Below are 46,028 nucleotides of genomic sequence, written 5' to 3'. Positions count from 1 at the left end.
CGAAGTCATCAAGCAGTTTGGCGCACAGATCACCCGGGTGGTGAACGACACGCTGAGTGCGCTGGGCGTCGAGTCCGGCACCGTGGTGGTGGAAGACAAGGGGGCGCTGGACTGCGTCATCCGGGCCCGGGTGCAGAGCGCCGTGCTGCGTGCCGCCGATGTGGAACAGATTGACTGGGAGAGACTGTGATGAGCACCACGCAACCGAAAAAACTGCGCCGCAGCATGCTGTTCCTGCCGGGCGCCAATGCCGCCATGCTGTCCAACGCCTTCATCTACCAGCCGGACTCCATCATGTTCGACCTGGAGGACGCGGTGTCGCTGCGCGAGAAAGATACCGCGCGCCTGCTGGTGTTCCATGCGCTGCAGCACCCGATGTACCGGGATATCGAGACGGTGGTGCGCATCAACCAGCTCAACACCCCGTTCGGGCTCAAGGACCTGGAAGCGGCGGTGCGCGGCGGGGTGGATGTCATCCGCCTGCCGAAGACCGACTCCACCGACGACGTCGACGAACTGGAGCACCACCTGGCGCGCATCGAGAAGGCCTGCGGCCGGGAAGTCGGCTCCACCCGCATCATGGCGGCCATCGAGTCGGCGATCGGGGTGATTAACGCGGTGTCCATCGCCCGCTCGTCCGAGCGCATGATTGGCATCGCGCTGGCGGCGTTCGACTACGTGATGGACATGCAGACCGAGCGCGGGGACGGCACCGAGCTGTTCTACGCCCGCTGTGCGGTGCTGCATGCCGCCCGTGCCGCCGGTATCGACGCGTTTGACGTGGTGTACTCCAACGTCAACGACGAAGAGGGGTTCCTGAAGGAAGTGGAGCTGATCCGCAAACTGGGCTTCAACGGCAAGTCGCTGATCAACCCGCGGCAGATTGAACTGCTGCACAACGCCTACGCGCCGACCCAGGACGAGGTGGACTACGCCCACCTGGTGATTAAGGCGGCGGAAGAGGGCGAGCGCGCCGGCCTGGGGGTCATCTCGCTGAACGGAAAAATGATCGACGGCCCGATTATCAACCATGCCCGCCAGGTGGTGGAGCGTGCACGGGCCTCCGGCGTGCGCCAGTAGGCACGGCCCGGTTAACCGACAGATTCTGCACGGGCCGGCCGGTGGCGGGAGCACGCCCCGGCGGGCCGTCGCAATGACAGGATGAGAGCATGAGTAACTTTATTGAAGCACTGCAGAAGCAATACCCGGAACAACGTCCGCTGCACCCGTTCGTCAGTGCCAACCACCGTACCCCCTGGCTGGATGACGTCACCGAAAAACACCGGCGCAAGCTGTGTGCCGACCTGGAGGAGGCCATCCGCAAGAGCGGGCTGCAGGACGGGATGACGATTTCGTTCCACCACGCGTTCCGTGAAGGGGACAAGGTGATCAACCACGTGGTGGACACGCTGGCCCGGCTGGGCTTTAAGGACCTGACGCTGGCGTCGAGCTCGCTGATGACCTGCAACGCGCCGCTGATCGAGCACATCCGCAACGGGGTGATTAGCCGTATCTACACCTCCGGCATGCGCGGCAAGCTGGCGGACGCGATTTCGCACGGGCTGATGGCCGAGCCGGTGCACATCCACTCGCACGGCGGGCGGGTGCACCTGCTGCAGAGCGGGGAGCTGACGATAGACGTGGCGTTCCTCGGGGTGCCGAGCAGCGACGAATTCGGCAACGCCAACGGCACGTCGGGGAAATCGCGCTGCGGGTCGCTGGGTTACGCGATGGTGGACGCGCACTACGCGAAGACGGTGGTGCTGCTGACGGAAAGCCTGGTGCCGTTCCCGAACATGCCGGCCAGCATCGTGCAGGACCAGGTGGACTTCGTGGTGCCGGTGGAGGAAGTGGGCGACCCGGCGAAAATCAGCGTGGGGGCGGCGCGCGTGACCAGCAACCCGCGCGAGCTGCTGATAGCCCGCCGGGCGGCGGACGTGATAGCCCATTCCGGCTACTTCAAACCGGGCTTTTCCATCCAGACCGGCTCCGGCGCGGCCTCGACCGCCTGTACCCGTTTTCTGGAAGACCGGATGCACAAGCAGGGGGTGACGGCGCGCTTTGCGCTTGGCGGCATTACCGGCAGCATCGTCGACCTGCACGAGAAGGGGCTGATAGAGACGCTGCTGGACACCCAGTGCTTTGACGCCAACGCGGCAGCCTCGCTGGCGAAAAACCCGAAACACGTGGAAATCTCGACCAACGTGTACGCCAACCCGAGCGCCAAGGCGGCGTGCTGCGACCAGCTGGACGTGGTGATTTTGAGTGCGCTGGAAATCGACACCCGGTTCAACGTGAACGTGATAACCGGCTCCGACGGGGTGATGCGCGGGGCGTCGGGCGGGCACTGCGACGTGGCGACGGCGGCGAACCTGACCATCGTGGTGGCGCCGCTGATCCGCAGCCGTATCCCGACGGTGGTGCGTCAGGTGACCACCTGCGTGACGCCGGGCAGCGCGATAGACGTGCTGGTGACGGACCACGGTATCGCGGTGAACCCGGCGCGCCCGGAAGTAGCCGCGCGGCTGACCGAGGCCGGGCTGAGCGTGATGCCTATCGAGGAGCTGTACCAGCGGGCGATAGCGCTGGTGGGCGAGCCGAAGGCGATTGAATTCCACGACCGTATCGTGGGGGTGATCCGCTACCGTGACGGCAGCGTGATCGACGTGGTGCGTCAGGTGAAAGAGGACAACGCGTGAGCGAGGCAGCGACAGGCTCTGCGGTCGGCGTCTCGCTGGACAGTCTGCTGGCGGCGAAGGAGCGCCGCCATGCACGCCAGCAGCAGCTGCTGGCGTTGCACCACGCGACGGTGGTGTCGCTGACGCTGGTGACGCCGGGTGCGGTGAAGGACTCGGCGCTGTACCGGCGGGCGATGGGGGCCGCGGTGGCGGCGTTCAACGACCTGTGTCTGGCCCGGGGATGGGGGGTGCCGGCGCAGCAGCTGCACTGGCTGGAGACGGGGGCGGAGGCGTTCTGGGTGATAACCAAGGATGCGCTGAGTGTGAAGGCGGCGGCGATTGCGCTGGAAGAGCAGCATCCGCTGGGACGGCTGTGGGATTTTGACGTGTTCTGTCCGAAGGCCGGGTCGGTCAGCCGAACATTGCTGGCGCACGAACCTCGTCGGTGTATACTCTGTGAGGAATCGGCTCATGCCTGCGCGCGTTCGCGCCGCCATGCATTACCGGATGTGATTGAAAAAATCGAGAGTATCCTCCATGCCTGGTTTAACGCCCACTGAATCAGTTGTTGCTTCTCCATTACTGACTACGCTATTTCCCGATGCCACCGGTGCGCTGGTGGCCTTTCCTGATATTCACCAACGTGTGGTCGCTGCATTGACGGTTGAAGTGATGTTGACGCCAAAACCCGGTCTGGTGGATAGGGATAATAATGGCGCGCATCGCGATATGGATGTGCGGTTATTTCAGGCCAGTATCGCTGCCCTTAGTCCGTGGTTTGCCCGTTTTACCGAAGCCGGAATGGCTCATAGTATGTTGCCGATAACCCAGCTCTTATCCCAGGTGCGGCCGATTGGTATTGCTGCGGAACAGGCAATGCTGGCGGCGACAGGCGGCGTAAATACCCACAAGGGCGGTATCTTTGCCTTTGGGCTGCTGTGCAGTGCAGCGGGCTGGTTGGCTGGGCGCCGACGACCGTTGACGCAGGACACCCTATGTCAGGGCGTGGCGCAGATGAGTGCCGATTTGGTTCGCAATGAGCTCGAGAACAGTCAGCATACGGCGACAGCGGGTGAGTTTTTGTTTCGGCGCCACGGTTTGACCGGCGCACGGGGCGAGGCTGCCAGCGGGTTTGCTACTGCACGTCAGCATGCGCTACCTGCTTACCTCCGTGCTCGTGCACAGGGTAAAGACGATGAATCCGCTTTATTGCAGGCACTGGTGGTGTTAATGGCCAACAACCCGGATACCAATGTCGTTTCCCGTGGTGGAATGGACGGATTGGCATTCGTACAGGCATATGCACGCACGTTACTGTCTGACGGTGTAACGCATCAGGGCTTACAGGAAATGAACCGTGCGTTGGTTGAGCGTAATATCAGCCCTGGCGGTAGCGCTGACCTACTCGCGCTGACCTGGTTACTTTCACACTATCCTGCCGCCTAAACCTCGTCTATTATTGACTAACAGTCCCTCCTGTTTTTCATGAATGTGTGCCTCTCATGAAATGTGCCTCGCGCTGGCGGGGCATTGTGCGTGCCGGAGATTCCGTGTCCGCCATATATATTTCACTATTTGTGTTTCAGGACATTGGCGGTTTTTGCAGTTATTGAATAACTGATAGGTGAATAACAGGTGTTGAATAACGGCTTACTGAATAGCTGATTATTGAATGACTGTGTGCGTTGACCCCTGAGCAGGTTTATGGAAAGACGTAAGAAACCGGACTGACGTATTGGCAACGCGATAGAGGGTGGGTATATAAGCTAATGAATTGATAAAACACTAAAGTTGACGAGAACCATGTCGATACTAGTGCCATGTCGTATCCAGGGGGTCTGGGACACTGAATAACGGATTAACCATTCAATTGACGGTGGGGATGGATGTAGTGGATGACAATATGAAAGAACAGTACGCCAGGCGCGGCAAAATGGCTATTTGCGCCACATTGCGCGGACTGCAAAAGCAGGACGCCACTGTAATGGTGTATCACACACATGGCCAATTCATCAGTAAGATCCTTGAGGTCGATTCGGACGAGGAAGAGTTCCTGTTTGACCTTGGCGCGCTGGAGCGTGAAAACAGCCGGGCGTTGTTTGCTGGCGAACTTGGCTTTGTGGCGGAAACGGCGGGTGCCAAAGTTGAATTTCGTACTGCGATTACCCGCACGGTTGAACATGACGACTTGCCTGCTTTCTGCGCGGCGATACCTGACGTGCTGTACTATATCCAGCGCCGTAATTTTTTCCGCATTAATTCACCAGCCTGGCCACCGATGGTTTGTCGCGGGGAATTACCTGACAGCACCTATTTTGAATTTAACCTGAAGGATCTGTCATTGGGTGGTCTGTGCATGTACACCGATGAACAAAGCCTGGTAAGGCTGTTTGAGCCGGGGATGATATTGAAGAACGTCGATGTCGATCTCGCCAGTTACGGACAGTTTTGTCTGGATATGGAATTTGTTAATCATGCCACCACGAAAGTGGTCGACAGTAAAGGCGAGGTCAAACAAATAGAGCGCCTGAGCTTCAAATTCCCGACGTTAAGTGCGGTGCAGGAGCGTGGATTACAGCAGGTTATTACTGAGCTGGAGTTGGATCAGAACGAAAAACGCAAACGCCTGCGTTGATTAACGAACATCAGGCCTGATGAGTGTGCACAAGTCGCACGCGATTGACATAACAGGTCTTGTCTCAAATTGCTAGCTGGGGCAAAATACGCGCCCTGAAAAACCGACGCACCGTTATCGCGTCGGTTATTTTTTTGTATTTCATCAAGAGGCCGGCGCTGTTGATGGTTCCGGATAGATATCAGTAACACGCATGCCATACAGGCTGCGCAGAGTGAATAGAGAGAGACAATGGGGCAATCAGTTGTTTTTGAGCCGGTGCCCGCCGGCTGGTGCTGTAAACGCAGCGGCAAAGATGCTATCTGGGCAGACTTTGTAACGGGCGGCGTGTCTGCTGCTCATGCTCACCTCGGTTACAGCGACCTCGTTCGTGCGACCACGTCCAGTTACCTGAAACATCATTGTGCTACGTTGCCATTGGCGATGAATTCATGGGTGATGGCGGCTATCGGTAAAGGAGGTTTGCGTCATGACAACTGATTCCACGGTTTCCACATCGCGTGTACAACTGCGTAAGACCCTGACGCTGGTGCCAGTGGTAATGATGGGACTGGCTTACATGCAACCGATGACGCTGTTTGATACTTTCGGCATCGTTTCTGGGTTGACAGATGGCCATGTCGCGACGGCCTATGCCTTTGCATTGATAGCTATCCTGTTTACCGCCCTCAGCTATGGCAAACTGGTGCGTCGTTTCCCGTCGGCCGGTTCGGCCTATACCTATGCCCAGAAAGCCATTAGCCCAACAGTAGGCTTCATGGTGGGCTGGTCATCGTTGCTGGACTATTTGTTCATGCCGATGATCAATATCCTGCTGGCAAAAATCTATTTTGAAACGTTGATCCCCAGTATCCCATCGTGGATTTTTGTCGTGTTGCTGGTAGGGTTCATGACGTTATCCAACCTGCGTGGCATCAAAACCGTCGCCAACTTCAACAGCCTGATAGTGGTACTGCAGGTTGCTGTGATGGTGGTCATCACTGGGATGGTGATTTACGGTGTGTCTCAGGGGGAAGGGGCTGGTACACTGGCTAGCAGTCGTCCGTTCTGGTCAGATAACGCTCACGTAGTCCCAATGATTACGGGGGCGACGATTCTGTGTTTTTCATTCCTCGGCTTCGATGGGATCAGCTCGTTGTCTGAAGAAACCAAAGATGCCGGTCGCGTGATTCCGAAGGCGATTTTCCTGACAGCCCTGTTGGGTGGGGTGATCTTCGTTGTGGTGTCTTACTTCCTGCAACTCTACTTTCCGGATATCTCGCGTTTTCAGCACCCGGATGCGTCACAGCCTGAAATCATGCTGTATGTGGCAGGCAAAGCCTTCCAGTTCGGTATTCTGATTTTCTCCTGCGTGACGGTGCTGGCGTCTGGCATGGCAGCGCATGCTGGTGTTTCACGCCTGATGTACGTGATGGGCCGCGATGGCGTGTTCCCTGAGCGTTTCTTCGGTTATGTGCATCCCCGGTGGCGTACACCGTCATTGAATGTACTGCTGGTTGGCGTGATTGCACTGTCGGCGATTTCGTTTGATCTGGTTACCGCGACGGCGTTGATCAACTTCGGCGCGCTGGTAGCGTTTACCTTTGTGAACCTGTCGGTGATTTCCCAATTCTACATCCGTGAGCGCCGTAATAAGACGCTGAAGGATACGGTGAACTATCTGGTTCTACCGGTCATGGGCGCGCTGACGGTAGGTGCGTTGTGGTTGAATCTGGAGCGTACATCCATGACGTTGGGACTGGTGTGGGCAGCGATTGGCCTGCTTTATCTGGCATTCGTAACACGCCGTTTCAGCCAGCCGGTACCTCAGTACAACGAAGACCTGGCGTAATTCCTGGTGATGAAAACAGGCTCCTGCGGGAGCCTGTTTTTTTGTCTATAGAAAATCCCCCAGCCAGGCTAGGGGTTCCGTTTACATACTCGATAACGGGTTTTGTGTTGCTGATTTATACCGACATCAAGCCAGCAGTTGTTGTGCGTAGGTAAACAGTGCTTTTAGCTGTGTCGTTTTCTTTTCGTCTCCATCGTGCTGTTGGTAGAGCTGATCCAGCGTATCGAAATAGTTTTGTAACCGCTCTGCGGTAAATACCTCTCGGCGATGTGCCAGCCAGCGTTGTTGCTCCTGTTCGTCCAGCGTACCGGGGAAGTTGCGTGCACGATAGCGAAACAGTAACTCCTCCACCCGACGATCGGCGAATTGAAGATTCAGTGCAGGGAGATGCTGAGCGTCAGTTTTACGGATAATTGCCATTGCGGCGCGATCGGCATCACTGAAAAACCCATCGTAAAGTTGCAGGTCGACATCCTTGGCGGCCTCAAACGGCGGCGCGTCGGCAAATAACGCCACAACCTTTTCTCTCACACTACTATTCTGACGCAACAATTGTAAATTATTCAGACAATGCTGGCGGTCGATACCCAGCCGTTCCGCGTCTTCGGGTCGCAGTGTACTGGCTGGTGCCAGTACTGGGCATTTGTTGATATGCACCAGTTTGATAGGGACGGGCGATTCATCTTCCGCCAGTAAGTCTCGGCGGGTATAAAGCCGGGTACGCAATTCATCCGCATCCAGCGCCAGTAGTGGCTGAATGTCTCCCGCCAGATCGCAAACAATGACCGCGTTACGATTATCCGGGTGCCAGGCCAGCGGTACGATCCAACTGGTATTACCCCGTGCGGCACCAAACATACCAGAAACATGTACCAGTGGTTTCATTTGCGGGATATCGATTAACGCGCTGACTTTATTCTTGTTCCGTAACGCATAGAGATAGTCAAACAGTTTGGGTTGTGCCTGTTTAAGCAGCTGCGCCATCGCAATGGTGGCATAGACATCGGACATCGCATCATGTGCCTGCGTGTGCTCAACGCCATTGGCACGAGTCAGATGCTCCAGCCTGAAACTGGGAAAACCGTCGTCGTTTTCCGGCCAGACAATGCCATCAGGGCGCAAGGCATAGCATGCCCGCAACATGTCCAGCAAATCCCAGCGAGAATTGCCCTGTTGCCAACTGTAGGCATAAGGATCGAAGAAGTTGCGGTAGAACAGGTTACGGCTGACTTCGTCATCAAAGCGGATATTGTTGTATCCCATGATGCAGGTGCCTGGCACGCTGAACGCCTCGTGGATGTGGCTGGCAAACTCGGCTTCGCGTACTCCCCGTTTTTGTGCTATTTGCGGCGTGATGCCGGTAATCATTACCGCTTCCGGGTCGGGCAGGTAGTCATCGGCTGGCTGGCAGTAGATCACGACGGGTTCGCCAATCACGTTAAAATTCAAATCAGTACGGACACCAGCGAACTGCGCCGGGCGATCTTTGGCTGGGTGTTTGCCAAAAGTCTCATAATCGTGGATGAAAAAAGTGGGTTCGATGTGTTGGTTTTGCACGGTTTCTCTCTGTTCAGCCTGACGTCGGCGTGCGTTATAAAATACTCATACCGCCGCGAAGCGTGTTTGTCATCGCCGGTTTTAGCTAGCCTTAGAACCATGCGCAATGGTTCGCCAGCGCAACGGCAACGTATTACTCTTTCAGTAAAAAGGGTGACGGACAACACAAAGTCGCCATGGTAAACCATCCTGTCGTCTGACTAAAGTCGACCGCAGCGATGTTATGCTGTGTTGAATCGAGTCAGGTGCAATCCGCTCGCGGGAGTGATAGGGTGCACAGAAAGGCAACGATTGCATCAGCGATGTGGGTAAACCACCTTGTCGACGATAGCGGCTAACCTGTATGGTTAACGCAGAGCGGTTTCCGCGTGACGAATCTTAATCGTTAAGTAAGGGTAGAGAAATGGATAAGGGTAACACTAAGCCATGTTTCCAGGATGTGCTGGAATTCGTGCGTATGTTCCGTCGTAAAAACAAGCTGCAGCGTGAAATTGCAGATAACGAAAAGAAAATCCGCGATAACCAGAAGCGTGTACTGCTGCTGGATAACCTGAGTGAGTACATCAAGCCGGGTATGTCGATTGAAGACATCCAGAACATTATTGCTAACATGCGTAGCGACTATGAAGACCGTGTTGATGAATACATCATCAAGAATGCGGAACTGTCGAAAGAGCGTCGTGAGCTGTCCCGCAAAATTAAAGAAATGGGTGAAATCAAACCGCCGGTAGAGGCGAAGTAATTTCACTGATTCAGGGCCGGTTTCCGGCCCTGATGCGTTTGGGCGGGGCACTGCATCTGATACAAGCCGTTTGCCTGGCTTACGACTGACTCATCACGATTTCCGGTGCCAGAGCGTTTTTCCCCTTCATGCAATCACGCCAGGCGCTGCCGGGATTGCCGTTATCTAAGGATGTGGCATTGATAGCAGGAAGCTCTCGTACCTGTGTATCGACAACTCTGCCGCCGTTCATCTCAATCGTCTGATTCTTAATGTAATACCGGGTTATTATCTGGTATTTCCCACCGAGCTGCTTCACCTGTGCCAGTATACCGGTAGTACATTCGTTGGCGGCGTTTGCCACCTTTTGAATCGGATTGTCACCAGGCGAGCTCTGGGGAGCAACCGTACAGGCTGATAGCGCCAATGAACCGAGTAGCAAAGCCCCTACTGACAAAATGCCGTGTCTATCAGCCATACGTGAGGTCTCCCTTTTCAATAGTCATCCCTGAATTTCTACACCTGCATACCTAAGTGGTGATGTGATCGTGATAGACGATTGACCGGGACAGGGTTGATTGTCAACAGCGGTGTCTGGGGCGTGTTGATACGTTCATAGCGCCTCGCAGTCTCAATGTAATGGTGTGCAACTATTGCGGTTGTTTGCGTAACGCATTCCTGATGTGCCATTTCGGTCTACTACCGGGGATGGTGCGGTGGCAGACTGCAGCCGGAAAGGAGGATTGCCGGAACATCGGCGACAACGGGTAAGGGAATCGCCATCAGAATCTCATTGAACCAACTGGCAACAGCATTGAGTGTGGGGCCACTGCTGTTGCTGATCATGCCAGAGATGCCGGATACCCGAGTGCTGTGGTGGGGGCTTCCCGCATTGTGGTTATTGCGATCACGTTTTTGTCTCCTCGGATTGGTGGTGATTGGTGTGCTCTGGAGCTTCTACAGTGGACGTTTGGTGCTGGATCAGGTGGAACGGTATACCAGACAGCCGCTGACAGCGAAGGTCAGCGTGAGCAGTGTCCGATTTGCACAAGCGGATGCCGATCAGGTCGTGGTGCGCTTGCTACAGATTAACGGGCGTTGGGTATTTCCGCCGCTCTATGCAAGGCTGGATGCACAACCGCAGATGAGTAACTGGTGCGGTGGGCAGCAGTGGAACCTTCGATTACGGCTGCGTCCTGTACATAGCCGGTTAAATGAAGGGGGATTTGATCGCCAGCGCTGGGCGCTGGCGAAAGCCCAACCATTTACCGGGCGGATCATGGTTGCGGAGGTTGAGACATCATCATGCGGGTTGCGCCAGCGACTGGTTGATGTCCTGGAACAGCAAACCCTGTCGTTACTGTGGCGCTCAATCATATTGGCGCTGGCGGTTGGGGAAATGGCCACGGTGGACGACGCGGTGCTCGACGTACTTCGACAGACAGGGATTATGCACCTGATGGCGATATCGGGGTTGCATATTGCACTGGCAGCGCTGCTTGGCTGGAGTCTGGTTCGTGCGGTGCAATATCTGCTGCCAGCCCATCGGGTTGGGCATCGCATCCCGATGTGGTGTGGTTTGTGTTTTGCCTGGGTGTATGTCTGGCTGGCCGGAGGAAACCCGCCTGCAGTAAGAGCGGCGCTGGCTTTGTCGTGCTGGACACTGATCAGATTGCGAGGTCTGTCAGTGTCATCATGGCAGGTGTGGTTGTGGTGTGTGGCCGTAATTCTGGTCAGTGATCCACTGAGCGTTCTCTCAGACAGTTTCTGGCTCTCGGCACTGGCGGTTGCAGCCTTGATTTTTTGGTATCAATGGGCACCTTTGCCGCCGCACATACAACACGCATGGCGATGGGTATGGCTGCGCGGATTACATATGCAGGCTGGTGTCACACTGCTGCTGATGCCACTGCAGGTGTTGATCTTTCATGGTGTTAGCCTAAGTTCGCTACCTGCCAACTTGTGGGCGGTACCGCTGGTTTCATTTGTGACGACGCCGTTGATTCTGCTGGCGTTACCGCTAATGGGGATTCCGGTGATGGCACAAGGTCTCTGGTGGCTGGCCGATCGATCGCTGGCACTGGTTTTCCTGCCGTTGCAGGCTATGCCGCCGGGCTGGTTACCACTTGGAGAACATCTTGTGCCGTACAGCGTAGCAGGATGGCTGGCGGTTATTGTCTGGCGCTTTGGCTGGTGGAGAACATACCCGTTCAGTCTGCTGGCGTTGGTTCTTTTTATGGTGCTGCGTCCTAAACCACCGGCACCGTTGTGGCGTATCGATATGCTGGATGTCGGGCATGGGCTAGCGGTAGTGATTGAACAGCAAGGCAAAGCCTGGCTGTACGATACAGGGCCCGGCTGGGAAGGTGGTAATAGTGCCGAGCGTGAAATCCTGCCTTATCTTAAATGGCGAGGGCTACAGTTGGAAGGCATTATCCTGAGTCACAGCCATTTGGATCACCGCGGTGGGCTGAAGACATTACAGAGCGCTTTTCCATCGGTGCCGATATACAGTTCGTTGCTTGCGCCGAGCCACCATCCTTGTGTTCAGGGGGAACAATGGCGTTGGCAGGGGCTGACATTTAGCGTTATCTGGCCGCCGCTACGGGTTCGTGAAGCTGGCAATCACGATTCCTGTGTGGTTCGGGTCGATGATGGGCATTATCGGGTATTGCTGACTGGCGATGTAGAGCGCGAAGATGAGGCCGTATTATTGCGCACACAACCGGGCGAATTAGCGGCGGATATTCTGCAAGTACCGCATCATGGCAGCACCACATCGTCATCACCACCGTTTTTACGGGCTGTGGGGGCGAAAGCCGTATTGTCGTCTAATTCCCGATACAATCCGTGGCGCTTGCCAGCGGTCAGCGTGGTAAGGCGTTACCTTCAAATGGGGTATCGCTGGCGTGATACAGCCAGCAGCGGGCAATTGAGTGTGCATTTTTTCGACGAAAGCATCGAAATGTTGCGCTACCGGGGTGAAATATCACCTCGCTGGTATCATCAGTGGTTTGGCGCTGGCCGGGATAATGAGTAATAATAGACGGCTATTTATCAAAGGCTCAGGTTTATTGCATGATTAATGATAAAGATCTCTCCACATGGCAGACGTTTCGTCGCCTATGGCCGATGATCTCCCCCTATAAAGCCGGGCTGGCCGTTGCGGCTGTGGCGCTGGTGGTCAACGCCGCAGGCGATACGCTGATGCTGTCCCTGCTCAAGCCGTTGCTGGATGACGGATTCGGCAAGGCTGATCGCAGTGTGCTGGTGTGGATGCCGTTGGCTATCATCGGGTTGATGATTATGCGCGGCATTTCCAGTTATGTGTCCAGTTATTGTGTGGCCTGGGTATCGGGCAAAGTGGTGATGAACATGCGTCGTCGACTGTTCAGTCACATCATGGGGATGCCAGTGTCCTTCTTTGATCAGCAATCTACCGGCACATTGCTATCGCGTATCACCTATGATTCCGAGCAGGTGGCCTCCTCATCGTCAAACGCGCTGGTAACCGTGGTGCGTGAAGGGGCGTCTATCATCGGCCTGTTTGTGCTGATGTTCTGGTACAGCTGGCAGTTATCGCTGATTTTGGTGCTGATTGCACCGTTCGTTTCCTACAGCATGCGGGTGGTGTCAAAGCGTTTTCGCAGTATCAGCAAAAATATGCAAAACACCATGGGGCAGGTTACGACCAGCGCTGAGCAGATGCTGAAAGGGCACAAAGAAGTGCTGATTTTTGGCGGGCAGTCCGTCGAAGCGGAGCGTTTCGATGCCGTCAGCAATCGCATGCGTCAGCAGGGTATGAAAATGGTATCCGCGTCTTCCATTTCTGACCCGGTGGTGCAGTTGATTGCTTCTCTGGCGCTGGCATTCGTGTTATATGCCGCCAGTTTCCCGTCTGTGATGGAAACGTTAACGGCCGGTACCATCACGGTAGTGTTCTCCTCCATGTTTACGCTGATGCGGCCATTGAAGTCGCTCACTAACGTCAATGCGCAGTTTCAGCGTGGTATGGCCGCCTGCCAGACCCTGTTTACCATTCTGGATATGGAGCAGGAGAAAGACACCGGTACTCGTGTACTGGAGCACGCTAAAGGCAATATCGAATTCCGTGATGTCAACTTCGCGTATCCTGGTAAAGAAACGCTGGCGTTAAAAAATATTAGCCTGCATATCCCGCCCGGAAAAACCGTGGCGCTGGTAGGGCGCTCAGGTTCTGGCAAGTCGACCATCGCCAATCTCATTACCCGTTTTTACGATATCCAGTCTGGCAAAATTCTGTTGGATGGATGCGACTTACGCGATTATACGCTGCCATCATTACGCAGCCAGGTGGCGTTGGTATCGCAGAATGTTCACCTGTTTAACGATACCATTGCCAACAATATTGCCTATGCCTGCGGTGATCGCTACAGCCGTGAGGATATCGAGCGGGCGGCCAAAATGGCCCACGCGATGGATTTCATCGGCAAGCTGGATCAGGGGTTGGATACCGTCATCGGTGAGAACGGGGTGTTACTGTCTGGCGGTCAACGTCAGCGTATCGCTATTGCCCGTGCGCTGTTGCGGGATTGCCCGATTCTGGTTCTGGATGAGGCGACATCAGCGCTGGATACCGAATCAGAACGCGCTATTCAGGCGGCATTGGACGAATTGCAAAAGAACCGTACTGCGCTGGTTATTGCCCACCGTTTGTCCACGATTGAAAATGCGGATGAAATCCTGGTGGTAGAGGACGGGCAGATCATCGAGCGTGGTCAGCATGCTGAGTTGCTGGCGCGAAACGGGGCCTATGCCCAGCTCCACAAATTGCAGTTTGGCGCATGATTGAACGCATCTGGTCGGGGCGCTCTGCGCTGTATATGGTGTTGCTGCCGCTGTCGTTGCTCTATGGGCTGGTGAGCCATCTTATACGTCTGAGTTATCAGTATGGCTGGCGTAAGGTGTGGCGTGCGCCAGTGCCAGTGGTAGTCGTTGGAAATCTGACGGCGGGCGGCAATGGTAAAACACCGGTTGTTATCTGGCTGGTGGAGCAATTGCAGCAACAGGGTTATCGCGTTGGTGTGGTATCGCGTGGCTATGGCGGCAAAGCGGAACACTATCCGCTACGGGTTACTGATGAGGTGACTACTGCACAGGCTGGTGATGAACCGCTACTGATTTACCAGCGTACCGGTGCACCCGTTGCTGTGGCCCCTAAACGCTGTGAGGCAGTGAAGGCATTGCTGGCTCAGCACCCACTGGATGTGATTGTAACGGATGACGGTTTGCAACATTACGCACTGGCTCGGGATATGGAGCTGGTGGTGGTAGACGGCATTCGTCGTTTTGGGAATGGCTGGTGGTTGCCTGCCGGACCGATGCGGGAGCGTGCCTCGCGTTTGCGGACTGTTGACGCAGTCATTGTTAATGGCGGTGACGCTCGATCGGGCGAAATTGCTATGCAACTGACGGCGGGCGATGCCGTGAATTTGCTGACCGGAGAACGCCGGGCGGTAGCGATGTTGCCGCCATTGGTCGCAATGGCGGGAATCGGCCATCCACCGCGCTTTTTTGCTACGCTGAAAGCGCTGGGAAGCACGCTGGTGCGTGAAGTGGCGTTCGCCGACCATCAACACTGGCAAGCTGAAGAGTTACAGCGGCTGACTGCCTCTGACCAGCAACCCCTGATGATGACGGAGAAAGATGCGGTGAAATGCCGCGCTTTTGCGCGAGCCAACTGGTGGTATCTGCCGGTTGATGCCGTATTGTCGGCGCCGGAGTCGACGTTACTATTACAGCGTCTGACGCAACTGATTGATACGCACAGTATGTCGCGCCAGACGAAAACCGGGTGACCGGCTATTTTTGATAATCGCTTCTTGATGGGAGGAAGCATGGATCATCGTTTGCTTGAAATCGTGGCTTGCCCGGTGTGTAACGGGCGGTTGGTTTTTGACAAAGAGAAACAGGAACTGATTTGCAAAGTCGACGGGCTGGCTTACCCGGTACGGGATGGCATTCCCGTACTGCTGGAAAACGAAGCCCGATCACTGGCGCCGGATGAGATTGCACAATGACGTTTACCGCAATTATTCCCGCTCGCTATGCATCCACCCGGTTGCCAGGTAAACCGCTGGCGGATATTCATGGCAAACCTATGGTGGTACACGTCATGGAGCGCGCCCGCGAGTCGGGCGCCAGCCGTGTTGTGGTGGCGACCGATCATGCCGATGTGGCTCGTGCCATTGAACTGGCGGGTGGCGAAGTCTGTTTGACCAGCCCAGACCACAACTCCGGTACGGAGCGGCTGGCTGAAGTGATCGATCGTTATGGGTTTGCCGATGATGAAATCATCGTCAACGTACAGGGTGATGAACCGTTGATTCCGCCGGTGATCATTCGTCAGGTGGCAGATAATCTGGCGGGGAGCCGTGCTGGTATGGCAACGCTGGCTGTGCCGATCACGACCTGTGAGGAAGCGTTTAATCCGAACGCGGTGAAAGTGGTCACCGATGCGGAAGGGTATGCGCTTTACTTCTCGCGCGCCACAATCCCGTGGGAACGCGACCGCTTTGCCGAATCCCAGGAGACTATCGGTGATCATTTCCTGAGACATATCGGAATTTATGCGTATCGCGCCGGATTTATTCGTCGCTATGTTGGCTGGGCACCCAGCCAACTGGAAAAAATCGAAATGCTGGAGCAACTGCGTGTGCTCTGGTACGGCGAGAAGATCCATGTTGCGGTAGCAAAAGAAGTGCCGAGCGTCGGTGTCGATACGCCTGAAGATCTGGCTCGGGTCAGAGCGGTCATGATGGCTAACTGACGTCGGTTTCGGTATACCGTCTCGCAAGCGCATGTGCTAACAACACATGCGCTTTTTTTATCCCACATATTGTTGCTGTCAGTATCAATCGTTCAGCATAACGCCTGTCGCCAGCCTCGTTTGTCAGCTTCGCCTGAAAAGAGGGTAATCCTGTAATGAGTAAACCCAGCGGCTGAAATGACCAGTCTTTGTTATTGGCAGGAGTAATGAAACAGAGGAATGAAAAAAGGAATGAAAAAGCGATCGGAATAATAAAAACCGATGACATGGATGCACAATGATTAACCATGGCCTATTATTGGATGGCATTCATCCCATTATGATGAATGTATTGATTTTTTTACTTAAGGATGGAGTAACAATGAACATGAATAAAAAACTTTTACCCATAATCATGGGATGCGTACTGACTGGGACTGCCGCACAAGCTCTGGCGGCGGAATACTATCTGGCGCCGAACGGCAGTGATTCAGGCAATGGCAGTAAAAGCGCCCCCTGGAAATCGTTCGCTCGTGCACAGCAAACCCTCTCCCCTGGCGATCGCCTGTGGGTTCGCGGTGGTACCTATACTTTTACCGCCGGTCTTAACAGCTGCGCCAGCCAGACGGATATCGTGAATGCGATTACTCTCAACAAGAGTGGCACCTCCGGCAAACGCATTGAATATGTCGCCTATACCGGTGAAACCCCGGTGTTTGATTTCAGCCAGATGAAAGATGATTGCCGCGTTAAAGGGTTTAACGTCGTCGCAGACTGGATAACCCTGAAAGGGCTTGAAATAAAAGGCGTGCCGCAAAACAATAATAAAAACCATGAATCATGGGGTGTATGGATAAAAGGCAGCAACAATCGGTTTGAGCAGCTCGATATCCATCACATCATGGGGACGGGGTTATTCTTGCAAAATGGCGCGAATAACACCGTACTTAATTCTGACTCGCACCATAACTATGATCCGTTGACGTCTAATGGTGCCGGACAGAGTGGTGATGGTTTCGGTGCGCATATCGCCGCTAACATGCCGGGCAATATTTTCAGCGGCTGCCGTGCCTGGTCTAATTCGGATGATGGTTTTGATCTTATCAATGCGTATTCATCGGTCACTATCGAGAACTCCTGGGCCTGGTCTCACGGCTATCTGCCCGGTACCACGACATCGCTGGCGGCCGGTAACGGCAACGGCTTCAAGGCGGGTGGCTATGGCGCCAAATATATTAGCAATGCGCCGAAACACATTGTGCGAAATTCAGTGGCGTTTCTGAATAAAGCTGCCGGTTTCTATGCTAACCACCATCCGGTTGCGAACGATTTCTTCAACAATACGTCGTACAGAAATGCGGTTAACTTCAGCATGCGGGGCATTGATGAAAACGGTAACGCGATAGCATTGGGTACCCTGCGCAACAATATTTCTTATGCGGCGAAGTCGCAGTCACTGGCCTATACCGATGGCGCGAATATGCGCTACAACTCTTGGAATTACAGCAACGTGATTTCTGATGCGGAATTCCAGAGTGTATCGACCACCGGTTGGGACGCGCCGCGTCAGGCCGATGGCAGTTTGCCGGTGCTTAAACACCTGCGTCTGGCAACAGATAGCTGGATGATCGATAAGGGCGGTGACGTGAAGATTGCGTATCAAGGTGCCGCGCCGGATCTGGGGGCGTTTGAGCTGAAATAAGGTGAGTTGAAAATACGTAGAGGTGTGGCCGCTATCCGGAAGAATAGATGATGATACCACCGGATAGTCTCACTGATGCCCGCTTCGGCGGGCCTTTTTTTGCCGGTAAACCAGCGACAGTGGCGGATGTCCGTTCTGCGGGGGACTGAATACTGTCTATCGTCAATCAGTTGCACCGTTGTATATCCCGCTTTCTTTGATCTGCATTGGGGAAATTGTGATGTGCTACTAGCATGATAAAAGCATGTGACAATGACACCAGTCTGCAACCGCGAGATAGGTCGCTTATGGAACTCTTGAAAGCTGAATTGAGTACGGTGCTGGGGGAATCACTCAGTCGCCTTGAACGCATCAGTGAACAACCTTACGCGCACTTGTATGCTCTGTACGATCACGCGGGCAATGCGATGCCACTGCTGGCAAAAAGTTATATTTGCCAGGGCGTTGCCGGACAGGAAGCCTATAAGCTGACCATGCTGTCCCGCGAAGGTGAAGTCAGGCTACCTACCGTGTACGGGATGGTGATGACACATCAGGCACCTTATAAGGAGTTGCTGCTCATCGAACGCTTGCGTGGTGTATCGGTAGAAGCACCGTCCCGCTCGCCCCAGCGCTGGACGTTACTGATGGATCAGATTGTCGAGAACATGCTGGCGTGGCACCGCATCGACAGTCATGGTTGCGTCGGCACGGTCGACAGCACGCAGGATAATAGCTGGCCAAACTGGTATCGCCAGCGACTGGAGGTACTGTGGGCTACGTTGATGAATGTCAATGCCACGCAACTGACCCAGCAGGATCGCACCGTGCTGTACCGTTCACGACAAAGTCTGCCCAGATTGTTTGAGGACTTTGATGACAATTGCGTACTGGTGCATGGCAATCTGACCTTGCGCAGCATGCTCAAAGACCCCCGTAGTGATCAATTGCTGGCGATGATCAACCCTGGCATGATGCTGTGGGCCCCGCGAGAGTATGACCTGTTCCGCCTGTGTGAAGAGCCGGGTATGCCGGAGCAGTTGTTTTATCACTATCTGAAACAGGCACCGTTGGCAGAATCCTTTGTTTGCCGCCGCTGGCTGTACATCCTGTGGGCGGCGGTTTCCCGTTATATCCACACCGGCCAGTTGGATCGCCCCTTATTTGATACCGCAACTCGGGAATTACTGCCCTGGCTTGAATAATCAGCGACGCGGGTGATGTCTGAATCACCCGCGTTACTGTTGTCAGTCTATCCGCTCTCAGTCGGTCGACGATCAGGATTCCGGCTGGGGGGTGACCCCTTTCATTTGTTGCCAGATAAGCCCCAGTCCCTCATACCAGGCGCGTTCACTGTGAGACAGATAGAGCGCGGAGGGGAATACCCGCTCCCAGGGGTTCAATGGCGAGGTGATAGCCAATTGATTGGCGGGTGCAGGAATGGGATGTAGCCCGCGAGCCTGAAAGAAACGAATCGCGCGCGGCAGGTGGTTGGCGGAGGTGACCAGCAAGAATGGTTGCTTGCCGATCAAGGCCTCGGTTCCCGCCGCCTCTTCTTCCGTATCGTGCGCTTTATCCACCAGCAGGATATCTTGTGCGGGCACACCCAAGCTTTCTGCAACCCGCGCCGCAGTGCTGGCGCTGGTTACGGGGTTACCCTGTGCTGCAGCGCCGGTAAAAATGAGTTTGGCACCAGGGTTAGCACGCCAGAGCCGAATACCTTCGGTGACCCGGGCAAGGCTGTTGTTGATAAGGTTCGCGCTGGGCGGCCAGTCTGGATTAAAGGTATACCCGCCACCCAACACCACGATGTAATTCACTTTAGGAAAATCCGGCGTCCAGGTCGGGTAACGGGATTCCAATGGCAACAGCAGCCTGTCAGCCACGGGTTGCAGGCTCAGCAATAACAGTACCAGCCAGCCGCCGGTCAGCATGATTCGGGCGGTTTTTTGCCAGCGCGAAAACCACAACAGGGCGAGCGCGATACCCAGCACCAGCATTAACAACGGCAGTGGCAGTAACAGACTACCGATGTATTTTTTGACGGCAAACAGCATAAAATAGCGTCCCTTTTGAATGAAAAAACATCATACGGGCGAAATTAGCGTGTTCAAACCATTTATTCCAGGCCAGCCTGTGACAGAATGTCAGGTTCAGAGAAAAACCAGTTGTTTAGGTAGTACAGTCACCCATCATGCAGAACCATGGAATGCAGGATCGTAATTTTAACGATATCGCTGACAAATTTGCCCGCAACATTTATGGCACCACCAAAGGGCGGTTACGTCAGGCGGTATTGTGGCAGGATCTGGAAACCCTGCTGACACGCCTGCCGTCACAACCGCTGCGTATTCTGGATGCGGGCGGTGGCGAAGGGCCAATGTCCCGCCGTTTGGCAGCGTTGGGCCATCAGGTGTTGTTGTGCGATCTCTCCGATGAGATGATTACGCGCGCCCATGAAGCGGCGTGTGAACAGGGCGTGGCGGATAACATGCGTTTCGTGCGCTGCGCTGCGCAGGATATCGGTGCGCATTTATCGCAACCGGTCGACCTGGTGTTGTTTCACGCCGTGTTGGAGTGGGTTGCAGAGCCGCAACACGCGTTGCGTGCGTTGACCGATTGTCTGGCACCGGGCGGTGCGCTATCGCTGATGTTTTACAATCATCAGGCGTTGGTGATGCGCAATATGGTGCTGGGTAATTTCGGTTATGTCGAAGCCGGTATGCCCAAGCGCAAACGGCGTTCGCTGTCACCGGATCACCCGTTGGACCCGCCGCAGGTCTATCAGTGGCTTGCTGACCTGGGGCTGCAACTGAGCGGTAAGACCGGCATCCGGGTGTTTCATGACTACCTGCAGAATAAGCAACAACAGATTGACGATTTTGACCTGCTGCTGGCGCTGGAGCAGCGCTATTGTCGGCAGGAGCCCTTTGTTAGCCTGGGGCGCTACATTCATGTTATGGCGCATAAGCCCCCTATGAAGGATGCATTATGAGTGATTTTTCCCAGACCGTACCCGAACTGGTTGCCTGGGCGAGAAAAAATGACTTCGCCATTACGCTGCCCACCGAGCGTCTGGCGTTTTTGCTGGCTATCGCCACCCTAAACGGTGAGCGTATGGACGGCGAAATGAGCGAAGGGGAACTGGTGGACGCATTTCGTCACGTCAGTAAAGGCTTTGAACAAACCCATGAAACCATTCCGGTGCGCGCCAACAATGCCATCAACGACCTGGTGCGTCAGCGTTTGATCAACCGATTCACCAGTGAACTGGCGGATGGCAACGCGATTTACCGGCTGACGCCGTTGGGTATCGGTATCACTGACTATTACATTCGTCAGCGTGAGTTCTCCGCATTGCGTTTGTCGATGCAGTTGTCGATCGTGGCGCAGGAACTGGGGCGTGCGGCCGAGGCCGCAGAAGAGGGTGGCGACGAGTTTCACTGGCACCGTAATGTGTTCGCGCCGCTCAAGTATTCGGTGGCGGAAATCTTCGATAGTATCGACCTGTCACAGCGCGTGATGGATGAGCAGCAGCAGGGGGTGAAAGAGAATATCGCCGGGCTGCTCAATCAGGACTGGCGTGCGGCGATTTCCAGTTGTGAAAAACTGTTGACCGAAACCTCCGATACCTTGCGTGAATTACAGGACACGCTGGAAGCGGCGGGTGACAAGTTACAAACCAGCCTGCTGCGTATTCAGGACGCGACGCTCGGCCATGCTGAGCTGGCGTTTGTCGACAATTTGGTTTTTGACCTGCAAGGTAAGCTCGACCGCATTATTAGCTGGGGCCAGCAAAGCATTGACCTGTGGATCGGTTACGACCGCCATGTTCACAAATTTATCCGTACCGCTATCGATATGGATAAGAATCGCGTCTTTGCCCAGCGGTTGCGTCAGTCGGTACAAAGTTATTTCGAAGCGCCGTGGGCGCTGACCTACGCCAACGCGGATCGCCTGCTGGACATGCGCGATGAAGAGCTGGCGTTGCGTTCCGAAGAGGTCACCGGTGAGTTGCCGCCGGATCTGGAGTATGAAGCCTTCAGTGAAATTCGTGAGCAGATCGCCGCTATGATCGAGCAGGCGCTGCAGAAATACAAACAGCAACAAATACCGCTTAATCTGGGTGACGTTGTGCGGGAATATCTGACGCAGTACCCGCGCTCGCAGCATTTTGATGTTGCCCGAATCGTGGTCGACCAGGCAGTTCGCCTGGGCGTGGCCGAAGCTGATTTCACCGGATTGCCTGCGCTGTGGCAGGCAATCAATGATTACGGAGCCAAGGTACAGGCCCATGTCATCGACAAATATTGATCAACACGTTTCCGCCCGGCTGATGACCGCGCTCTCTAACACTTTATTTCCGGCGCTGGACAGCCAACTGCGCGCCGGTCGCCACATTGGTGTGGAAGAGCTGGAAAATCACGTTTTCCTGATGGATTTTCAGGATGAGTTGGAGCAGTTCTACGGCCGTTATAACGTGGAGCTGATTCGCGCTCCCGAGGGCTTTTTCTACCTGCGACCGCGCTCCACCACGCTTATCTCGCGTTCGGTGTTGTCCGAGCTGGATATGATGGTGGGCAAAATTCTCTGTTATCTCTACCTCAGCCCCGAGCGGCTGGCGCATGAGGGCATTTTCAGCCAACAGGAACTGTATGAAGAATTGCTGAGCCTGGCGGATGAGAACAAATTGTTGAAGCTGGTAAACCAGCGTTCCACCGGCTCGGACCTTGACCGGCAGAAATTGCAGGAGAAGGTGCGCACCTCGCTTAACCGGTTACGTCGTCTTGGCATGATCTATTTTATGGGTGTCGACAGCAGCAAATTCCGTATCACCGAAGCGGTGTTCCGTTTTGGTGCCGATGTGCGTAGTGGCGATGACCCACGTGAAGCGCAGTTGCGGATGATCCGTGATGGCGAAGCCATGCCGATAGACGGCAGCCTGTCGCTGGACGATAGCGATGAGGGGACTGGCGATAACGCCTCCGGTGATGATCAACGTGCTGAGGATGAACAGGAATGATTGAACGCGGTAAATTTCGCTCACTGACGCTGGTTAACTGGAACGGCTTCTTTGCCCGCACGTTTGATTTGGACGAACTGGTGACCACCTTGTCCGGAGGCAACGGCGCCGGGAAATCCACCACCATGGCGGCGTTTATCACTGCGCTGATCCCCGATCTGACGCTGTTGCACTTCCGTAACACCACAGAAGCGGGTGCCACCAGCGGTTCCCGTGATAAAGGGCTGCACGGTAAGCTACGTGCCGGGGTGTGTTACTCGGTACTTGATGTCGTCAACTCCCGCCATCAGCGTGTGTTGGTCGGGGTGCGCTTGCAGCAGGTTGCCGGGCGCGATCGCAAGGTGGATATTAAACCGTTCACGATTCAAGGCCTGCCGACTGCCGTTTCCCCGACGCAGATCCTCACCCAGACGGTGGGCGAGCGGCAGGCACGCGTGCTGTCGTTGCAGGATGTCAAAGACCGGCTTGACGAGTACGAAGGCGTTCAGTTCAAGCAGTTCAATTCCATCACCGATTACCATTCGTTGATGTTTGATCTGGGCGTAGTGCCCAGACGCCTGCGTTCGGCATCGGACCGTAGTAAGTTTTATCGCCTGATCGAAGCCTCGCTGTACGGCGGGATTTCCAGTGCCATTACCCGTTCGCTGCGCGATTATTTGCTGCCGGAAAACAGCGGCGTGCGTAAAGCCTTCCAGGATATGGAAGCCGCGTTGCGCGAAAACCGCATGACGCTGGAAGCCATCCGCGTTACCCAGTCGGACCGTGATCTGTTTAAGCACCTGATCTCTGAAGCGACCTCGTACGTGGCGGCGGACTACATGCGCCATGCCAATGAGCGACGCGTGCATCTGGATGGCGCGCTGGCGCTGCGTCGCGAGTTGTTCGCCAGCCGTAAACAGTTGATCACCGAGCAAACCCGCCATGTGGAAATGGCGCGTGAGCTGCAAGAACAGAGCGGCGCTGAAAGCGATCTCGAAACCGATTATCAGGCCGCCAGCGATCACCTCAATCTGGTGCAGACCGCGATGCGCCAACAGGAGAAAATCGAGCGTTACAACGCCGACCTGGAAGAGCTGAGTTACCGGCTGGAAGAACAAAACGAGGTGGTGGAAGAAGCGCGTGATCAACTCGAAGAGAATGAAGCCCGCGCTGACGCCGCCGAGCAGGAAGTAGACGAGCTGAAGAGCCAACTGGCCGATTACCAGCAGGCGCTGGATGTGCAGCAAACGCGTGCGATTCAGTACCAGCAGGCACAACAAGCGCTGGAGCGCGCTCGTAGCTTGTGTCAGATACCTGAACTGACGGCAGATAACGCCGATGAGTGGCTCGACAGCTTCCAGGCCAAAGAGCAGGAAGCGACAGAATTGCTGCTGATGCTGGAGCAAAAGCTGAGTGTGGCAGATGCCGCCAACAGCCAGTTCGAGCAGGCTTATCAGTTGGTGTGCCGCATTGCCGGTGCTGTCAGTCGCAGCGAAGCCTGGGACGTTGCCCGTGACCTGTTGCGCGACAGCTCTTCCCAGCGCTATCTGGCTGAACAGGTGCAACCGCTGCGCATGCGGGTGTCGGAACTGGAACAGCGCCAGCGCGAACAACAAGACGCCGAGCGTTTGTTGCAGGAATTCATCAAGCGTAGCGGTCAGGATTATCAGCCGGAAGACCTCGACGACCTGCAACAGGAACTGGAAGCGCGTATCGAAGATTTGTCCGTCCGAGTGTCGGAGGCCGGCGAGCATCGTCTGGCGCTGCGTCAGGAACTGGAACAGATCCAGCAGCGGATCGCGCAACTGACCACGCGCGCACCGGTATGGCTGGCGGCGCAGGAAGCGCTGACCCAGTTAGGTGAGCAGAGCGGCGAACATTTTGCCGATAGCCAGCAAGTCACCGAATTCATGCAGCAATTGCTGGAGCGCGAACGTGAAACCACGGTGGAGCGCGACAGTGTAGCGGCTCGTAAGCAGCACATTGATGCGCAGATTGAACGCCTGAGTCAGCCGGGCGGCTCTGAAGACCCGCGGCTTAACGCACTGGCGGAGCGGTTTGGCGGTGTGCTGCTGTCCGAAATCTATGACGACGTGACGCTGGATGACGCGCCGTACTTCTCCGCGTTATATGGCCCGTCGCGTCACGCCATCGTGGTGACGGATCTGTCGCTGGTGCGCGAGCAACTGGCCGGTCTGGACGATTGCCCGGAAGATCTCTATCTGATCGAAGGGGATCCACAGTCGTTTGACGATAGCGTGTTTGAAGTCGAAGAGCTGGAAAAAGCGGTGGTGGTGAAAATCGCCGATCGTCAGTGGCGTTATTCTCGCTTCCCCGAGGTGCCACTGTTTGGTCGTGCGGCCCGTGAACAGCGCCTGGAGAGTCTGCGTGAAGAGCGCGAGCAACTGGCGGAACAGTACGCCACGCTGTCGTTTGACGTCCAGAAAATCCAGCGTTTGCATCAGGCGTTCAGTCGCTTTATCGGCAGCCACTTAGCGGTGGTGTTTGACGCGGACCCGGAAGCTGAAATCCGCCAGATTAGTAGCCGCCGTAGCGAGCTGGATCGCGCTATCAGCAATTTCGATAACGAAAATCAGCAGCAGCGTCAGCAGTACGAGCAAGCGAAAGAGCAGGTCGGTATGCTAAACCGCCTGATCCCGCGTATCAGCCTGCTGTGTGATGATGCGTTGGCCGATCGGGTGGAGGAACTGCGCGAAGAACTGGATGAAGCCGAAGACGCCGCGCGTTTTATGCAGCAGCATGGTGCTTCACTGGTGAAACTGGAGCCGCTGGCGGCGGTGTTGCAAAACGACCCGCAGCAACATGAGCAAATGCGTGAAGATTATGCGCAGGCGCAGGCGGCGCAACGTACTGCCAAACAGCAGGCATTCGCCCTGACCGAAGTGGTGCAGCGCCGTGCACACTTCAGCTATACCGACTCGGCGGGCATGCTCAATGCCAACGCCGACCTCAACGACAAACTGCGTCAGCGGCTGGAACAGGCGGAGCAGGAGCGTACCCGCGCCCGCGAGCAACTGCGCCAGCATCAGGCGCAACTGACCCAATACAGCCAGTTGCAGGCGTCGCTGAAGAGTTCTTATGACGCTAAACGCGACATGCTCAAGGAGTTGACGCAAGAGCTGTCGGATATCGGTGTTCGTGCTGACGCCGATGCAGAAGCACGTGCCCGGACACGTCGTGATGAACTGCATGCGGCGCTGAGCGCCAACCGTTCTCGCCGTAACCAGTTGGAAAAACAGATAACCTTCTGTGAAGCGGAAATGGATAGCTTGCAGAAGAAACTGCGTAAGCTGGAGCGGGATTACCACGTCATGCGCGAGCAGGTGGTGACGGCTAAAGCAGGCTGGTGCGCAGTGATGCGGCTGGTGAAAGACAATGGTGTAGAGCGCCGTTTGCACCGCCGTGAACTGGCATATATGAGCGGCGACGAACTGCGCTCGATGTCGGATAAGGCGCTGGGGGCACTGCGTCAGGCGGTGGCGGATAACGAACACCTGCGTGACGTGCTGCGCATGTCGGAAGATCCGAAACGGCCAGAGCGCAAAGTCCAGTTCTACATTGCGGTATATCAGCATCTGCGCGAGCGTATTCGTCAGGATATCATCCGTACCGATGACCCGGTGGAAGCCATCGAACAGATGGAGATAGAACTGAACCGGCTGACGGAAGAACTCACTGCCCGTGAGAAAACGCTGGCGATCAGTTCACGCAGTGTGGCGAACATCATCCGCAAAACCATCCAGCGTGAGCAAAACCGTATCCGCATGCTCAACCAGGGATTACAGGCGGTGGCGTTCGGTCAGGTTAAAAGCGTGCGTCTGAATGTTAACGTGCGCGAGACTCACACTACGCTGCTTAATGTGTTGTCTGAGCAGCAGGAACTGCATCAGGACCTGTTCAACAGCACCCGCCTGACCTTCTCTGAAGCATTGGCGAAGCTGTACCAGCGCCTGAACCCAGAAATCGACATGGGCCAGCGCACACCACAGACTATCGGCGAAGAACTGCTGGATTACCGCAACTATCTGGAGATGGAAGTGGAGGTCAACCGTGGTGCTGATGGCTGGTTGCGTGCCGAGAGTGGAGCTTTGTCTACGGGGGAGGCGATCGGTACCGGGATGTCGATTCTGGTGATGGTGGTGCAGAGCTGGGAAGAAGAGTCTCGCCGTTTACGCGGCAAAGACATTTCGCCGTGCCGTCTACTGTTCCTCGACGAAGCGGCGCGTCTGGATGCGAAATCCATCGCTACCTTGTTCGAACTGTGCGAGCGGTTGGAAATGCAGCTGATTATCGCCGCGCCGGAAAACATCAGCCCGGAAAAAGGCACCACCTACAAACTGGTGCGAAAAGTATTCCAGAACCACGAACATGTTCATGTGGTGGGACTACGCGGGTTTGGTGCCGAAACAGCGGAAACGACGCAACAGGCATCATAACGCTTTGTTACTCTGTGAAAAATGCCCGCGCCTGCGGGCATTTTTTTACCTTGATTCCGTTGATGGATGAGTCTGTGTCTGGCGTTGTGCTGTCTATAGTCAGCTAAATGAAAGGCTGTTTTATATTTCAATTGATTATTAATTTTTATATGTGTAAATTGCTTAACCGGTGAATCAAAAATAATACTACACACGTCATTTCCTATAATAATATTCTGGGTTAGTTGATTTATGATAAGTTTAACTGATTCTGGACGAGTCCGTTCTAATTATGAAAAAGCAGTATCGAATGTAAAAAAAGATATTGAAAATTTATCATCTGGTTTACGTGTTAATAGTGCACAGGATGATGCAGCAGGGATAGCAATCACTAATCGGGTAACCTCGAATATCAATTCGGCTAATATGATTATGAAAGGAATCAATGACGCAATCAGTCTGGTTCAAACAGCTGAAAGCGGCGTTGATAGCATCATGAAAAAATTGCAGCGTGCTCGTGAACTGGCGTTGCAGGCCGCCAATGATACGCTCAATGATAATGACCGGCAGGCCATACAAATCGAATATACTGCACTTATGGAGGATATCGATCATACGGCAATGTCGACAACAATTTTTGATAAATACCCACTAGCCCCGACCACACAAAAACAATTACCACAGCAGTTAGGTTCAACATTACCATTATCTTCACGTTTCCCTGTCAGTGGTAATAGCTATTCATTTAATTCCGGAATCATCTCGGTTGCTTATATCCCCACAGGGGCAAAGAACCTGACAATCTTTATTGATTCACTGGGGGCTGACGATGATATAGAGATATTCAGCCGCGATGGGAAACACCTTGTCGGTACACCACTCGAAGGCAGCGACCCGGATATTGTATGGAAGAATAATGGCGTGACTGATCAGGCATCCGCCAATGCGAAAGTTCTGACTACAGCCAATGGGTTTCTTGCTGGAGCCAGCTATGATGCCAGTTCGTTGCTTGAAGGCGGCGCGACTTACAATATCAATGGTAGTGCAGTTGGAACCTATAATGGTATGACCCTGACATACAGTGGTGATGGTGACCGTTATGAAGACGCCAGCAGCGGTGGTTTCAACGACGGAAGCAACGGTGCCAACCGCTTTGAGCAGGTAAATATCGATAACGTTACAGAAGATCTTATTCTGATGGTGATTGGAAGTGGTGCGTTCACCGGTCAGGTGAAATGGGATGCACTCCCCACACCGTCTGTCTCGCCATTACCACCCTTGCCACCGATAAGTGAGCCAGTTTCGGTGTTGTTACAGGCCTCTGCTGGCATGGCAAGCGATAGTCTGGTTATTGAACCTACGCCCTCGGATACGGATTCACTCGGATTAACGGGAACGGTTGTCACCACTCGCGCTAATGCATTAAACGCTATTGGCTTGCTTGATAAAGCAATGCAGACACTGAATGGTTATCTTGGTCAGTATGGTAGTCTGGAAAATCGATTTGAATCGTTAGTCGATTTAAATAACAGTATGGTTTCGACAGGGAAAATAACCTGGTCACGTTATCGTGATCTTGATATGTCGTCTGGGTTGTCTGAATTTACAAAAAATAACCTGATCCAGCAGCAGGCAGTAAATATGATGACAATCAGTGCCCAGGACAGGGAGACAATTTTGAAGCTATTATTATCAATATCCAAATAAATATAAAAATTGCAACATGAATCCTGACGCACATACCTATATTTATGTGCGATGTTGATAGGTGATAGTGTTATTCCATGCATAACGCTTTACTGAATAAGTTATTTGTCAATATGCATCGGTGACCGGTAACATGGAGGATTGTCGCCTATATACAGGAGAGAACGTGAACATCAACGCATTACCGCTGGATGCCAATACCAATGGCTGGTCGGCGATGTTACCGCCACGAGGAGCAAAACCGGTACTGCGCCAGTCTATCCACGCTGATTGGTTGGTGATTGGGGCTGGATATGCCGGGCTGGCGTTTGCCCGCCGGATAGCGGAAAACCGCCCACATGAGCAGGTAGTGGTGCTGGATGCGCTTGATATTGATGGCAGCGCCTCCGCGCGCAATTCCGGGTTTGCCATTGACCTGCCGCACAACATCGGCAGTTCCACCGCAGAGCTGGAAAAAGCCGCCAGTTATCGGCGTCTGTTGCAGGCAGGGCTGGCGCAACTGGAGGCGCAAATCAGCCGCTATGGTATTGCATGTGACTGGAACCGCAGCGGTAAGTATCACTGTATTGTCCGCCCTGAGTTAGGGACGTTACTGGACCAGTATGCTCACGAATTACAGTCTCTATCAGAGCCCTATCAGTTATTACAAGGCGAGAATCTGGCCCGCCAATTAGGCACGCCTTATTACCACGCGGCTATCTATACGCCGAATTGTGTCTTGCTCAACCCGGCGGCGCTGGTACGGGGCTTGGCGGATAACCTGCCTGATAATGTCACGCTGTATGAGCGCTCGCCGGTACTGGAGATCCAACCTGGCACGACGGTGCGGGTGCGAACACCTTACGGTGAGGTGCAGGCCCGGCAGGTGATGGTGGCGACGAACGGTTGCGCCCGGCAATTGCCGATGTTTTCCCACCAGGTGGCAGGATTATCGACATTCGCTACCTTAACCGAGCCGCTGACGACGGAGCAGCGACAGCGCATCGGGAATATTGGTGAATGGGGGATGACGCCAGCAAATGCCATCGCCGGGGCAACGTTGCGTTACACCCGTGACCACCGTTTTTTGATTCGCCAGCATGTCACCTATGTGCCAGGTTACACTGTCACGGCAAGGTACACGGCAGATATCGCGCGGCGGCATCAGGCGATCTTTTTATCCCGTTTCCCGCAACTGGCGGATGTGGCTATCGCGCATACCTGGTCTGGGATGATCGGTGTGACCCGCAACGGTGCGCCGACCTGGGGGCGATATGGCGATAATCTGTATGCTGCCTTGGGGTGCAATGGTGCCGGTATCTCGAAGCAAACCATTGCTGGCAGCACGCTGGCGGATCTGGCAAGCGGTGTCGATAATCCGTTGATTACCGAGATGCAGTCGCTGGGTAAACCGAATTGGATTCCATCGCGTCCACTGCTGGATATTGGCATCCGTGGCAGCATCCTGAAAGAGCGCTGGCTGGGACGAAAGGAATATTAAAGCGCGTCAGGTCGGTTTGATATGGTTTCCTCCTGATTGCGCTATGGATAGTGCCATTGCTATGAGATAAAAAGCTTGACCTTCCTGTTACTGGAAGGTGCAGTCTGCCAGTTATTGTCATCACTTTTTTGAATGATAACTGACTGGAGGAGAGCGGTATGCGTCGCCGTGAGTTTATCAAATTGAGCGCTATGCTGGGGGCATCCAGCCTGTTGCCCTGGTGGAGCCGTTCTGTCTGGGCTGATGAGCGCCCAAGCCTGCCAGTGCCACCTCTGCTGGCACCGGATGCGGCAGGCAACATTGCACTGACACTGCAAACGGGCAGTATGCGTTGGCTGGCGGGGAGGGAAACCGCTACTTGGGGCATCAATGGCGGATTTTTAGGGCCAGCACTGCAACTGGAGCAAGGCAAGACGGTGACGATGAATGTCACCAATACCTTGCCTGAAACCACTACTCTGCACTGGCATGGCATGGAAATTCCTGGGGATGCCGATGGGGGCCCACAGGCAGAGATCGCACCGGGTGGAACATGGACGGCGACATTCCGGGTTGAACAGCCGGCTGCGACAGCGTGGTTTCATCCACACACCCATGGCGTGACTGGGCGACAAGTGGCGATGGGGCTGGGCGGGCTTATCCTGATTCAGGATGCCGCCAGCCGTGCATTGCCGTTACCTGCGCAATGGGGTGTGGATGATATTCCATTGATTCTGCAAGATAAGCGGTTGGACGCCAAAGGGCAGATTGACTATCAACTGGATGTGATGTCGGCAGCGGTTGGCTGGTTCGGCGACCTGATGCTGACTAATGGCGCGCGCTATCCGCAGCACACTGCGCCACGCGGCTGGTTACGCTTGCGTATTCTTAACGGATGTAACGCACGTTCGCTAACACTGGCGAGCAGTGATGGCCGTCCGTTGTATGTGATTGCCAGTGATGGTGGGTTGTTGGCCGAGCCAGTGCAGGTGAGTAACCTGACGGTGTTGATGGGCGAGCGGTTTGAAGTCCTGGTCGACGCGCGTGACGGCAAAGCGTTCGATATGGTGGCGTTGCCAGTGACACAAATGGGGATGCGTCTGCCGCCGTTTGACCAACCCTTACCGGTGCTGCGTATCCAGCCTTCCGCTCAACCGGGGACAGGCAAGTTGCCAGAAACGCTGGTGCCATTACCGGCACTGCCGTCAACGGCGGGCCTGAAAACGCGCCAGTTACAGCTGTCGATGGACCCGCGGCTTGACATGCTGGGCATGCAGGCACTCATGGTGCGTTATGGTATGCAGGCGATGTCAGGGATGGACATGAACGCGCACGGCTCAATGCCGGGGATGTCGCATGATGCTGGCATGTCTATGCCATCGGGCATGGGGCAACAAGGCATGAGTATGAATCACGGCAGTATGAATCATGGCGCGATGAGTAACGGCAGCATGGATCATGGCAACATGAAGCATAACGGTATGAACTCCGGCGATATGAATCACGGGGCAATGGACCCACAAGCCGGGCTCGCACCGCTGGATCTGTTGTCGGCTAATCGTATCAATGGTGTCGCGTTTCAGATGGGGCAGCCGATGTTTGATGTGAAACGCGGCGAGCATGAAATCTGGAGTATTTCCGGGCAGGGCGACATGATGCTGCATCCTTTCCATATTCACGGCACCCGTTTTCGCATTCTGTCCGAAAATGGCAAACCGCCTGCTGCGCACCGGCGTGGCTGGAAGGACATTGTGCATGTGGAAGGCGCACGCAGCGAGGTGCTGGTGCAGTTTAATCACCCGGCGGCGAAAGAGCGGGCGTTCATGGCGCACTGCCATCTGCTGGAGCATGAGGACACCGGTATGATGATGTCGTTTACGGTGTCCTGATACTGAGGAAAAGCGAGGTTCGCTGCACAACCGCCTCAGGCCTGCGCGTCGGACATCGCTTTTTCCTGCTCACTGAGCCGCTGATCAAATCGCTCGCGCGCCTGCGCTACCTGCGGCAGATACTCGACCGTCCAGCGATACAGCGCCTGAAACGGTTCTTTCAACGTGTGGCCCAGGGGCGTGATATGGTATTCCACCGCAATCGGCGAAAACGCCAGCACCCGTCGTTCCACAATACCGTTGCGTTCCAGTTTGCGCAGACACTGTGTCAGGGCTTTTTGCGTAATCCCTTCCAGACTGCGTTTGAGATCGTTAAAGCGCAGTGGCTTCTCACATAATGCACCTAACACCAGTACCGACCATTTGTCGGCGATTTGTTCCAGCAAAAAGCGGCTAGGGCAGTTAGCGTGGGAGTAAGGGGTGGCGCAAGATTTCAGCATGGTGGTTTCCTTAAGGCTACCTGGTAGCATGAACGTGCCTGATTGACACCAAGTTTACATTGTATACCATCACAGGTTCATGCCCAAGGAGATGATTACATGGCCAATATTGATGTGCTGTTCCGTCCTTTTACGTTGAAAACACTGAAATTAAAAAATCGTATCGTGATGGCGCCGATGACTCGGAGCTTTGCACCTGAAGGTATTCCGGGTGATGATATTGCCGCTTATTACCGTCGTCGGGCAGAAGGTGAGGTCGGCCTGATTCTGTCGGAAGGTACGGTAGTGGATCGGCCCGGTTCACGTAATCATCCTGGTATTCCATTTTTCCACGGCGAACGTGCGCTGAATGGATGGCAGAAGGTGATTAACGAGGTTCATGCCGCAGGCGGTAAAATGGGGCCGCAAATATGGCACGTCGGTTCAGCACCGTATCCCGGTATGGACTGGGAGTCGGATGATATCGAAAGTCCGTCGGGCTTGTTCTCGCCAGAGGTCGAGCGTGGGCACGCCATGACGGAAGAAGACATTGCCGATACCATTTCCGCCTTCGCCCGCGCGGCTGCTGACGCGAAGCGCCTCGGGTTTGATACGCTGGAATTGCATGGTGCGCACGGATACCTGATCGATCAGTTCTTTTGGGGGGAAACCAACCTGCGTACTGATGCGTTTGGTGGCGCAACGGTTAAACAGCGTGCGCATTTTGCCGCCGAAGTGGTGAAAAGCGTCCGTGAAGCGGTAGGGCCGGATTTCCCGCTGATCTTGCGTGTTAGCCAATGGAAGCAGCAGGACTACAGTGCGCGTTTGGCTCCGACGCCGCTGGCACTGGAGGATTGGCTGGCTCCGCTGGTGTCTGCTGGCGTGGATATTCTGCATTGTTCACAGCGCCGTTTCTGGGAACCGGAATTCCCGGATGTCGACGGTGAAAACGGCCTGAACTTTGCTGGCTGGGCGAAGAAAGTCACGGGAGCGGCAACCATTAGCGTGGGGTCTGTCGGGCTGTCTGATGATTTCTTCGGTGCGTTTGCCGGGCAAGGGTCTGGTCCGGCGGGTCTGGATACGTTGCTGGAACGTATGGAACGCGATGAGTTTGATTTGATCGCGGTAGGCCGTGCACTGCTGACCGACTCTCATTGGGCGGCGAAAGTGCATCGTCATGAGTTGGATAGCCTTAAAGGGTTCGAACCGGCCTCGCTTGGCCAGTTGGCCTAAATGCCCTCAGACCCCGATCTGTCGGGGTCTGACAGTTGAGTTTACGGGCATAGCCTCATCGTTATCACCGTGCCGTCATAACATGCGGATGGCGGCATTCACCACAAAACGACTCTCTTCACTGATGGGACAATCCTCCGGGATATCGGACGGCTGACGCACGATTTGCCAGGCATCGTGTTCCGTTTCGTTCAGGCAAACCTCTTCTTGCATCACGTCAACCAGAAAGTTCCACTGACGAACTTTTTCGTTACTCGGCACCATATAATCGAAAAAACCCAGATAATGACGGATATAACGCAAACGCAGGCCGGTTTCTTCCTGCAATTCTCTCATCAGCGTGGCGAGCAGGTTGTGATCGCCAGGTTCGCGGCCACCGCCGGGAATCTCCCAGTATCCGGGTAACATGGGGTCATTAGCACTGCGACGCACCAGGAGTATACCGCCCCGGAATACCACCGCGGCTGCCATGGTTTGACGGGTAATCCCTTCTTGCTGTGCCTGAAATTCGAACTGGCACAACATCCTGGTGTAGGTGCTGTCCTGCGGGGAAAACAAAAACATGCTCTCATACCTGCACTGGGGTGAATGAATATGTCCGACCGGACATGCTAGAGATCTAGCGTGACAGTGATATTTCACAAACAGAATAAATACAATGGAAATCTTTACAAAAGTAATTATTGTTATTCATTATTTCTACATTACTTGACATAGCCCGCACATACGGCGGGCTAAAGATGTCATGAAACTGGCGCACATCAGCGCCAGCGTGGGGATTAGCGCACGTTAGGCACGCGGATGTTGCCATCACGACACTGGGTTTTTACCGATTTACCACAGGACTGGAAATTCAGATTCTTGTCCATGCACACCCGAATTTCAGACAATTCCGGGCCACTGCAAACAGCGGCGATCCCATCTTGTGGGATTGACGGGTTGCTCTGGCGGAATGCAGCCAGAATCTGCTCAGCGGTCATTTGCAGCGGCTTGGTCGGTGCATTGAAGCTGGCCGGGATCTTCACACTGGTTACGGCTTTATCCGCCGCCTGCAAATAGCCATTAGCACCCAATCCGCTACAGGTACCGTGTTTTTCCCACTCATGCGTCAGCAGCGCATCGGTTGGGAACAGGGTATTACCGTATTTACGCTCCTGCGCGGTAAGCGCTTTAATCGGTGGGCAGTCTTGCGGCCAGCCACCGTTGGCATATTGCGGCCACAGGCCGTGCAGTACAAAACCATACCCCTTGGTACATTGCTCATTACTGGCGTGTGTCAGACAAAACGTGGGGGACCAGGATAACGTCAACAGATAGAAATCAAACACACCGGCCTGGCCTTTTGCAGGCACAGCAGGGCTCACCGTCAGGCCGACGGCGAATACCAGACCGGCCAGCAACGAATATATTTTCTTCATAACCTTCTCCTGTCTAATTTCTTAGTTTTTCACGGATACGTGTTTGCCCTATCCCATAGGGTGGGCAAAAATAACAAGTAAAAACTTTGCGATGGATCTTATTTTTTAGATCACAAATGCTGGGTAGAAAATAACCACAACCTGTGCGTGATGCCAGTATAGCAGCTGTATTTGGTATGCGTAAAAAATCGCGAAATGTCAAATTATGGTGTAATAAATATTAATTTTGTTTAAATATCAGCTAGTTAAATTATTTTGAGAAAGGAGAAAAATAGGCCGTTATTTTATGGGAAATAATAGTGATCATGAATTACTCGTCTGGTTATTTTGTAAAAAAATCGAATGGAAAATAACCGGTGCATACCCTAAATAATTATTAGGTGAGAAAGGTGTCTCTTTTGACGATGATGTTTACCCCCGTTATCATGCGGCGAGCCTTTGCACCCGCCGAAAACCGGGTTAGTGATTAATCAGGCAGCCCCTCAAACGGTAGCGCACGATGCAACACGACATGCTGTACCAGCATGATGGTTTTGGCATCCATAATGGTACCCTCGGCAATCGCGGCCAATGCCTGCGGTAGCGTCATCTCCAGGGTTTCCACATCTTCACCTTCATCTTCAATGCCACCTCCCGTGCCGATACGCGAACTATCATCATATTCCCCCAGAAAGAAATAGAGTTTCTCCGTTACCGAACCGGGGCTCATGTAGGCTTCCATCACCTTACGAACATTGAATACCCGATAACCGGTTTCTTCTTCCGCTTCGGCACGGATCCGCACTTCGGGGTCGGCGTGGTCAAGCAAACCTGCCGCGGCTTCAATCAGCATCCCGTCGTGCCCGTTCACGAAGACCGGAAAGCGGAACTGACGCGTCAGTAACAATGTTTGCTTGTGGCGATGATACAGCAGGATAACCGCGCCATTGCCGCGATCATAGGTTTCACGGCTTTGCCGCTGCCAGGTGCCGTCCCGACGTAAAAAATCAAAGGTGTTTTTCTTCAGCACATACCAATCGTCGGACAGTACTACGCTGTCGACAATACGAACGCGATCGCGTGTGGTGAGCATAATCACTCTCCTGAACAAGGAATGAGCATTCATCCTAGCGTGAGATTTCGTGCATACTCAAGTCATTTCGTGTGAATTCGTGCATTACTGGTTGCCTGAAATACTGATAAAAAGAATAAACGTGCAAATTCAGGCATAATCAAGTAATAAAGGTAGGCACAACATACTGGGGGAACATCATGCTGACGACACAACGCAAACAGCGAATTCTGGAACAACTGGCGGCTGAAGGGCAGGTGCTGGCAAAGCAATTGAGCGATGCCTTTGGTGTGTCGGAAGATACCATTCGGCGTGACTTACGTGAGCTGGCCAGTGAAGGGCGATTACAGCGAGTACATGGCGGAGCCTTGCCTGCGTCAGAAACGGTAGTCAGTTTTGATGCCCGCAGCCGGATAGCGATAGGTGCTAAACATCAACTGGCGCAGGCCGCTGCATCGCTGATTCTGCCGGGGCAGGTCGTCATGATTGATGGCGGCACGACCAGTGGCGAACTGGTGACGTGTCTGCCACTTTCGCTGACGGCGACCGTGGTAACGCATAGCCCGAGTGTGGCGGTGGCGTTGGTAAACCACCCCGGTATTGATGTGGTGCTGATTGGTGGTCGCCTTTACAAGCATTCACTGGTCGCGGTAGGTGCGGCGGCGGTGGAAGCACTGGCGACGATCCACGCCGATATCTTTTTTATGGGCGTCACCGGGGTGCATCCGCAAGCGGGTTTCAGCACCGGCGATCTGGAAGAGGCATATATCAAACGGGCGCTGGCAGCACGTGCGGCGGAAACCGTCGTCATGGCGACACAGGATAAACTGAATGTCGCCTCCCGCTATGCAATCGGCGAGCTCACCATGGCCAGCACGCTGATTGTGGAATCTGCAGTGCCTGATGAGGTAGCTACGCCTTTTACTCGGGGGGGGTTAAGCCTTATTCGCGCATAAATGCGCTAACAACGCTGATGGACGACAGCGTTATCGACGTGGGCACTCGTGCATAAACGTGCATCTGAGGGTGTACCGTCTCCGTTATTACCGTTATTACCGTCATTACTCAGAACTCAGATAAGGTGCCGACAGGCGCGAACCAGTGAAACTCGCTCGCCAATTGACTGAGCGTTTCACGTACCAGACGGACCGCACCGTCGCGGATGATTGTCGGCCGGAATCCGAGTTCGATGGCGTAATCCGGCATAGACAACGGGCACTGCAGACAACGCAGATGCGGCGTACGGGCAGCAATGGCCTGAGCGGCGTGGGCGGGCAGCGTCGCCAGCAGAGTATCATCCTGCAGTAGCCAAGGGATCGCGGCAAAATGGGTGGTGGAGGCAGCAATGCGTCGGCTGAATCCCAGCTCTGCTAGTTGTTCGTCTACCAGCCCGATATGTCCGCCGTGCGAGATCAACAGGTGTGGTGTGTGAATAAATCGCTCCAGCGACAGCGTCGTCACGTCCCGGCTTACCAGGCAGGCATAACCGCCGCTGGCGACCTGCATTTTCGACAGTGAACGGTAGCTGAAACCGCCCGCCGTCAGCGCCAGATCCAGTTCATGGCGCAGCAGCAGGTCGGCCGCGATCTGGCTGTGGGCTTGCCGAAACACCAGCCGCAAGCCAGGTGCCCGCTGGTGCAGTCGGGCAATCAGCATCTGCCCCAACGCCAGTTCAAAATCATCCGACAATCCCAACGTGACGGTGCGGCCGACATACGCCTGTGGGTTCGGTTGGAGCAACATCAATGTTTCACGGCATTTGTTGAGCGCATCGCTGACCAATGGCTGCAGTTCGTGTGCACGCGGCGTCGGCATCAAGCCCCGGCCGGTACGTACGAATAGCGGATCGCCGTACCACTGCCGGAGCCGTTTTAACGTCGCACTGACGGCGGATTGGGTAATGCCGAGGCGTAAACCGGCGCGGCTGGCGCTACCTTCCTCATACAACGCCTCAAACGTCTTGAGCAGATTCAAATCCAGACTGCTGATATTTATTTCATTCATATCAATCAACAACGAAATGGGCTTCATTCAACTCAGCGGGACTGGCAGCATACCACCATCCTGTGGCTCTCGGGCCCGATTAACTCACCGGAGAAAAGACGATGGCGGCATCCGTAGTGGCTGCATTACAGATAGGGAGTTCACCCGCCGGCAAAGCGGCGACGCTGGAGGCGATTCTGGCATGGGAAACGGAAATTGTTCGTAGCGGCGCGGTGTTGGTGGTCATGCCGGAAGCGTTGCTGGGTGGCTATCCCAAAGGGGAGATGTTCGGCACTTATCTGGGTTATCGCCTGCCGCAAGGACGTGAGACGTTCGCACAGTATTATCACCATGCTGTTGATCTGGATGGCGAAGAGTGTACCGCGCTGGCGGCGTTGTCAGCCCGTACCGGTGCCACGCTGGTAGTGGGCGCGATAGAGCGCGACGATAATACCTTATACTGCACCGCGCTATTTTTCACGCCGGAAGCCGGGCTGGCGGGCAAGCATCGTAAGCTGATGCCTACCGGCACCGAGCGGCTGATCTGGGGGCAGGGCGACGGCTCCACGCTGACGGTCATCGAGTCACCGGCAGGTAAAGTCGGCGCGGCGATCTGCTGGGAAAACCATATGCCGTTGCTGCGTATGGCGATGTACGGCAAAGGGGTACAGATTTGGTGCGCACCAACGGTGGACGAACGCGATATCTGGCAAGCCTCAATGCGGCATATCGCTCATGAAGGGCGCTGTTTTGTGATTACCGCCTGTCAGGTGCAGCCTTCGCCTGCTGTGCTGGGCATCGACATTCCCGGCTGGGACCCGCAACGACCACTGATCAACGGCGGTAGCTTGATAGTCGATCCGCTGGGCAACGTACTGGCCGGGCCGCTGACTGGTGAGACGGGGTTACTGACGGCGGAAATAGACACCGACTTGCTGGCTGGCGCCCGTTACGATCTGGATGTGGTCGGTCACTACGCCCGACCGGACGTATTTTCGCTGACGGTGGATGAAAGGAAGCGGAAAACGGTGCGGTATTGGGGGGATTAGGCTGCAAATGGTGTTATTGAGTCTGGCGGTGGAAATGATGTACACCATTATGCAGAGCGGCGGGTCATTCCGCTCACCGGGATATGACCGGAACATTAATCCGGCATACCGGCAAACGGCAATACGCGATGTAACGCGACGCACTGCACCAGCATAATAGCGCGCTTAAGCCGGGAGGTGCGTATCAGGATTTGCTGCGGCCCCACCACGCTTTGAGCCGAGTGCGCCAGGTTCTTTGGTAAAAAGGTGTGGTTTGACTGATGAAGTATTGGCTGAGCCCGTCGTCACGCTTATTCACTCGGTATACGTCAACGGGTTCACCGTCGGGTGCGGTATCGCCGGCCACATTTCCCGCCTCTTTCATGACTTTTTCCCCATCACCGTCGGCGTCAATGCCGATGATTAAGTGCGGTTTTTCATCCAACGATGGATTGTGCATCAGCGCCAGATAGGCTTTGTTGACGTTACCGTGCTTAGCCAGCAGTAGGGTCAAGGACGCCACCATGTTATCTGGATAATGGGCGGGCTGGCCGAGCAATACGCGGGTATCTTTTTCTACAACTCGTTGTTCAGGCTCCCGACTTAATCCGCCGGCAAGCAACTGCTCCACTTCGTGAGGCAGAAACTCTTTGCCGTAATCCGATTTGGGGTTGAGAAATAATGTTGCCCCCCGCGTGATTTCAAACAGGGTGCGTGCAGGCAAAGCCAGATAGGATTCCTCGCTCTGAATCGAACGCTGTAAGGCGTCTAGCGATGAGAAAAAAGGAACAACGGGAGCGCCGCCCGGCTTTTCCCAATGCTGTATCTGAATTTTGTCGCCGGCCTTCAGGTTCACTTCGCCGTTCTGTGCGGCCTCGTCGGTGGAACCTAGCAGAAAAACCTGGGATTCCATCAGTTCTTGGTAAAATTCGGGGCGGTGCGCTGGCTCGTCCGCCGCCCGCCGTAATATTTTTTCTAAATTATTTTCTTCTGAAAGCACCGCGATGGTTCCTTTTCCCTGATAAACAAGACTGGCTGTTCACATCCTTCGGGCTACGAAGCCGCATGTCTAGGTTACCTTTAGTTTAAGTATGAGAAACACTAATCAATAATCGCTGTAATGAATATGTATAAAGTAGCCTCTCATACTTCAACCCCGTTTATACCGTCTATCCACCACCATTATGATTTTATCATCGGTATATGGCCGTACCGATACAAGGCGACAACCGTTGGGGTCAGATTTATCAAAACGGCGGGAGAGATTGCTTGATGGTGGTGACGTCATGGGGTATCCGGGTCGGTGAAGTAGCGGCGCGTTTTGGCGCTCAGCAACGCCCATAGATTGATGGCGATTTCAAGAGCACTGCGCACGGCCGCAGCCGTTAGCTTCTCGGCCGGCAGCAAACCGCCATCAGCTTGATTCAGCAGGTAGGCGTTTTGAAGCAGAACGCTGCCATAAAACAGGATTGCGGCGAATAGCATCAACCAGCGACCACGTGGTTTCCCTCGCAGCACCAGCACAGAAGCCAGGATCAAAAATACAGCGCTGGAGACGGCGAAAACGGCCGTACTCGGGGCGAGTTTGATGGCACCCGCAGTTTGTACGGAGACGGTCAGGAAAACCAGCGCGAACAGGCTGATAAGACCGACTGCGATGTTCATGATCGCAGCGGCCCAGAGGCGTTTGGGGCGTTTATGCTGTGGGGGAGTCACTGTCGTTCCTTGGATGATCGAGTGGAGTAAACTGACGTGTAATCGCCCGGCCTGGGCGCACGGTAGGCGGCGTCTACGACGGCGGATTGTTCCTTCTGCCGGTGACCACGCTATCGTGTCGATACTGTATATGCCGTTTTAGCGGAAAGACAATAACTATACCCGTCATACTTCAAGTTGCAGGTGCGTTGGCTGCGTTCGTTCACCCGAATCACTTACTTGAGTAAGCTCATCGGGATTCACTCTCTTGCCGCCTTCCTGCAACTCGAATTATTTGGGGTATATATGGGATTTCGTATTTGACACGTTTTTATGATGATCGTAATATGATGATCATCATGTTAAATAAATTCACACGCAAACAAATCACCCACGAGCGCATCGTCGACGTCGCATCGCGCGCGATACGGCGCGCCGGCACTAACGGCGTCGGCGTTGCCGATATGATGAAGGAAGCCGGCCTCACGCATGGCGGTTTCTATGCGCATTTCGAGTCACGGGATGCGCTTGTGGTTGAGGCTATACAGCGCGCCTGGATCGACAGTTCAACCGCAATCAAGGCGGCGACTGCACGTCGCATGGCATGTGGGGAAGGCCATTTTGCGGCGCTGGTGCATTCCTACTTGCACGAAAGTCATCTGGAGCAAATCGAGTGTGGTTGCGTCGTCGCCGCGTTGGCGTCTGAAATGCCCCGTATGAGCGATGCCGTGCTCAACGAAGCGCGCCGTAATGTAAATGCGTTGGTAGAGCTGGTGCGCTCAACACTGCCACAGAGTGCCGATCCGGCCCGAGCAGAAGACGCTGCAGCCATGATGGTCGGTGCATTACAACTGGCGCGAGTATTCGGCGGCCAGCGTGGTCGTGATCTGCTAGCGCGAACCAGCGAGCAGCTTATTACGCAGTTTGAACCTTTTTACCCTAATTGAGCCTGCCAGGATATCAGCGGCGGTCTCTTTTCACCTAAAAATATGATGACCATCATACTGGAGGTATTGTATGAAAATTGCTGACGCTACTGTTCTCGTCACGGGCGCCAACCGAGGCATCGGGCTTGCCTTCACAAAGGCTTTCCTGGCTCGCGGCGCTCGTAAGGTTTATGCGGGCGCGCGCGATCCCTCGAGCATCACCTTACCGGGTGTTGAACCACTGAAACTCGACGTGACCTCGGTCAGCGATGTTGAGTCTGCCGCGCGTTTGGCCGACGACGTGAATATCGTCGTCAATAACGCGGGCATTGCGGCCATCGGCGGTTTTCTTGCCGATGATGCCGAAGCCCTCCTTCGGCGCCACTTCGAAACAAATGTTTTCGGGGTGTTGCGCGTAAGCCGCGCGTTTGCGCCGACGCTGGCACGCAATGGTGGCGGCGCACTGCTCAATGTGGCATCTATCGGTAGTTGGCTGAGCTTTCCCATGTTAGCGACCTATGCGACGTCCAAAGCCGCCGTCTGGAGCCTGAGCAACGGCTTGCGTAACGAATTGCGGGAGCAAGGAACGCAGGTGATGTCTTTGCACATGGGGTTCGTCGATACCGATCTCACGAAGGGTCTTGATGCCCAGAAATCGACGCCCGAGGCGATCGTGGAATACGCGCTCAATGCACTGGAAGCGGGTGCCGAAGAAGCGCTCGCTGACGAGCTCACCCAGCAGGTGCATAGCGGCTTGTCGGCCGAGTTGCCGATCTATCTGATGCCGCGCTAAGCGCTCTTCAAAAGAACCGGAAACACGGCTTATGGCGACGAGGAGCGAGCTTGAACTTACGCGTCAGGTCAGTACGCCAGCATCCCCTCCGGCACGCTTTCTCCGTGGTCGGCATTGTCGTGTTTCTGGTCTCCATGAATGGAGCCGTCTTGTTTGCGGCCTCCGAAACGGATTTCCCGGCAGTACCGCAACGGGCTTCTCGTGAGTATGCCGTAGCAGAATGGCGCGCAAGTGCGTTTGACTGGCTCGCTGCTAAAAAACCAGGAGCGCCAGCAGAATGACCGAGAGTGGTGACATACCGGCAATGGGGCAGCCACATGAACGGCGGACGTAAGATGTCCTTGTCGGCGAAATAAAGAAGGTGCAATAAAGAAATAGGGGATGCCCTCTCAACAAGTATTGTAATGATTTCAATTGAGTGAAGGCTGGATGGTGGTCTCAGATGCGCAGGAAGCCAAGGTCACTTTCAGTGCAGATACCGCAAAATCAATAGCCAACAGCCCGACCCGCTAAGGCGGTCGGGCACTAAAAAAAGGGATCGCAGGTAGTGGGATGTGGGCCGACTGAGTGCCCTTTTCATCAACGAATCATCAAGCGGTAGGCGGTGTTGTCCCAACGACTGGGAACCACCCCTTCGCCACCTGGATGGCGCCCCACAATTTGTCGGGGATCGCCAGTAACGGCACGCGCTCGGCATCAAGGGCAGTGGCAATTTCTGCTTCCCGGCCTTCACCCGCGAGTTCGACCCATGTTGGATTCATCACCAGACCTTGTCCAACCGCGACCAGTGACAGTCCTGTGTTCAACGCTTTCTCGGCGTCGCTGGGCGTTCGGATAAGGCCGGCCGCCATTAATGGAATGCGGTCAGCTACGTGTTCAACGAGCAGCTCAGCGGTCGTACGCTCACCGCTATAGTCAGCAGGTCTGGCATTCGGAATGTCAAAGAGTGACGCATGGAGATAATCGATGCCAGCTTCAATCAGCCGGTCAATAAGCACGTAACTATCATTAATACGCAGGGCACCCTCATCAGCCTCTTCTGGTGATATGCGGTAGCCAAGCAAGAACGGTCGCTTGGCGTGTTCGGCGATGACCCGTTGTGCTTCACGCACCACGGCTAAGGGGAAACGTATACGGTTTTCGAGTGAGCCACCCCATTCATCATTACGCTGGTTAAACATGGGCGAGAAGAAATTCTGGATGAGAAAGCCATGAGCACCATGCAGTTCGATACCATCAAAGCCTGCTTCAATGGCGCGGCGAGTCGCTTCGCCGAATGCCATGATGATTTCTTCAATTTCTTTTTCACTCAGTGCATGACTGGTTACTTCGGCGTTATTGAACGGGCTGGGCGGCACCTGTAATGCACTGGCACTGACAACGCGGCCATTCGGCACAAGGTGTGGCAAGGCTTTGTTGCCAGCGTGGAAAATCTGCAAGATGGCGGGCGCGCCCCCGCTTTTAGCCGCTTGCGCGAGGCGACGGAGGCTGGGAATGAAACGATCATCATAACTGGCGAACTCGTCAGTGAAGCCTATGCCGTCAGGTGTCACGTGCGTACAGCCCGTCACTACCATGCCAACGCCGTTGACGCGAGCACGATAGTAGGCCACCTCTTGGTCAGATATGGTGCCATCAGGGTTTGCCGACCATGTTGTCATCGGCGCCATCACGACGTGGTTGCGCAGGGTCAGGCCGTTCTTGAAAGCGAAAGGCTGAAGCAGCCTCGATTGGGTTGAGGTCATAGCACTGAATCTCCATGAATAAAAAAGTAAGTCAGGGTCGGTTGTGAACCGGTGTGAGGCAGTATGGGCCCGATGGCTCTGAGAATGTTTGCCAGAAACGTTGCATTTATTGCCTGATTTGATGATTTGATATCAATAACCAAGTCGGTCGGCGACCAACAATGCTAAGCTTCAACAATACAATTGAAATATAACCATCAGATTTTATGGAGATGTGGAATGGGTTCTCAATCAGAACTGGACATTGGTGAGCTTGTCAGTCTGGTTGGTGAAATTGCACAAATCGACGGAGATTATGATACCCCGATTCCAGCTTTGAAGCTTCGTCGTTGCAGTTTCACCACCGATCCGAAGCCTTGCATCTATGGCTTGGGCCTGGTCTTGATCGTGCAAGGTGGTAAGCGGATCTCTCAGGGTGACGAGATCTTAGACTATGGGGCCGGGCAATCCCTTATAACAACCGTGGATATGCCTGTCGTTGCGTATGTCACTCGTGCCAGCGCCGCAGAGCCTTTCCTCGGGATGTGGCTGGAACTTGATGCTCGCCTCATCGGCCAGTTGGCGGCGGAAATGGAGTTTTCGACGCCGCTGCAGGCTTCGACGACACGGGGAATATCCCTTGAAGTACTGGATCCAGGCTTGCAGGATGCACTGACCCGGCTGCTCCGATTGCTGGCCGAACCGTCGTTGATTCCTCTCCTCGCTCCCCTGATCCAGCAGGAGATCGTCGTGCGCCTGCTTAATGGGAGACATGGCGCCAGTTTGCGCCGCCTTGTGGCGGTCGGCTCTCCGAGCCAGCAAATTGCCAAGGTGATTACATGGCTTAAACAGCATTACACGGAAAATATATTGATGGATGATCTTGCAGCAAAGGCCCATATGAGCGCGTCAACTTTTCGGCAGCATTTTCGCGCCGTCGTCGGCGTGAGCCCCTTGCAATACCTGAAGAACCTGCGCCTACTCGATGCCCGTCAACTGATGCTCAATGAAAATCTGGATGCGGGCAGCGCAGCGACGCGAGTCGGATACGAGAGCGCATCCCAGTTCAGCCGGGAATACAGCCGATTATTCGGAGATCCGCCGAATCGAGATATCAAACGGATGCGAGAATCCACTCGGACAAGAAACCAATATGACCACTAAAGAGTGGCCAGCCGCCCCGTCACTGGTAAAAACAAAAACCCCAGACTTTCGTCTGGAGAAAGGCGGGTGAGGTGAACCGGCCCGGTCGGGATTGACTCGCGCGAAGCGCTCGCCCTGCGGGCCGCCTGCGGCGGTCCAAAACGGCAAGCCGTTTGTCGAACCCTGTCGAGGCTTCTCATCCATCCCCTCACCGCCAGATTAAAAACAAAAA

40 protein-coding genes are annotated in these 46,028 nt (G+C 54.7%); 29 read left to right on the top strand and 11 right to left on the bottom strand.

The annotated features are described in order from the left end of the window. From citD to DZE2538_RS10360, 8 genes are all read left to right on the top strand, one after another. Positions 1-190 (top strand): citrate lyase acyl carrier protein (gene citD / locus DZE2538_RS10395; RefSeq protein ID WP_038916283.1); only part of this gene is annotated, 190 nt, incomplete at its 5' end. After that, positions 190-1,080 carry a citrate (pro-3S)-lyase subunit beta gene (gene citE / locus DZE2538_RS10390; protein ID WP_038916282.1) on the top strand — a complete coding sequence of 297 codons (891 nt, stop codon included), beginning with the start codon at positions 190-192 and terminating at the stop codon, positions 1,078-1,080. The genes citD and citE, both read left to right, overlap by 1 nt. 89 nt (positions 1,081-1,169) lie before the next feature. Then, a complete protein-coding gene (gene citF / locus DZE2538_RS10385) occupies positions 1,170-2,699 on the top strand; it encodes a citrate lyase subunit alpha (RefSeq protein ID WP_038916280.1) in 1,530 nt (509 codons plus the stop codon). Then, entirely contained in the window at positions 2,696-3,238 is a 543-nt protein-coding gene (gene citX / locus DZE2538_RS10380; protein ID WP_038916279.1) for a citrate lyase holo-[acyl-carrier protein] synthase, read from the top strand. Before citF ends, citX begins: the two co-directional genes overlap by 4 nt. Continuing rightward, positions 3,216-4,124, top strand: a complete 909-nt coding sequence (citG, locus tag DZE2538_RS10375; protein WP_038916278.1) for a triphosphoribosyl-dephospho-CoA synthase CitG — start codon at positions 3,216-3,218, stop codon at positions 4,122-4,124. The genes citX and citG overlap by 23 nt, the downstream gene beginning before the upstream one ends. A 436-nt stretch (positions 4,125-4,560) precedes the next feature. Beyond that, a complete protein-coding gene (locus tag DZE2538_RS10370; RefSeq protein ID WP_023639823.1) occupies positions 4,561-5,313 on the top strand; it encodes a flagellar brake protein in 753 nt (250 codons plus the stop codon). A gap of 231 nt (positions 5,314-5,544) precedes the next feature. Then, positions 5,545-5,793 (top strand): hypothetical protein, encoded by a 249-nt coding sequence (locus DZE2538_RS10365; protein WP_038916277.1) that lies wholly within the window; start codon positions 5,545-5,547, stop codon positions 5,791-5,793. After that, the gene (locus DZE2538_RS10360) at positions 5,783-7,144 is read left to right on the top strand and encodes an APC family permease (RefSeq protein ID WP_012884921.1); all 1,362 of its coding nucleotides are present in this window, start codon (positions 5,783-5,785) and stop codon (positions 7,142-7,144) included. The genes DZE2538_RS10365 and DZE2538_RS10360 overlap by 11 nt, the downstream gene beginning before the upstream one ends. Before the next feature lie 126 nt (positions 7,145-7,270). Here DZE2538_RS10360 and sbcB read toward each other — a convergent pair whose 3' ends face one another. Beyond that, positions 7,271-8,701: an exodeoxyribonuclease I gene (gene sbcB, locus DZE2538_RS10355; protein ID WP_038916276.1), complete on the bottom strand. Its 1,431-nt coding sequence runs from the start codon at positions 8,699-8,701 to the stop codon at positions 7,271-7,273. A 403-nt stretch (positions 8,702-9,104) separates the two neighbouring features. Between sbcB and DZE2538_RS10350 the strand changes: the two genes are divergently transcribed. After that, the gene (locus DZE2538_RS10350; RefSeq protein WP_012884919.1) at positions 9,105-9,443 is read left to right on the top strand and encodes a DUF496 family protein; all 339 of its coding nucleotides are present in this window, start codon (positions 9,105-9,107) and stop codon (positions 9,441-9,443) included. 79 nt (positions 9,444-9,522) lie between these two features. Here DZE2538_RS10350 and DZE2538_RS10345 read toward each other — a convergent pair whose 3' ends face one another. Next, on the bottom strand, positions 9,523-9,900 hold the full coding sequence (locus tag DZE2538_RS10345) for a hypothetical protein (protein WP_019846400.1): 378 nt from the start codon (positions 9,898-9,900) through the stop codon (positions 9,523-9,525). 366 nt (positions 9,901-10,266) lie between these two features. On the opposite strand from DZE2538_RS10345, the gene DZE2538_RS10340 reads away from it, so the two are divergent. The 7 genes from DZE2538_RS10340 (at position 10,267) to DZE2538_RS10310 (ending at position 19,095) form a co-directional block, all read left to right on the top strand. Continuing rightward, complete coding sequence (locus DZE2538_RS10340) at positions 10,267-12,462, top strand: ComEC family protein (RefSeq protein WP_236617016.1); 2,196 nt, start codon at positions 10,267-10,269, stop codon at positions 12,460-12,462. Between the two features lie 38 nt (positions 12,463-12,500). Beyond that, positions 12,501-14,249, top strand: coding sequence for a lipid A ABC transporter ATP-binding protein/permease MsbA (msbA, locus tag DZE2538_RS10335; RefSeq protein WP_023639819.1), 1,749 nt, complete (start codon positions 12,501-12,503; stop codon positions 14,247-14,249). Beyond that, the gene (gene lpxK / locus DZE2538_RS10330) at positions 14,246-15,259 is read left to right on the top strand and encodes a tetraacyldisaccharide 4'-kinase (RefSeq protein ID WP_038916273.1); all 1,014 of its coding nucleotides are present in this window, start codon (positions 14,246-14,248) and stop codon (positions 15,257-15,259) included. The genes msbA and lpxK overlap by 4 nt, the downstream gene beginning before the upstream one ends. 39 nt (positions 15,260-15,298) lie before the next feature. After that, a complete protein-coding gene (locus tag DZE2538_RS10325) occupies positions 15,299-15,481 on the top strand; it encodes a Trm112 family protein (RefSeq protein ID WP_012884914.1) in 183 nt (60 codons plus the stop codon). Then, on the top strand, positions 15,478-16,230 hold the full coding sequence (gene kdsB, locus DZE2538_RS10320) for a 3-deoxy-manno-octulosonate cytidylyltransferase (protein ID WP_019846404.1): 753 nt from the start codon (positions 15,478-15,480) through the stop codon (positions 16,228-16,230). Before DZE2538_RS10325 ends, kdsB begins: the two co-directional genes overlap by 4 nt. 361 nt (positions 16,231-16,591) lie before the next feature. Next, positions 16,592-17,911: a pectate lyase PelN gene (gene pelN, locus DZE2538_RS10315; RefSeq protein ID WP_038917163.1), complete on the top strand. Its 1,320-nt coding sequence runs from the start codon at positions 16,592-16,594 to the stop codon at positions 17,909-17,911. Positions 17,912-18,198: 287 nt separating this feature from the next. Continuing rightward, a complete protein-coding gene (locus tag DZE2538_RS10310) occupies positions 18,199-19,095 on the top strand; it encodes a YcbJ family phosphotransferase (RefSeq protein ID WP_023639815.1) in 897 nt (298 codons plus the stop codon). Positions 19,096-19,167: 72 nt separating this feature from the next. On the opposite strand, the gene elyC is transcribed toward DZE2538_RS10310, so the two are convergent. Continuing rightward, entirely contained in the window at positions 19,168-19,947 is a 780-nt protein-coding gene (gene elyC, locus DZE2538_RS10305; RefSeq protein ID WP_023639814.1) for an envelope biogenesis factor ElyC, read from the bottom strand. 152 nt (positions 19,948-20,099) lie between these two features. On the opposite strand from elyC, the gene cmoM reads away from it, so the two are divergent. The 7 genes from cmoM (at position 20,100) to cueO (ending at position 32,383) form a co-directional block, all read left to right on the top strand. Then, positions 20,100-20,885 (top strand): tRNA uridine 5-oxyacetic acid(34) methyltransferase CmoM, encoded by a 786-nt coding sequence (gene cmoM, locus DZE2538_RS10300; RefSeq protein ID WP_038916272.1) that lies wholly within the window; start codon positions 20,100-20,102, stop codon positions 20,883-20,885. Beyond that, positions 20,882-22,204 (top strand): chromosome partition protein MukF, encoded by a 1,323-nt coding sequence (gene mukF / locus DZE2538_RS10295; protein ID WP_016941193.1) that lies wholly within the window; start codon positions 20,882-20,884, stop codon positions 22,202-22,204. The genes cmoM and mukF overlap by 4 nt, the downstream gene beginning before the upstream one ends. After that, entirely contained in the window at positions 22,185-22,913 is a 729-nt protein-coding gene (mukE, locus tag DZE2538_RS10290; protein WP_023639812.1) for a chromosome partition protein MukE, read from the top strand. The genes mukF and mukE overlap by 20 nt, the downstream gene beginning before the upstream one ends. Continuing rightward, complete coding sequence (gene mukB, locus DZE2538_RS10285; protein WP_038916271.1) at positions 22,910-27,349, top strand: chromosome partition protein MukB; 4,440 nt, start codon at positions 22,910-22,912, stop codon at positions 27,347-27,349. Before mukE ends, mukB begins: the two co-directional genes overlap by 4 nt. Positions 27,350-27,580: 231 nt before the next feature. After that, positions 27,581-29,035: a flagellin gene (locus tag DZE2538_RS10280; RefSeq protein WP_038916270.1), complete on the top strand. Its 1,455-nt coding sequence runs from the start codon at positions 27,581-27,583 to the stop codon at positions 29,033-29,035. 166 nt (positions 29,036-29,201) lie between these two features. Then, positions 29,202-30,515: an NAD(P)/FAD-dependent oxidoreductase gene (locus DZE2538_RS10275; RefSeq protein WP_038916269.1), complete on the top strand. Its 1,314-nt coding sequence runs from the start codon at positions 29,202-29,204 to the stop codon at positions 30,513-30,515. A gap of 158 nt (positions 30,516-30,673) precedes the next feature. Further along, positions 30,674-32,383, top strand: a complete 1,710-nt coding sequence (cueO, locus tag DZE2538_RS10270) for a multicopper oxidase CueO (protein WP_038916268.1) — start codon at positions 30,674-30,676, stop codon at positions 32,381-32,383. 35 nt (positions 32,384-32,418) lie between these two features. On the opposite strand, the gene DZE2538_RS10265 is transcribed toward cueO, so the two are convergent. Continuing rightward, positions 32,419-32,823 (bottom strand): winged helix-turn-helix transcriptional regulator, encoded by a 405-nt coding sequence (locus DZE2538_RS10265; protein ID WP_236616958.1) that lies wholly within the window; start codon positions 32,821-32,823, stop codon positions 32,419-32,421. Between the two features lie 99 nt (positions 32,824-32,922). Here DZE2538_RS10265 and DZE2538_RS10260 point away from each other — a divergent pair, with 99 nt between their 5' ends. Continuing rightward, complete coding sequence (locus DZE2538_RS10260; protein ID WP_023639806.1) at positions 32,923-34,035, top strand: NADH:flavin oxidoreductase; 1,113 nt, start codon at positions 32,923-32,925, stop codon at positions 34,033-34,035. A gap of 75 nt (positions 34,036-34,110) precedes the next feature. On the opposite strand, the gene DZE2538_RS10255 is transcribed toward DZE2538_RS10260, so the two are convergent. The 3 genes from DZE2538_RS10255 to DZE2538_RS10245 form a co-directional block, all read right to left on the bottom strand. Then, positions 34,111-34,599, bottom strand: a complete 489-nt coding sequence (locus DZE2538_RS10255) for an NUDIX hydrolase (protein ID WP_038914036.1) — start codon at positions 34,597-34,599, stop codon at positions 34,111-34,113. Positions 34,600-34,814: 215 nt separating this feature from the next. After that, positions 34,815-35,453: a ribonuclease T2 family protein gene (locus DZE2538_RS10250; protein ID WP_038914035.1), complete on the bottom strand. Its 639-nt coding sequence runs from the start codon at positions 35,451-35,453 to the stop codon at positions 34,815-34,817. Positions 35,454-35,919: 466 nt separating this feature from the next. After that, positions 35,920-36,525 carry an NUDIX domain-containing protein gene (locus tag DZE2538_RS10245; protein ID WP_023639803.1) on the bottom strand — a complete coding sequence of 202 codons (606 nt, stop codon included), beginning with the start codon at positions 36,523-36,525 and terminating at the stop codon, positions 35,920-35,922. Positions 36,526-36,704: 179 nt separating this feature from the next. Between DZE2538_RS10245 and DZE2538_RS10240 the strand changes: the two genes are divergently transcribed. Further along, entirely contained in the window at positions 36,705-37,460 is a 756-nt protein-coding gene (locus tag DZE2538_RS10240; RefSeq protein ID WP_038916266.1) for a DeoR/GlpR family DNA-binding transcription regulator, read from the top strand. A 109-nt stretch (positions 37,461-37,569) separates the two neighbouring features. Here the strand turns inward: DZE2538_RS10240 and DZE2538_RS10235 are convergent, their stop codons facing one another. Next, on the bottom strand, positions 37,570-38,508 hold the full coding sequence (locus tag DZE2538_RS10235) for a LysR family transcriptional regulator (protein ID WP_038917162.1): 939 nt from the start codon (positions 38,506-38,508) through the stop codon (positions 37,570-37,572). Between the two features lie 101 nt (positions 38,509-38,609). On the opposite strand from DZE2538_RS10235, the gene DZE2538_RS10230 reads away from it, so the two are divergent. Then, positions 38,610-39,536, top strand: a complete 927-nt coding sequence (locus DZE2538_RS10230; RefSeq protein WP_038916265.1) for a carbon-nitrogen hydrolase family protein — start codon at positions 38,610-38,612, stop codon at positions 39,534-39,536. Between the two features lie 184 nt (positions 39,537-39,720). Here the strand turns inward: DZE2538_RS10230 and sseB are convergent, their stop codons facing one another. Then, entirely contained in the window at positions 39,721-40,515 is a 795-nt protein-coding gene (gene sseB / locus DZE2538_RS10225) for an enhanced serine sensitivity protein SseB (protein WP_038916264.1), read from the bottom strand. Between the two features lie 284 nt (positions 40,516-40,799). Continuing rightward, the gene (locus DZE2538_RS10220) at positions 40,800-41,180 is read right to left on the bottom strand and encodes a hypothetical protein (RefSeq protein WP_152486137.1); all 381 of its coding nucleotides are present in this window, start codon (positions 41,178-41,180) and stop codon (positions 40,800-40,802) included. A 377-nt stretch (positions 41,181-41,557) separates the two neighbouring features. Between DZE2538_RS10220 and DZE2538_RS10215 the strand changes: the two genes are divergently transcribed. Both DZE2538_RS10215 and DZE2538_RS10210 read left to right on the top strand, forming a co-directional pair. Next, positions 41,558-42,157 carry a TetR/AcrR family transcriptional regulator gene (locus DZE2538_RS10215; RefSeq protein WP_050568675.1) on the top strand — a complete coding sequence of 200 codons (600 nt, stop codon included), beginning with the start codon at positions 41,558-41,560 and terminating at the stop codon, positions 42,155-42,157. A gap of 70 nt (positions 42,158-42,227) precedes the next feature. Next, the gene (locus DZE2538_RS10210; protein ID WP_038916262.1) at positions 42,228-42,929 is read left to right on the top strand and encodes an SDR family oxidoreductase; all 702 of its coding nucleotides are present in this window, start codon (positions 42,228-42,230) and stop codon (positions 42,927-42,929) included. A 590-nt stretch (positions 42,930-43,519) separates the two neighbouring features. Here DZE2538_RS10210 and DZE2538_RS10205 read toward each other — a convergent pair. Continuing rightward, complete coding sequence (locus DZE2538_RS10205; protein WP_038916261.1) at positions 43,520-44,674, bottom strand: NADH-dependent flavin oxidoreductase; 1,155 nt, start codon at positions 44,672-44,674, stop codon at positions 43,520-43,522. Between the two features lie 219 nt (positions 44,675-44,893). On the opposite strand from DZE2538_RS10205, the gene DZE2538_RS10200 reads away from it, so the two are divergent. Beyond that, positions 44,894-45,817, top strand: a complete 924-nt coding sequence (locus tag DZE2538_RS10200; protein ID WP_038916260.1) for an AraC family transcriptional regulator — start codon at positions 44,894-44,896, stop codon at positions 45,815-45,817. Positions 45,818-46,028 lie beyond the last annotated feature (211 nt).

The sequence above is a fragment of the Dickeya zeae NCPPB 2538 genome, assembly GCF_000406165.1.
GTDB classification, from domain to species: Bacteria; Pseudomonadota; Gammaproteobacteria; order Enterobacterales; family Enterobacteriaceae; genus Dickeya; species Dickeya zeae.
Note: the sequence above shows the minus strand (reverse complement) of the source record. Positions and strands in the feature narration are given on the sequence as shown.

Bases quoted from the DNA above. Each gene is read 5' to 3' on its own strand.
- kdsB (WP_019846404.1), top strand. From the start codon at position 15,478: ATGACGTTTACCGCAATTATTCCCGCTCGCTATGCATCCACCCGGTTG.
- citG (WP_038916278.1), top strand. From the start codon at position 3,216: ATGCCTGGTTTAACGCCCACTGAATCAGTTGTTGCTTCTCCATTACTG.
- DZE2538_RS10240 (WP_038916266.1), top strand. From the start codon at position 36,705: ATGCTGACGACACAACGCAAACAGCGAATTCTGGAACAACTGGCGGCT.
- DZE2538_RS10260 (WP_023639806.1), top strand. From the start codon at position 32,923: ATGGCCAATATTGATGTGCTGTTCCGTCCTTTTACGTTGAAAACACTG.
- DZE2538_RS10235 (WP_038917162.1), bottom strand. From the start codon at position 38,508: ATGAATGAAATAAATATCAGCAGTCTGGATTTGAATCTGCTCAAGACG.
- DZE2538_RS10265 (WP_236616958.1), bottom strand. From the start codon at position 32,823: ATGCTGAAATCTTGCGCCACCCCTTACTCCCACGCTAACTGCCCTAGC.
- DZE2538_RS10325 (WP_012884914.1), top strand. From the start codon at position 15,299: ATGGATCATCGTTTGCTTGAAATCGTGGCTTGCCCGGTGTGTAACGGG.
- DZE2538_RS10245 (WP_023639803.1), bottom strand. From the start codon at position 36,525: ATGCTCACCACACGCGATCGCGTTCGTATTGTCGACAGCGTAGTACTG.
- DZE2538_RS10370 (WP_023639823.1), top strand. From the start codon at position 4,561: ATGGATGTAGTGGATGACAATATGAAAGAACAGTACGCCAGGCGCGGC.
- DZE2538_RS10210 (WP_038916262.1), top strand. From the start codon at position 42,228: ATGAAAATTGCTGACGCTACTGTTCTCGTCACGGGCGCCAACCGAGGC.
- DZE2538_RS10215 (WP_050568675.1), top strand. From the start codon at position 41,558: ATGATGATCATCATGTTAAATAAATTCACACGCAAACAAATCACCCAC.
- DZE2538_RS10365 (WP_038916277.1), top strand. From the start codon at position 5,545: ATGGGGCAATCAGTTGTTTTTGAGCCGGTGCCCGCCGGCTGGTGCTGT.
- cmoM (WP_038916272.1), top strand. From the start codon at position 20,100: ATGCAGGATCGTAATTTTAACGATATCGCTGACAAATTTGCCCGCAAC.
- DZE2538_RS10250 (WP_038914035.1), bottom strand. From the start codon at position 35,453: ATGAAGAAAATATATTCGTTGCTGGCCGGTCTGGTATTCGCCGTCGGC.
- DZE2538_RS10350 (WP_012884919.1), top strand. From the start codon at position 9,105: ATGGATAAGGGTAACACTAAGCCATGTTTCCAGGATGTGCTGGAATTC.
- DZE2538_RS10280 (WP_038916270.1), top strand. From the start codon at position 27,581: ATGATAAGTTTAACTGATTCTGGACGAGTCCGTTCTAATTATGAAAAA.
- mukB (WP_038916271.1), top strand. From the start codon at position 22,910: ATGATTGAACGCGGTAAATTTCGCTCACTGACGCTGGTTAACTGGAAC.
- DZE2538_RS10310 (WP_023639815.1), top strand. From the start codon at position 18,199: ATGGAACTCTTGAAAGCTGAATTGAGTACGGTGCTGGGGGAATCACTC.
- DZE2538_RS10220 (WP_152486137.1), bottom strand. From the start codon at position 41,180: ATGAACATCGCAGTCGGTCTTATCAGCCTGTTCGCGCTGGTTTTCCTG.
- DZE2538_RS10255 (WP_038914036.1), bottom strand. From the start codon at position 34,599: ATGTTTTTGTTTTCCCCGCAGGACAGCACCTACACCAGGATGTTGTGC.
- DZE2538_RS10340 (WP_236617016.1), top strand. From the start codon at position 10,267: ATGCCAGAGATGCCGGATACCCGAGTGCTGTGGTGGGGGCTTCCCGCA.
- DZE2538_RS10230 (WP_038916265.1), top strand. From the start codon at position 38,610: ATGGCGGCATCCGTAGTGGCTGCATTACAGATAGGGAGTTCACCCGCC.
- elyC (WP_023639814.1), bottom strand. From the start codon at position 19,947: ATGCTGTTTGCCGTCAAAAAATACATCGGTAGTCTGTTACTGCCACTG.
- DZE2538_RS10345 (WP_019846400.1), bottom strand. From the start codon at position 9,900: ATGGCTGATAGACACGGCATTTTGTCAGTAGGGGCTTTGCTACTCGGT.
- citF (WP_038916280.1), top strand. From the start codon at position 1,170: ATGAGTAACTTTATTGAAGCACTGCAGAAGCAATACCCGGAACAACGT.
- DZE2538_RS10200 (WP_038916260.1), top strand. From the start codon at position 44,894: ATGGGTTCTCAATCAGAACTGGACATTGGTGAGCTTGTCAGTCTGGTT.
- msbA (WP_023639819.1), top strand. From the start codon at position 12,501: ATGATTAATGATAAAGATCTCTCCACATGGCAGACGTTTCGTCGCCTA.
- lpxK (WP_038916273.1), top strand. From the start codon at position 14,246: ATGATTGAACGCATCTGGTCGGGGCGCTCTGCGCTGTATATGGTGTTG.
- pelN (WP_038917163.1), top strand. From the start codon at position 16,592: ATGAACATGAATAAAAAACTTTTACCCATAATCATGGGATGCGTACTG.
- DZE2538_RS10360 (WP_012884921.1), top strand. From the start codon at position 5,783: ATGACAACTGATTCCACGGTTTCCACATCGCGTGTACAACTGCGTAAG.
- mukE (WP_023639812.1), top strand. From the start codon at position 22,185: ATGTCATCGACAAATATTGATCAACACGTTTCCGCCCGGCTGATGACC.
- cueO (WP_038916268.1), top strand. From the start codon at position 30,674: ATGCGTCGCCGTGAGTTTATCAAATTGAGCGCTATGCTGGGGGCATCC.
- citE (WP_038916282.1), top strand. From the start codon at position 190: ATGAGCACCACGCAACCGAAAAAACTGCGCCGCAGCATGCTGTTCCTG.
- DZE2538_RS10205 (WP_038916261.1), bottom strand. From the start codon at position 44,674: ATGACCTCAACCCAATCGAGGCTGCTTCAGCCTTTCGCTTTCAAGAAC.
- mukF (WP_016941193.1), top strand. From the start codon at position 20,882: ATGAGTGATTTTTCCCAGACCGTACCCGAACTGGTTGCCTGGGCGAGA.